General features: G+C 65.2%; 53 protein-coding genes (1 of these 53 running past the window's edge). 28 read left to right on the forward strand and 25 right to left on the reverse strand.

Annotation, left to right across the window (positions count from 1 at the left end; all coding sequences use genetic code 11):
• Nucleotides 1-279: 279 nt before the first annotated feature.
• Together NET02_RS11250 and NET02_RS11255 are read right to left on the reverse strand one after the other, a co-directional pair.
• On the reverse strand, nt 280-681 hold the full coding sequence (locus tag NET02_RS11250; protein WP_284057515.1) for a hypothetical protein: 402 nt from the start codon (nt 679-681) through the stop codon (nt 280-282).
• Between the two features lie 96 nt (nt 682-777).
• The gene (locus NET02_RS11255; protein ID WP_284057516.1) at nt 778-1170 is read right to left on the reverse strand and encodes an SWIM zinc finger family protein; all 393 of its coding nucleotides are present in this window, start codon (nt 1168-1170) and stop codon (nt 778-780) included.
• A 130-nt stretch (nt 1171-1300) separates the two neighbouring features.
• Between NET02_RS11255 and NET02_RS11260 the strand changes: the two genes are divergently transcribed.
• Both NET02_RS11260 and NET02_RS11265 read left to right on the forward strand, forming a co-directional pair.
• Nucleotides 1301-1558: a helix-turn-helix domain-containing protein gene (locus NET02_RS11260; protein ID WP_284057517.1), complete on the forward strand. Its 258-nt coding sequence runs from the start codon at nt 1301-1303 to the stop codon at nt 1556-1558.
• Nucleotides 1548-2660, forward strand: a complete 1113-nt coding sequence (locus NET02_RS11265) for a tyrosine-type recombinase/integrase (RefSeq protein ID WP_284057518.1) — start codon at nt 1548-1550, stop codon at nt 2658-2660. The genes NET02_RS11260 and NET02_RS11265 overlap by 11 nt, the downstream gene beginning before the upstream one ends.
• Before the next feature lie 173 nt (nt 2661-2833).
• Here NET02_RS11265 and NET02_RS11270 read toward each other — a convergent pair whose 3' ends face one another.
• Genes NET02_RS11270 through NET02_RS11280 form a run of 3 tightly spaced genes read right to left on the reverse strand, consistent with a single transcriptional unit; the run spans nt 2834 to nt 4977 of the window.
• Nucleotides 2834-3511, reverse strand: a complete 678-nt coding sequence (locus tag NET02_RS11270; RefSeq protein WP_284057519.1) for an endonuclease V — start codon at nt 3509-3511, stop codon at nt 2834-2836.
• A gap of 20 nt (nt 3512-3531) precedes the next feature.
• Nucleotides 3532-4467 carry a methionyl-tRNA formyltransferase gene (gene fmt, locus NET02_RS11275; RefSeq protein ID WP_284057520.1) on the reverse strand — a complete coding sequence of 312 codons (936 nt, stop codon included), beginning with the start codon at nt 4465-4467 and terminating at the stop codon, nt 3532-3534.
• A gap of 3 nt (nt 4468-4470) precedes the next feature.
• Nucleotides 4471-4977 (reverse strand): Rab family GTPase, encoded by a 507-nt coding sequence (locus NET02_RS11280; protein ID WP_284057521.1) that lies wholly within the window; start codon nt 4975-4977, stop codon nt 4471-4473.
• Nucleotides 4978-5127: 150 nt separating this feature from the next.
• On the opposite strand from NET02_RS11280, the gene NET02_RS11285 reads away from it, so the two are divergent.
• From NET02_RS11285 to NET02_RS11315, 7 genes are all read left to right on the forward strand, one after another.
• Nucleotides 5128-9582 (forward strand): DUF2298 domain-containing protein, encoded by a 4455-nt coding sequence (locus tag NET02_RS11285; RefSeq protein WP_284057522.1) that lies wholly within the window; start codon nt 5128-5130, stop codon nt 9580-9582.
• Nucleotides 9583-9584: 2 nt separating this feature from the next.
• The gene (locus NET02_RS11290) at nt 9585-11921 is read left to right on the forward strand and encodes a DUF2298 domain-containing protein (RefSeq protein ID WP_284057523.1); all 2337 of its coding nucleotides are present in this window, start codon (nt 9585-9587) and stop codon (nt 11919-11921) included.
• Between the two features lie 126 nt (nt 11922-12047).
• On the forward strand, nt 12048-12563 hold the full coding sequence (infC, locus tag NET02_RS11295; protein ID WP_284057660.1) for a translation initiation factor IF-3: 516 nt from the start codon (nt 12048-12050) through the stop codon (nt 12561-12563).
• Between the two features lie 57 nt (nt 12564-12620).
• Complete coding sequence (gene rpmI, locus NET02_RS11300) at nt 12621-12830, forward strand: 50S ribosomal protein L35 (RefSeq protein ID WP_284057524.1); 210 nt, start codon at nt 12621-12623, stop codon at nt 12828-12830.
• Nucleotides 12831-12931: 101 nt separating this feature from the next.
• The gene (rplT, locus tag NET02_RS11305; protein ID WP_284057525.1) at nt 12932-13285 is read left to right on the forward strand and encodes a 50S ribosomal protein L20; all 354 of its coding nucleotides are present in this window, start codon (nt 12932-12934) and stop codon (nt 13283-13285) included.
• A 4-nt stretch (nt 13286-13289) separates the two neighbouring features.
• A complete protein-coding gene (locus tag NET02_RS11310) occupies nt 13290-14096 on the forward strand; it encodes a TrmH family RNA methyltransferase (protein ID WP_284057526.1) in 807 nt (268 codons plus the stop codon).
• Nucleotides 14097-14237: 141 nt separating this feature from the next.
• On the forward strand, nt 14238-14516 hold the full coding sequence (locus tag NET02_RS11315) for an HU family DNA-binding protein (RefSeq protein ID WP_284057527.1): 279 nt from the start codon (nt 14238-14240) through the stop codon (nt 14514-14516).
• Between the two features lie 87 nt (nt 14517-14603).
• On the opposite strand, the gene plsX is transcribed toward NET02_RS11315, so the two are convergent.
• The 7 genes from plsX to mtnP form a co-directional block, all read right to left on the reverse strand.
• Complete coding sequence (plsX, locus tag NET02_RS11320; protein WP_284057528.1) at nt 14604-15695, reverse strand: phosphate acyltransferase PlsX; 1092 nt, start codon at nt 15693-15695, stop codon at nt 14604-14606.
• 134 nt (nt 15696-15829) lie between these two features.
• Nucleotides 15830-17743, reverse strand: coding sequence for a DNA topoisomerase (ATP-hydrolyzing) subunit B (gene gyrB / locus NET02_RS11325; protein ID WP_284057529.1), 1914 nt, complete (start codon nt 17741-17743; stop codon nt 15830-15832).
• Nucleotides 17744-17755: 12 nt separating this feature from the next.
• Nucleotides 17756-18730: a hypothetical protein gene (locus NET02_RS11330; RefSeq protein ID WP_284057530.1), complete on the reverse strand. Its 975-nt coding sequence runs from the start codon at nt 18728-18730 to the stop codon at nt 17756-17758.
• Between the two features lie 19 nt (nt 18731-18749).
• Entirely contained in the window at nt 18750-19121 is a 372-nt protein-coding gene (locus NET02_RS11335; protein WP_284057531.1) for a metallopeptidase family protein, read from the reverse strand.
• Nucleotides 19122-19208: 87 nt separating this feature from the next.
• Nucleotides 19209-20855 carry a peptidoglycan D,D-transpeptidase FtsI family protein gene (locus tag NET02_RS11340; protein WP_284057532.1) on the reverse strand — a complete coding sequence of 549 codons (1647 nt, stop codon included), beginning with the start codon at nt 20853-20855 and terminating at the stop codon, nt 19209-19211.
• Nucleotides 20852-22150, reverse strand: a complete 1299-nt coding sequence (locus tag NET02_RS11345; RefSeq protein WP_284057533.1) for an FtsW/RodA/SpoVE family cell cycle protein — start codon at nt 22148-22150, stop codon at nt 20852-20854. Before NET02_RS11345 ends, NET02_RS11340 begins: the two co-directional genes overlap by 4 nt.
• A gap of 67 nt (nt 22151-22217) precedes the next feature.
• On the reverse strand, nt 22218-23087 hold the full coding sequence (mtnP, locus tag NET02_RS11350; RefSeq protein ID WP_284057534.1) for an S-methyl-5'-thioadenosine phosphorylase: 870 nt from the start codon (nt 23085-23087) through the stop codon (nt 22218-22220).
• A gap of 135 nt (nt 23088-23222) precedes the next feature.
• On the opposite strand from mtnP, the gene NET02_RS11355 reads away from it, so the two are divergent.
• The 7 genes from NET02_RS11355 to NET02_RS11385 all read left to right on the forward strand — a co-directional run bounded on the left by NET02_RS11355 (nt 23223) and on the right by NET02_RS11385 (nt 31804).
• A complete protein-coding gene (locus NET02_RS11355; RefSeq protein ID WP_284057535.1) occupies nt 23223-23957 on the forward strand; it encodes a hypothetical protein in 735 nt (244 codons plus the stop codon).
• Nucleotides 23944-25359 carry an O-antigen ligase family protein gene (locus tag NET02_RS11360; protein WP_284057536.1) on the forward strand — a complete coding sequence of 472 codons (1416 nt, stop codon included), beginning with the start codon at nt 23944-23946 and terminating at the stop codon, nt 25357-25359. The genes NET02_RS11355 and NET02_RS11360 overlap by 14 nt, the downstream gene beginning before the upstream one ends.
• A gap of 11 nt (nt 25360-25370) precedes the next feature.
• Complete coding sequence (locus NET02_RS11365) at nt 25371-26324, forward strand: UDP-glucuronic acid decarboxylase family protein (protein WP_284057537.1); 954 nt, start codon at nt 25371-25373, stop codon at nt 26322-26324.
• Nucleotides 26302-27867, forward strand: a complete 1566-nt coding sequence (locus NET02_RS11370) for an O-antigen ligase family protein (protein WP_284057538.1) — start codon at nt 26302-26304, stop codon at nt 27865-27867. The genes NET02_RS11365 and NET02_RS11370 overlap by 23 nt, the downstream gene beginning before the upstream one ends.
• Nucleotides 27867-28925: a lysylphosphatidylglycerol synthase transmembrane domain-containing protein gene (locus tag NET02_RS11375; protein WP_284057539.1), complete on the forward strand. Its 1059-nt coding sequence runs from the start codon at nt 27867-27869 to the stop codon at nt 28923-28925. The genes NET02_RS11370 and NET02_RS11375 overlap by 1 nt, the downstream gene beginning before the upstream one ends.
• Nucleotides 28909-30039 carry a glycosyltransferase family 4 protein gene (locus NET02_RS11380; protein ID WP_284057540.1) on the forward strand — a complete coding sequence of 377 codons (1131 nt, stop codon included), beginning with the start codon at nt 28909-28911 and terminating at the stop codon, nt 30037-30039. Before NET02_RS11375 ends, NET02_RS11380 begins: the two co-directional genes overlap by 17 nt.
• Before the next feature lie 184 nt (nt 30040-30223).
• Nucleotides 30224-31804, forward strand: a complete 1581-nt coding sequence (locus NET02_RS11385; RefSeq protein WP_284057541.1) for a flippase — start codon at nt 30224-30226, stop codon at nt 31802-31804.
• On the opposite strand, the gene NET02_RS11390 is transcribed toward NET02_RS11385, so the two are convergent.
• Both NET02_RS11390 and NET02_RS11395 read right to left on the reverse strand, forming a co-directional pair.
• Entirely contained in the window at nt 31793-32944 is a 1152-nt protein-coding gene (locus NET02_RS11390; RefSeq protein ID WP_284057542.1) for a TolB family protein, read from the reverse strand. The two genes, NET02_RS11385 and NET02_RS11390, sit on opposite strands and share 12 nt — an antisense overlap.
• 13 nt (nt 32945-32957) lie before the next feature.
• Entirely contained in the window at nt 32958-33683 is a 726-nt protein-coding gene (locus tag NET02_RS11395) for a M23 family metallopeptidase (protein WP_284057543.1), read from the reverse strand.
• 226 nt (nt 33684-33909) lie between these two features.
• On the opposite strand from NET02_RS11395, the gene holA reads away from it, so the two are divergent.
• Nucleotides 33910-34974 carry a DNA polymerase III subunit delta gene (gene holA, locus NET02_RS11400; protein ID WP_284057544.1) on the forward strand — a complete coding sequence of 355 codons (1065 nt, stop codon included), beginning with the start codon at nt 33910-33912 and terminating at the stop codon, nt 34972-34974.
• Here the strand turns inward: holA and rpsT are convergent.
• Nucleotides 34971-35261, reverse strand: coding sequence for a 30S ribosomal protein S20 (gene rpsT, locus NET02_RS11405; protein ID WP_284057545.1), 291 nt, complete (start codon nt 35259-35261; stop codon nt 34971-34973). The genes holA and rpsT overlap by 4 nt on opposite strands.
• Before the next feature lie 537 nt (nt 35262-35798).
• Between rpsT and NET02_RS11410 the strand changes: the two genes are divergently transcribed.
• Nucleotides 35799-36254: a DUF6941 family protein gene (locus NET02_RS11410; protein WP_284057546.1), complete on the forward strand. Its 456-nt coding sequence runs from the start codon at nt 35799-35801 to the stop codon at nt 36252-36254.
• Here NET02_RS11410 and NET02_RS11415 read toward each other — a convergent pair.
• The gene (locus NET02_RS11415; protein ID WP_284057547.1) at nt 36223-36555 is read right to left on the reverse strand and encodes a hypothetical protein; all 333 of its coding nucleotides are present in this window, start codon (nt 36553-36555) and stop codon (nt 36223-36225) included. The two genes, NET02_RS11410 and NET02_RS11415, sit on opposite strands and share 32 nt — an antisense overlap.
• On the opposite strand from NET02_RS11415, the gene NET02_RS11420 reads away from it, so the two are divergent.
• From NET02_RS11420 to aspS, 5 genes are all read left to right on the forward strand, one after another.
• Nucleotides 36554-36883 (forward strand): hypothetical protein, encoded by a 330-nt coding sequence (locus NET02_RS11420; RefSeq protein WP_284057548.1) that lies wholly within the window; start codon nt 36554-36556, stop codon nt 36881-36883. The genes NET02_RS11415 and NET02_RS11420 overlap by 2 nt on opposite strands.
• A 204-nt stretch (nt 36884-37087) precedes the next feature.
• On the forward strand, nt 37088-38683 hold the full coding sequence (gene murJ / locus NET02_RS11425; protein WP_284057549.1) for a murein biosynthesis integral membrane protein MurJ: 1596 nt from the start codon (nt 37088-37090) through the stop codon (nt 38681-38683).
• Nucleotides 38684-38744: 61 nt separating this feature from the next.
• Nucleotides 38745-40577, forward strand: coding sequence for a translation elongation factor 4 (gene lepA / locus NET02_RS11430; protein WP_284057550.1), 1833 nt, complete (start codon nt 38745-38747; stop codon nt 40575-40577).
• Nucleotides 40574-41968: a MazG family protein gene (locus tag NET02_RS11435; protein ID WP_284057551.1), complete on the forward strand. Its 1395-nt coding sequence runs from the start codon at nt 40574-40576 to the stop codon at nt 41966-41968. Before lepA ends, NET02_RS11435 begins: the two co-directional genes overlap by 4 nt.
• Before the next feature lie 52 nt (nt 41969-42020).
• Nucleotides 42021-43850: an aspartate--tRNA ligase gene (gene aspS, locus NET02_RS11440; RefSeq protein ID WP_284057552.1), complete on the forward strand. Its 1830-nt coding sequence runs from the start codon at nt 42021-42023 to the stop codon at nt 43848-43850.
• 128 nt (nt 43851-43978) lie between these two features.
• Here aspS and NET02_RS11445 read toward each other — a convergent pair whose 3' ends face one another.
• From NET02_RS11445 to NET02_RS11470, 7 genes are all read right to left on the reverse strand, one after another.
• Complete coding sequence (locus NET02_RS11445) at nt 43979-45712, reverse strand: Rieske (2Fe-2S) protein (RefSeq protein WP_284057553.1); 1734 nt, start codon at nt 45710-45712, stop codon at nt 43979-43981.
• A gap of 224 nt (nt 45713-45936) precedes the next feature.
• Entirely contained in the window at nt 45937-46269 is a 333-nt protein-coding gene (locus tag NET02_RS16595; RefSeq protein ID WP_347711037.1) for a GNAT family N-acetyltransferase, read from the reverse strand.
• 33 nt (nt 46270-46302) lie between these two features.
• On the reverse strand, nt 46303-47190 hold the full coding sequence (locus NET02_RS11450) for a manganese catalase family protein (protein WP_284057554.1): 888 nt from the start codon (nt 47188-47190) through the stop codon (nt 46303-46305).
• A 204-nt stretch (nt 47191-47394) separates the two neighbouring features.
• Nucleotides 47395-47871: a Fur family transcriptional regulator gene (locus NET02_RS11455; RefSeq protein ID WP_284057555.1), complete on the reverse strand. Its 477-nt coding sequence runs from the start codon at nt 47869-47871 to the stop codon at nt 47395-47397.
• A gap of 241 nt (nt 47872-48112) precedes the next feature.
• Nucleotides 48113-48517: a nucleotidyltransferase domain-containing protein gene (locus NET02_RS11460; protein ID WP_284057556.1), complete on the reverse strand. Its 405-nt coding sequence runs from the start codon at nt 48515-48517 to the stop codon at nt 48113-48115.
• Nucleotides 48465-48869, reverse strand: coding sequence for a HEPN domain-containing protein (locus tag NET02_RS11465; protein ID WP_284057557.1), 405 nt, complete (start codon nt 48867-48869; stop codon nt 48465-48467). The genes NET02_RS11460 and NET02_RS11465 overlap by 53 nt, the downstream gene beginning before the upstream one ends.
• 237 nt (nt 48870-49106) lie before the next feature.
• Nucleotides 49107-50504, reverse strand: coding sequence for an FAD-binding oxidoreductase (locus NET02_RS11470; protein WP_347711038.1), 1398 nt, complete (start codon nt 50502-50504; stop codon nt 49107-49109).
• 300 nt (nt 50505-50804) lie between these two features.
• Here NET02_RS11470 and NET02_RS11475 point away from each other — a divergent pair, with 300 nt between their 5' ends.
• From NET02_RS11475 to NET02_RS11495, 5 genes are all read left to right on the forward strand, one after another.
• Complete coding sequence (locus NET02_RS11475) at nt 50805-51575, forward strand: winged helix-turn-helix transcriptional regulator (protein WP_284057559.1); 771 nt, start codon at nt 50805-50807, stop codon at nt 51573-51575.
• A 302-nt stretch (nt 51576-51877) separates the two neighbouring features.
• The gene (locus tag NET02_RS11480) at nt 51878-52663 is read left to right on the forward strand and encodes an electron transfer flavoprotein subunit beta/FixA family protein (protein ID WP_284057560.1); all 786 of its coding nucleotides are present in this window, start codon (nt 51878-51880) and stop codon (nt 52661-52663) included.
• Between the two features lie 9 nt (nt 52664-52672).
• A complete protein-coding gene (locus NET02_RS11485) occupies nt 52673-53635 on the forward strand; it encodes an electron transfer flavoprotein subunit alpha/FixB family protein (RefSeq protein WP_284057561.1) in 963 nt (320 codons plus the stop codon).
• The gene (locus NET02_RS11490; protein WP_284057562.1) at nt 53632-54099 is read left to right on the forward strand and encodes a hypothetical protein; all 468 of its coding nucleotides are present in this window, start codon (nt 53632-53634) and stop codon (nt 54097-54099) included. Before NET02_RS11485 ends, NET02_RS11490 begins: the two co-directional genes overlap by 4 nt.
• A complete protein-coding gene (locus NET02_RS11495; protein ID WP_284057563.1) occupies nt 54096-56222 on the forward strand; it encodes a (Fe-S)-binding protein in 2127 nt (708 codons plus the stop codon). The genes NET02_RS11490 and NET02_RS11495 overlap by 4 nt, the downstream gene beginning before the upstream one ends.
• Nucleotides 56223-56454: 232 nt before the next feature.
• Here NET02_RS11495 and NET02_RS11500 read toward each other — a convergent pair whose 3' ends face one another.
• Nucleotides 56455-57162: a metallophosphoesterase family protein gene (locus NET02_RS11500; protein WP_284057564.1), complete on the reverse strand. Its 708-nt coding sequence runs from the start codon at nt 57160-57162 to the stop codon at nt 56455-56457.
• 17 nt (nt 57163-57179) lie between these two features.
• A protein-coding gene (locus NET02_RS11505) for a nucleotidyltransferase (protein WP_284057565.1) crosses the window boundary here: on the reverse strand, nt 57180-57671 show its 3' portion. The gene runs 255 nt beyond the window's last position; 492 of the gene's 747 nt are visible here — the last part of the coding sequence; its start codon lies beyond the right edge, outside the window; its stop codon occupies nt 57180-57182.

The raw sequence follows: 57671 nt of genomic DNA on the forward strand, positions 1-57671 counted from the left end.
CACCAGGTAGAGCACGAGCGCCGTCCAGCGGCCGGGATCGCCCGAGTAGCGCGGGTGTGCGCGGTCGGGTGATGTCTCCCAGCGCCACACTTCGCGGCCGCGGAACGTGAGCGGGCGGCGGCCCGTGCGCTCCAGAATAATGTCAGTGTGTTCGTATGTCATCGGCCTCCTCCCTTCCGGCCATGTCTGGTGAAACCCGGTGAAAACCTGTGAAACCCTGTGAAACCCGGTGAAACCCAGAACGTGGCGGCGACCGTGGCATAGTGACGCCCCTCTCCCCTAGGTCTCGAGCCAGTCCAGCAGCGTCTCCGCGTAGGCGGTGACCTGCTCTGCCGGCAGGCCAGTGCCGTGCAGCACCTCAGCGGCGGCGCGGAGGGCGCTCATGCGGAGCATGCGTCGCTCCCGGTCACCAGCCGGGGCTGGTGGGATTGCCGGCGCGCTGGCTACCGGCTCGGAGGCCTCGTGCACGGCTGGTGCCTCGTGCACGGCGACGATCCGCGGGTATTCGGCCGAGCCGTTGATCGAGACCACGGCTGTGGTGCCCGCCAGGAGCTGATCGACGATCTCCTTGCTCCAGGCGAAGTAGACGCCGCTGTCCGTCCGGATACGCCAGTAGGCCTTGCCGTTCTGGCTCTGCCGCTGCTCCACGGCCAGGACGGTGACCGTCTGCCGCTGTGCCATCTCCCGACTCCCTTCCGTGCCAGTCTCCCTGGGCCAGGCGGCCCATTCGACGCGCCGCTGGTGGAGGCCTCCACCAGGGCGCCGCTGGGGCACGGGCTAGAAGAGGTACTCGAGCAACCGGCGGGCCTGCTCCTCTTCCATGAGATCGACCTCGATGCGGTGGAGGCGGGCCGGCTCCGCCTCAGGCTCCGGCTCGGCCTGGGGCTGGGGAGGCCGCTCCCCAGCCGTGGCCTGCTGGCGCTCGACGTAGAGCTCGACCGCCATCGCGTGCTTGCAGACGATCCCCAGCTTGGGGCAGCGGAGCTGGCTGTCCGGGCACGTGCACTCGCCGCTGATGTGATCGACCAGGTAGGCCTGGCCCTGGCCGTTCACGACCACGTAGCGATCCGGCTCGCCGTAGAGCGGGAAAACCTTACCGGCCTCCACCAGCTCGACCGCCTTGGCATACCGCTCGGCCACCGCCTTCGCCTGCTTCGCCGTCATCGCCATTGTTCGCCTCCCGCCTTGCTCAAAGCTATCATTCTCTATTACAAGACTAACACAACGTGAGCACGTTGTCAAGAGTTGTTGCATGGACTGTTGCGATCGTGCTAGGATCGTTCGGGAAGGAGGTGTACGGGTGAGCGTGAAGACGCTCAGGCAGTGGCGCTATGAGAAGGCGATCGGGCTCCGCGAGCTGGCGCGGCTCTCCGGCGTCTCCATTGCTACGCTTACGGCGATCGAGCACGGCCGGAGCCGCGGCTATCCAGCTACCTGGCGGAAGATCGCCAGCACACTCGGAGTCGATCCTCTCCAGATCGCCGAGTACCGGCGCGCCGTCGGGCTCGACGCCGAGCGCGACGCGACAGAAAGCGAGGGTAGCGACCGTGAAGCCTGAACGCCGCAGTGGCTCGTACTCGACCCGCGTCTCCTACGTGGACCCGCTCACTGGCCGCCGGCGCCAGAAGCGGGTGACGGCCAAGACCAAGCGGGAGCTCGACGTCAAGGTGGCGCAGCTCAAGGCGGCGCTCGCCAGCGGCAGCTACACCGAGCCAACCAAGATCCCGTTCGCGTCCTACCTCGAGCACTACCTAGAGACAGCCGACCTGGCGCCGCGCACCCGCGCAGCCTACGGCCTGGTGGTGCGCGCGCTCGTGGCGCCACGGCTCGGCGCGATCCCGCTCAGCAAGCTGACCGGCTGGCATGTCCAGGAGCTCTACAACGCCGTGCGGGAGACCAGCTACGCGCAGCAGGTGCAGGCGGTCGTCTCCGGCGCGCTCCGGCTGGCCGTGCGCGAGGGGCTGCTCGCGCGCAACGTCGCCGAGGGCCTGACGCCGGGGCGCCGCCAGCGGGAGCCACGAGTGCCAGCAGTCTGGACGGCTGCCGATCTCCGGGCGTTCCTCGACGCCGTCCGCGAGCACTGGCTGTTCCCGCTCTTCCGGACGGCGGCGCACACCGGCCTGCGGCTGTCCGAGCTGGCCGCGCTCCGCTGGGACGACGTGAGCCTGGACCTGGCACGGCTCTTCGTCGGCAAGTCGAAGAGCGCGGCAGGCCGGCGCCGCGTCGCGCTCGACAGCGCCACCGTCGCTGTCCTCGAGGCGCACCGTGCCGACCAGGAGCGGCGCCGAGCGGCGCTGGGGAGCGAGTGGCAGGAGCACGGCCTGGTCTTCGACCGCGGTGACGGCCGGCCGGTCTCGCCGCGCACGGTCGAGGCCACCATGGCGCGCTACGTCCGGCGCCTGGGGCTCCCGCCAGCGACGCCGCACACCTTGCGCCACACTCATGCCACGCTCTTGCTCTCGGACGGCGTGCCGCCGCACGTGGTGCAGCAGCGGCTCGGCCATGCCAGCGCGCGCACCACGCTGGACGTCTATGCGCACGTGCTGCCCGTGAGCGAGCGGGAGGCCGCCGAGCGGTTCGCTGCCAGGCTCGCTGCGAGCGAGCGTGACCAAATCGTGACCATAGCGGCCGAGCGGGGCGCGAGAGTGGCGTCAGAATAGGCAGTTAGAGGATCTTGCGCATAAGCGCACTTATGCGCAAGAAATCGACCGCCGACTGTGAGCAATGATCTCGCACGCTAGCCTGGCCGTGACGGCTTTCCGTGTGGTCCAGTCACCCGGAACAGCGGCTGCCTGTGAGTCGTACGCAGGCCGAGCGGCGCCGTGACGCATGGTCAGGACTCCCTCGCGCGCCGCGTCGCGAGCGCGCGCTGGGCCTGCTGGTGCGCGCGCAGCGTCGGGTCCGGAATCCGATCGCGCGTCAAACGCAGTGTCCATGCGACAGCTTCCTCGAGCGTGATCAGGTTTCCCACCGAGACGAAGACCGGCGGTGCGCCTGTTTTGGTACGAACGACCATCCCGATCGTTTCAGTACGGTCCACGAGCGGCGCTGTCGATCCGCGTTCTCGTCCCGGTTCCGCGTATCGACCAACGAGCTTCGACTTTGCGACGCCGATGGTTGGGATGCCGAGCATAACCCCGACATGGCACGCCAGGCCGAATCGCCTCGGGTGCGCCCTGCCCTGCCCATCAACAAAAAGAAGATTAGGTTTCGCCTCCAGGGAGTTCACGGCGTCGACGATAGCTGGAGCCTCCCGGAAAGAGAGAAAGCCCGGGATGTAGGGAAAGTCGACGTGACGCCAGAGCTCGCGCACCTCACGTACCATGAGCCCGTCTGCGTCAGTGGCTACGGCCACAGCGACTGCCTCGCCTCCAGCGATATGCACGTCCGCGCCGGCAACGACCTGTGGTTCGTGCGTCAGCGGCCGCTCGATCACCTGGGCCGCGAGCTCGCGCTGCAGTGCGCGCAGTTGATCGAGGTCAGGTCTGCCCGGAGTCTTACAGGCAGTCATTACGACGAGATCCCCCGTCACTAGGTGAAGCGCGCGTCTGGGGTCAAGCGTGCCCCACGCCACCAGTCGATTGCAGACAGCGATTTGCGTCCCTCTGGGACTACCACCTGTAGGATGACAGGCACGCTTCCTGTTCCGACGAGCAGGTGATCCCGGTCGACGTGTATTTGTCCCGGAGCCAGCATGTAATCGTGATGGGATATGTCGAGCGATGTGACGATCAATCGCCGCCCGTCCACCATCGTCCACGCCCGAGGCCACGGCTGCATCGCCCTCACCAACCGCTCGATCTCTTCGGCCGGCTTGCTCCAGTCGATGCGTGCGTCTTCCTTCGTCAAGGGTCTGGTATAGCTCGCCTGGGTCTCATCCTGCGGAATCGGGACAATGTCCCCTCGCGCGTACCGTTCCACCAGATCTGGTAGCGCCTGAGACGCTAGGACCGCCAGCCGCGCCAGTAGTTCACCGGCAGTCTCTCGCGGTGCGATCGGCACACGGATCTGAGCCAGGATCGGCCCTGCATCCATCCGCGCGGTCATCTCGATGATAGTGATCCCCGTTTCCTCGTCACCGTTCAATATGGCGGCCTGCACCGGGGACGCGCCACGATAGCGCGGTAGCAACGAAGGATGAACGTTCACCGCGCCGCGGAGCGGCAGCCGCAATATAGATTTGGGCAGGATCTCACCGTAGGCGGCTACGACGTAGATGTCCGCCACTACCTGCTCCAGCCGTTCTCGACTGCCAGGTGCGCGCAGTGACTCTGGCTGGAAGACCGGCAACCCCATCTCTTGTGCTGTCTTCTTCACCGGTGGCGACATCAGCCGCTGCCCGCGACCCGCAGGCCGATCCGGCTGCGTCACGACGAGGCTCAGCGTAAACCTGGGATCGCTCGCCAGTGACTGAAGAATCGGCACCGCAAACTCGGAAGTTCCGAAGAAGACGATCGTGATAGCCATCGGCTACGCTGGCTGGCGGGTCGCTCGCCGGACGGCGGTCGTTGCCAGAAACTCGAACGCGCTTCGCACGTTGTGTCCCGTCTTCGCCGACACCACGGCATGTGGGGCCTGTACTAGCCGGGCAAAGACGCGGCCCCAGAACAGCGGGAAGGTCGGGACCAGGTCAGCCTTGTTCCCGACGATCAACAAGCCGGCATCGGGGGCGAATTCACGGCAGCGGCGATACCACTCGATCAGCCTCTCCAGTGTCTGAACGTTCGTCACGTCGTACACGAGCATGGCAGCCTGCGCTCCGAGGTAGAAGACTGGCCGGTTCCCACTCTGGCCCTCGATATCCCAGATGGCGAGCTTCACCGGCGAATCGTCGATTCGGAACTCCTGTGTCGTGATATCGATACCAAGGGTGACCTGCCGCGCCTGGCTGAACTTTCCCCGCGCGTATCGTCGAACGAGCGACGTCTTGCCGACGTTCCCCTCGCCACCGACGATAACCTTGAGCGTTTTCTGCATCACTGCCCCCGGATGGTCCCGACCTCGGGTCGAGGCTCAGTATAGAGCGGCCATACGGGGCCGATCAACGTACAATCGAGTGTCGGAGCGCCGCGTCGAGGAGACCAGAGGTTGCCGCGGCCCACCGAGGACCCGGTGAAAGAAATCGCAATGGACGAAAGGCGACGACCGTTCCGCCTCTACCCGCTCCTGACCCTGGGCATTCTTTTCCTTGCGCTCGCGCTGCGCCTCATCGGCATAGACTGGGATCAGGGACATCTTCTCCACCCGGACGAGCGCTATCTCACCATCGTCGCGGTCGATCGCATTCACTGGCCACAGGATCTATCCACGGCGATCGATGCAACACGCAGCCCGCTCAACCCACGTGCGACCGGCCCCGATGGGCACCCTCAGCCATTTGCCTACGGCACGCTCCCTCTCTACCTGGTGAAGTTCGCAACCTGGATCGGGGATCGATGGTTCGATCTCTCCTTGTGGCCCTATGCCCGTGTTGCATACGTAGGGCGTTTCCTGACAGCCCTCGTCGATGTCGCTACGGTCTTTCTGGCGATGCTCTTTGCTCGCCGAGCATTCGGACGAGCGGCCGCCCTGCTCGCGGGACTCTTCCTGGCCCTCAGTGTCATCATGATCCAGCAGGCACATTTCTTCGTCGTCGATCCCTGGACGACCTTCTTCACGATGGCGACTCTCCTCTGTGCTCTCCGGCTCGCTGAGGACTCGCGGGCACGCTGGGCAGTGCTGGCCGGCGCTAGCTTCGGAGCGGCACTCGCGACCAAGGCCAGCATCGCGCTGCTCGCCTTGCCGGTGTTGCTCGTCATCGGGCGACCGGCCTGGTCAGCGCGGAGGCAGGTACCACTGCTTCACATCGTTCGCCTGCTCGGCGCGTTCGGCGTAGCGGCGTTCACAGTCTTTGCTTTGTTCGAACCCTATACGCTCCTGGCGCCTCGCGCTTACCTCGCCGACATTCGCCTCCAGTGGCAGATCGCTACCGGGGAGGTCGATGTCCCCTACACCCTGCAATACGTCGGGACCACTCCTGGCATCTATCAGGTCGAGCAGCTGGTCAAGTGGGGGCTGGGACCCGGGCTCGGCATCGCGTGTCTTATCGCGCTCTTGGTCGCTGTTCGCCGCTGGTGGCACGGCCGTGGTGTGGCCGATCTGATCCTGCTGAGCTGGATCGCCGCATACAGCGCGAGCATCGCTGGATCGGACACGAAGTACCTTCGCTATCTGCTTCCGATCACGCCACCGCTCGTCATCTTGGCCAGCTCCGTGCTCGGGTCGTGGATCAGCCTCGAGCGTCCGCGAACTCGCCGGCGTCTCGCAGCGCCTACGACTGGCGGCGTGATCCTCCTGACTGCCCTGTGGGCTCTAGCTTTTATGTCGATATACGGGCAACCTCATCCGCGTATTGCTGCCTCCCGCTGGATGCTCGAGCACATACCGGCTGGATCCGTCATCGGCGTTGAGCACTGGGATGATGCCCTCCCGCTGAACCTGCGCGATACGCCGGGATCCGATGACGCGTTCCAACGCGTGACCATGACTTTCTACGATGTGCGGCCGAACGAGGAGGCATTCGAGTACATCGCGCAGACGCTCGACCAGGTCGATTACATCGTGCTGTCGAGTGATCGTCTCGCAGGATCGATCCCTCGACTTCCATGGCGCTATCCGGTGACCGCGGAATACTACCGGCTGCTCGAGAGCGGGCAACTTGGATTTCAACTGGTATACGAGGCTCGATCCATTCCTCACCTCGGCTCGCTGGCTCTCGACGACCTGCACGCAGACGAGAGCTTCACAGTGTACGACCATCCCCGGGTGCGTATATACCGAAAGGTGCAGCAACTCTCACGGTCGCACCTGCGCGAGCGATTCGCATGGGCACTCGCGCAGCCCTTCTCGCCTGGTCGGGACGAGCCTCCCGAGTACAAGACCCTGCTGGGTCGCCCTGTCTCGTCGCTCCCGGCTGCAAGCGATCTGGGTTGGTCGCAGCCGCTCACGGCTTCCGAACCGGTGGCCGTCATCTGGTGGCTGGTGCTGGTCTCGCTACTCGGCGCCTGCGTCTTGCCCCTGATACCGATCCTCTTCCCAGCGTTTCCCGATGCTGGCGTCGGCTTTGCTCGTCTCCTCGGTTTGGTCGTCGTCGGCTATCTCACCTGGTTACTGCTGAGCCTAGATCTGATGCCGTTCACGATGCCCTGGCTGCTCGGGCCAACCGCGATGGTGGCGGTGGCCGCGGCAGTGAGCGCGCGCCTGCCCCCTGGTGAACTCGTGGCCACGCTGGGACGCCGTGGACCCATGATCCTCGCCAGCGAGGCAGCCTTTTGGGCAGCGTTTTTCATATTTCTGGCCTTCAGGTGGCTCAACCCGGACCTGTGGCACCCGTTTTTCGGTGGCGAGAAACCCATGGAGCTCGCCTACATCAACGCCATCGCCCGCAGCTCGACCTTTCCACCCTACGACCCGTGGTTTGCTGACGGCTCCATGAACTACTACTACTATGGCTTCTATCTGGTTGCCCTCCTCTGGAAGCTCACTGGCGTCGATCCTGCTATCGGGTTCCAGCTCGCTATCGCGACGCTTGCCGGGATGTTCGCTAGCGCGCTTTTCAGTGTCGGTTCAGCGATCTCCCGCCACCTTCTTCCGCATGCGCACGCAAGGCGCGCTTCGATACTCGCCTCCGGAGCTATGACTGTTTTGCTCGGCGCCTTCACCGGAAACCTTGACGCGCTGCGCCAGGTACTCTCCCGAGGCACCTGGAGTATCGACTTCTGGCAAAGCTCTCGCGTGGTGACCAATGCGATCACGGAGTTTCCCTTCTTCACCTTTCTCTGGGCAGATCTTCACCCCCATGCCGTCGCGCAGCCGCTTCTCGTCTTGCTCCTTGCGCTGGTCTTCAGCCGCTGGCTAAGCGCCCAGATGTCGCCGCACACCGGGAGCGTGCTGCTTGTCGGGATGGGCGTTCTCGTCGCGGGTTCAATCGCGGTGACGAATGCCTGGGACATTCCACTGGCAGCTCTGCTTCTCGCGGCCTTCGCTGTCGGGCCCCTCTTGACGCTGGAGAAGCCCTCGGTGCGGGCGTTTGCGACCGCCCCGCTGGTGGCAGCAGGATTGCTCGGCGGGTGCTGGCTCCTCTTCGCTCCCTACTTCACCCGGTTCGTAGCGGTCGTCGGGGGCATCGCTCCGACGTCGAACGGCACGGCCACTGATGAGTATCTGACGCAGTTCGGCATCTTGCTCGGCTTGCTGGCCGCGGCTGTCGTCTGGTGGCTGGTTCGTGACGGTTCCACCTGGCAGACGGGCGGCGCCCGCGCAGCTCTCTTCGGTGCCAGCGCATCCCTCGCGGGCTACTGCCTCGGCGCTCTCGCATTCGGGCGTCTCTTCGGAATCCATGTGGAGTTCGAATGGTCCACGCTCATCACGCTGTTGCTCCTGAGCACGCTTGCTCCCTTCGTGGCGTTGGGGCTTCTGGGTGGGGACTCGGGTCACCCAGAGCTTCTCAGCAGTGTGTTCCTCTTAAACGCAACTGCCGGCTTGCTGATCACCTTGCGCCCTACCGCCGGCATTACGCTCCTCCCGTGTCTCTTGCTCTCTATCGCCATACTCCGCGTGAGACAGAGACCAGCGCTCGCCTTCGTCACGCTCTCTGCCGCGGTCGGGCTCTGGATTACCTTCGCTGTCGATCTGGTGCTGATTGTGGACGATCTTTTCCGATCCCCCTGGGAACGGATGAATACTGTCTTCAAGTTCTACCTCGAGGCCTGGTTGCTCTTCGCCGTCGCCGCTGGAGCAGTGACTACCTGGCTGGTGAGTTCACTGTGGCGAGCTACCAGCGAGCAAGCCCAGGTAACTCTGGGGATCATCTCGCGAAGAGCCGCGTCATTCAGACCGTCGTCCGCAGGACTTCGCGCCGCCAGTGCCAGGCTCGTGCCGTATGCGTTGCTCGGCGTCAGCCTGGCGCTCCTCGCAGCGGGGCTTGTCTATCCAGTTCTGGGCACGCCCCAACGCCTTGCCCAGCGCATGCCGACCACACCGGCTGCCGGTAGTCTCGACGGATACTCCTGGATGCGCGGAGCCTCGATTACGAACGCGCTCGGCGAGCCGATCACCTTCACTGGTGACTACTACGCGATCCAGTGGCTGCGCGATCACGCGACCGGTCACGCAGTGATCGTCGAGGCAAGCATCGGCCCCTACCGGGGGAACGGTTCCCGGATCTCCTCAGCCACCGGCTTGCCCGCGGTCCTCGGGTGGGATCGGCACCAGCGCCAGCAACGGCTGACACCCGAGATCGACCGCCGGCTGCTAGACGTGCGGGAGCTGTATTCGACCACGGACCTCGAGCGTAAACGCTGGATTCTCCGGCGCTACAACGTGCGCTACATCATCGTCGGTGACGTGGAGCGGCGGTGGCGCATCAACTGGCCGTTCGCCGGCGCCCAGGCCCAAGCGGAGCCGTATGCCTCCGAGGCTGGGCTCGCTGCATTCGAACAGCTCGAGGGGACTCTGCTACGGCGCGTATTCGAGTCCGGGAAGACCGTCATCTATGAAGTCATCCAGTTCCCGAGCCTGCCGCCGGCAAGCCGAGCCGATTGACGATGAGTGCTGGCGAAGCGTTCGTCCAGGCCACACTCTGGTACGCGATCCTCTCCGCTCTAGGCTGGATCGGCTACCCGCCTTTGTATCGCGCCTGCCGGGTCTTGCCTGACGGCGGGTTGTCGTTGCTCCGCGTAACAGGTTTGCTCCTCACGATTGTCCCGATCTGGTGGCTTGCCGATACGTTCCAGCTTCCGTACAACGCGACGAGTATCGGTATTACCGCCGCCGTCGTGGGCCTTGCCGGCTGGGGTTATGAGCTCGCCTCCCCGCAGGCAGTCCCATTCCTCAAACGACGCTGGCGTCTCGTCTTGGCTCTGGAGGGGCTGACCGCTGCCGCATTCGCGGTGTATCTGGTCTTCCGCGGCTTCCACCCAGACATTGCGTACACCGAGAAGCCGATGGATCTCGCGTTTCTCTCGAGCGCCATGCGTGCCCAGCGATTGCCGGTTCCCGACCCGTGGTTCGCCGGTGAGCCCGCCAACTACTACGTCCTCGGTTACGTCGTCGCCGCCTCTCTTGGCAAGCTCGCGGGCGTCCCTCCAGAAGTGGCGTTCAACCTGGAGCTGGCCACCCTCTTTGCCCTCGCGGTGATCGCCGCATTCGGAACTGGCGCCAACCTGGCTCGACTCTGGACGCCAGGAGGCCACCGACGACACCAATGGATCGGCGGTACGGCGGCAGCGTTGCTACTCGCTGGCCTGGGCAACCTGTACACTCCCTGGCAGCTCCTAAAGAGCCCTCAGGCGACCCTCGACGCGTCGTGGTGGCAGGGCATCGGCTGGCGGGCGTCCCGGGTCATCGTGGACAGCGGCTTCCCTTGGACTGAAGAGTCCAGGCCAACGATTAACGAGTTCCCCGCGTTTTCGTTCGTGCTGGGAGACCTCCACCCGCACCTGCTCGGGTTGCCTATCGTGCTCTTGGCTCTGGCGCTGGCCCTGGTCTTGATCCTCGATCCGCTCAATCGCTGGCTGGTACCGCTGACTGGGCTGGCTTTGGGCAGCATTTATGCGGCGAATTCCTGGGATATGCCGACTGCTGCGCTCGTCTGCCTGGCTGTCCTGGCAGTGTCGCGGGCTGCTGCCGGTCCTGTAAGAAGAGTCCTCAGCGCCGGATTATCGCTGCTCATCGCCGCCGTCGTATCGCTGCCTTTTAGCAGCCGCTACATCCCGTCCTTCGGTGCTGACGCGGGTCTGGTCCCCGAGCCGTTGGCCTCTCTTCCGATCCTCGGTACCATCGCGAGAACTCTGGGAATCGTTATCTGGTCGAGGAGCTCGCTACGAGAGCTGTTGCTGGTGCACGGGCTGTTCCTGGTGATCGGATGGCTGCTCGCGGCCTATGTCTTCCAGCGCTGGCGCGAGCGCCCTTCTTCAACCGTCGTTATCGCAGCGGTCGGCGCGGTGACGGCTCTGGCTTTCATCGCGCGCTTTCCGGCGCTAGCACTGTTCGCGTTGCCAGCGGCTTTCTTGCTCTGGTCGTCAGCGACTTCAGGGGTGTCGAACCCCGTGCGGTTCGCCGCGGTGGTCACTGGAATTGCCTGGGCGATGATCACCGCCGTGGAGATCTTCTATCTCCAAGACGCGTTCGGTGACCGCATGAATACCGTTTTCAAAGTCTATTTCCAAGCATGGTCACTCCAGGCAATCGCGCTCGGTGGTGCACTGCCGGCATTGCTCGGCTGGCTACGCGCCCACCGCCAGCGGTTGGGCACAGGCATCATGGCTTTGGCTGCCCTCCTCGCCCTCGGTGCTGCCACTTACCTGCCGATCTCAGCGTATCGCTGGACTGATGGCTTCGCGCGCTGGTCGGGGCTGGATGGGCTCCAGTATCTCCGGGAAGCAGCTCCGAGCGAGATGGCCGCAATTGACTGGCTTCGGCAGCAGGCGCCACGCGACGCGGTAGTCGCGGAGGCTCCGGGTTGTTCCTACGGCGTCACCAACGGGGTCCCACACAATCGCGTGTCGATGGCAACCGGTATCCCGGCGATCCTCGGCTGGGGTGGTCACGAGTACCAGTGGCGACGAGGTGACCCGGCAGGACTCGCTGAGATCGAAGAGCGGCGGTCGGATGTCGCGTCTATCTTCGAGAGCCCGGATAGCGCCTCCCTAGAGACACTGCTCGATCGATATCGAGTGACGTTCGTGTACATCGGCATACTCGAACGCCACGGGCTCGGCCAACAGTGCACGACGCTTCAGCAGACCGACGTGGCGGGTCTGGAACGTGCGCTGGAGTCGATCGGCTGGCGTCGGCTCTACTCCAACGGTGAGGTGGCCGTCTACGGGCATCCGGCACAGCAGACTTCAACCAGGAACGTCGCCAGCGAAGCGCATCGCTAATGAAGAAACGCGATTGACCGGCGCGCTAGTCTGTGATAGGATTCGCCTCGGTCTCGCCACCGTTGTGGCGAGTTCGGTGTTTCCTGTCCTGACGACGAGGAGGGATCCATCGGCACGTCACGGCCAATCCGTGTCAACGAGCGCATCCGAGTGCCCGAGGTGCGCTTGATTGACGAGAACGGAACGCAGATCGGAATTGTGCGAACCAGCGAGGCCCTGCAGATCGCGCGCGAGCGCGGGCTCGACCTTGTCGAGGTGCAGCCGAATGCGGTTCCACCGGTCTGCCGCCTGATGGACTACGGCAAGTACCGGTACGAGGAGAGCCGTCGAGAACGCGAGTCCCGCAAGCGCCAGCGGACTGTGGAGCTGAAAGAAATCCGGATGCGACCCCGGATCGACACGCACGATTTCCAGACGAAGGTCCGTCAGGCGCAGCAGTTCCTCGAAGACGGCGCCAAGGTGAAGGTCACAGTACTGTTCCGCGGTCGAGAGATCGCTCACCAGGAACTCGGTGAGCGGCTGCTCCAGCGGATGGCGGAGCAGCTCCGAGATAAGGCATCGCTGGATCAGCCCCCGCACCTGGAAGGGCGAACGATGGTTATGCTGCTCTCGCCGGCTCAGACGACGTCGACCAGCGGTTGAGAGATCGCAACCATCGCTTGTGACTACGGTTCGATCCTGTGGAGTGAGAGGCGAATCATGGCGAAAGTCAAGATGAAGACCAGGCGCGCCGCCGCAAAGCGGTTCAAGATCACGGGCACCGGCAAGATCTTGCGCATGCGCGGGGCCCGCGGCCACAACCGGACGAAGAAGTCCGGGCGAACGATCCGCGCGTTCGACAAGATGGTCGAGGTGCACCCGTCGGACCGGCACCGATTCAAGCGGTTGCTTCCCTACGGGTTGTCCTAGCCGACAGTATCGAACACGGCAGCGAAACGAACAGGAATTCCCGCTCCGTTCCTGGTTCACGGTTGATCCGGCTCGACTCGAGAGAGGAAGGGAACTAACGAATGGTTCGCGTCAAGCGGGGCGTAACCAAGCGCCGTCGCCACAAGAAGATTCTGAGGCTGGCCAAGGGCTACCAGCTCACCCGCAGCAAGCTGTACCGCCACGCGAACGAGGCGGTACTCAAGGCGCTACGCTACCAGTACCGGGACCGGCGCCAGCGCAAGCGTGACTTCCGCCGCCTGTGGATTATCCGGATCAACGCCGCCGCTCGCGAGCACGGCATGCCCTATCGCGAGTTCATCCACGGGCTCAAGCAGGCCGGGGTAGAGATTGACCGCAAGGCGCTCGCGGACATCGCGGTTCGCGACGCCACCGCCTTTGCTCAGCTCGTGGAAGTAGCCAGGCAGGCTCGCTAATGCCGTGGCCGAATCCGTCATCACTAGCCTGAGCAACCCCTGGGTCAAGTACGCCCGCTCGCTGCATCACCGGCGCGTCCGGTATCGGGAGCGGGCTTTTCTTGTTGAATCGCCGCGGATTATCGCTGAAGCGCTGGCTGCCGGGTTCAGGCCCACCCTTCTCCTCATCGCGCCAGCGCGTGCTGGTCATGAATACGACCAGCTTATCGACGTGGCCCGCGCGCGCAACACGCGAGTGCTCGCCGTCAGCGAGCAGGTGCTCGATCGGGTGACAGACACCGTAACTCCTCAAGGACTGCTGGCAATCTTTCCCTTCCCGGACGTGGCCCCTGTGCTTCGACCTCGTGAATCACCATTGATCCTGCTCCTCGACGGCATACAAGATCCTGGCAACCTCGGCACCTTGCTTCGATCAGCACTCGGAGCCGGCGCGCACGCGGTCTACCTGGCACCCGGCACGACGGACCCGTATGCGCCCAAGGTAGTTCGCGCGGCAGCAGGTAGCCACTTCCATCTGCCTATCCGGCCTCTGGCGTGGGATAGTCCAGAGAGCTTGCTGGCGAACTGCTCTCAGCGCCTCGCAGCCGAGCCTCACGTTGGACTTCCCTACGACCAGGTCGATTGGACCCGGCCATCAGCGGTGTTGATCGGCAGCGAGGCCCACGGGCTCTCGTCATCGGCTCGAACAATGGCGACGGGCTCCGTACGGATTCCGCTGCAAGGTGGCCTGGAGTCGCTCAATGCGGCGGTCGCCGGCTCGGTCATCCTCTTCGAAGCCGCTCGCCAGCGTCGTGCCGCGTCCAGACGCTAATTGCGCCGATTGCCCATACCGATGGGCTTCTTGCCTCCAACGCCCGGATTCCGGCATGGACTTGAGAAATTTGCAATTTGTGCTATAGTGACGGTGATCTCTATGTGGAGGTCATGTCTAAGAGGGAAAAGGGGGGTAGAGATGCGCAAAAGCGATCTGATCAAGGCGGTTGCCGACAGGTCGGGCATGCGCCAGAGCCAGGTTGCCCCGGTCGTCAACGCGGTGTTCCAGACGATCCAGGAGGCGCTGGCATCGGGCGAAGAGGTGAGCATCGCTGGCTTCGGCACATTCCGGATCAGCGAGCGAGCGGCCCGCGAGGGGCGCAACCCGCAGACGGGCGCCCGGATCACCATTCAGGCCCGCAAGAGCCCGAGCTTCCGCCCGGGCACGCAGCTCAAGCGCGCTGTCGCCGGGCGCTGAGCCCATACCGCTCGTCTACTTCGGCCCCGAGCGCGGCGTCCCCCGTCGCCCTCGGGGCCCTCTCTACCTATCTGATTGAGCGCGGTTTCAACCTCGACGATCCTTCGCCTCAGCCTCGACCGCAGACTGCTCGGCGGCGACCCGCTCGAGGCGCGCCAAAAGTCCGGCGCGCGCCGCCTGCGCAGCGGCCTGCACGGCCCTGCGCATGGCATAGGCATCGGAACGGCCGTGGGCGACGTAGACCAGGCCGTTTACGCCCAGTAGCGGCACACCCCCGTACGTGCGATAGTCGAGCCGTTGCATCTCGCGCCTCAGTGTCGGTCTCAGCATCAGGCCGAGCAGTGCCGTGTACCAATGTCGACGGAGCGCATCTCTGAGCACGCGCTGGATAAGCGCCGCCACGCCCTCGGCCGTCTTCAACAAGATATTGCCGGTAAATCCGTCACACACGACCACGTCCACCGGGCCGTCCGGAATCTGGTGCGGTTCGACATTACCCGCGAACTGCGCACCGAATGCCTGGGCCAGGAGGTGATGGGTTTCCCGGACCAGCCGGTTGCCCTTCTCCGGCTCCTCCCCGTTGCTGAGCAACCCGATTCGCGGCTCCTCCACTCCCCACACGGTGCGGACATAGCCCGCCGCTAGCGCGGCCTGCTGCACGAGCCACTGGGGACGCGGATCGACCACCGCCCCGGCGTCGATCACCAGCACCCATTTCCCAACTGTCGTGGGGAACGGGATGCCCAGCGCCGGGCGCTCGATACCTGGTAACCGGCCGAGGTGTAGAACCGCTGCCGCGACCACCGCGCCGGAGTGACCGGCGGAGACAACGGCACACCCTCGCCCGGCGCGCAGCAAATCCATCGCGACCACGATCGACGACCCCGGGCGTCTGCGAACGGCCGCAACGGCTTCATCACCCATGCCCACCACGTCAGGGGCATGGTGAATATGCACCAGTCCCCCCATCGCTGCGACGCCGACGAGCGGGCGGAGCGCATCCTCATGACCGACCAGAATGACCGGCACCCCGTCTGCGGCCGCTGCCTGGATCGCACCCTGTACCGGCGCCGAGGGCGCATGGTCGCCCCCCATCGCGTCGACGACGACTGGTAGCATCGGCTGGTGCAGAGAGCGCGCTTCTCCGGACACGGCCTGTTCCTCAGCCGTCTCACGCACCTGCACGTAATCTCGCCTGCGGGAACCGGTCACACGTCGCCAGCTCCACCGGCCTCCAGCATCGCGAATGTAGGAGCAGCTCCCACGCTCGCACGGGGTTGACGAGATGACCCCTGCGCCTCGGTGTGAGCAATCTAGATGTCCAGGTTGCGGACTTCGCGCGCATGCGTCTGGATGAAGCGCCGGCGTGGCGGCACAGCACTGCCCATCAGCATGTCGAACGTCTCATCAGCGCGCACGGCGTCCTCGATCGTCACCTGCAGGAGGGTGCGGCGAGCCGGATCCATGGTGGTTTCCCAGAGCTGCTCAGGGTTCATCTCGCCGAGGCCCTTGTAACGCTGTACTTCCCATTTCTTACCGTCGCCGCGGTTCAGGATGGCGTCACGCTCCTCGTCCGAGTAGACGTAGTGCACTTCCTTGCCGCTCTGGAGCCGGTACAGCGGAGGCTGGGCGATGTAGAGGCGGCCATCCACGATCAGGCTCTCCATATGGCGGAAGAAGAAGGTTAGCAACAGCGTCCGGATGTGCGCGCCATCGACGTCGGCATCAGTCATCAAGATGATCCGGTGATAGCGCAGCTTCGAGGGGTCGTACTGATCGCCGATAGAGGTACCTAGCGCGGTGATCAGTGCCCGGATCTCCTCGTTCTGCAACATGCGGTCGAGCCGGGCCTTCTCCACATTGAGTATTTTGCCACGGAGCGGCAACACAGCCTGGAAGCGCCGATCGCGCCCCTGCTTGGCTGAGCCACCGGCCGAGTCACCCTCGACGATGTACAGCTCAGCCCGGGCTGGATCGCGCTCGCTGCAGTCGGCCAGCTTGCCAGGCAAGCTGAACGTCTCCAGAGCCCCTTTGCGCTGCACCAGCTCGCGCGCCTTGCGCGCTGCCTCCCGGGCCCGTGCCGCGGTCACGCACTTGTCCACGATGCGCCGCGCCACCTGAGGATTCTCTTCCAGATAGGTCGTGAAGGCCTCGTAGACGACTGACTGCACGATACCAGCCACCTCGGCATTGCCGAGCTTCGCCTTGGTCTGGCCCTCGAACTGTGGCTCAGGCAGCATCACGCTGACGACGGCCGTCAGCCCCTCGCGCACGTCCTCGCCACTGAGGTTCGTGTCTGATTCCTTCAGAAACCCATTGCGTCTCGCGTACTCGTTGATCGCACGCGTCAGCGCCGCCTTGAACCCGGTCAGGTGCGTGCCACCGTCGATCGTATTGATGTTGTTCGCGAACGTGTGCGTCGACTCGCCATAGCCGTCGTTGTATTGGATCGCCACTTCGACTAGGCAGTTGTTGAGCTCACGCTTGACGTGGAACGGCCGGAGTTGCAGCACGTGCTTGTTCCGGTTGAGATGACGCACGAACGAGACAATTCCTCCCTCGAAGTAGAACGTCATCTCCCGGTCGGAACGCTCATCGAAGAAGGAGATCGTCAGCCCGCTCGTGAGGTACGCCACCTCGCGCAGCCGCTGCAAGACGACCTCCGCGTTGTACTCGATCGATCGGAAGATCGAACGATCGGGCAGAAAGGTCGTTGTCGTTCCCCGCTCGCCGGGTCCGGCCTCTCCGATCACCTCGACCGGCGTGACCGGCACCCCACGCTCGTAGCGCTGGCGATAGATCTTGCCGTCTCGTCGTACCCGCACCTCAAGCCACTCGGAGAGCGCATTGACGACCGATGCCCCCACGCCGTGCAAACCGCCGGAGACCTTGTAACTGCCTCCGCCGAACTTGCCACCAGCATGCAGCGTGGTCATGATGACTTCGAGCGCCGACTTCTTGAGCCTCGGGTGCGGATCCACCGGGATGCCCCGCCCGTTATCGTTCACCGTGACCGAAAGATCCTTGTGGATCGTGACCTCGATTCGATCACAGTACCCGGCGAGCGCTTCATCGACGCTGTTATCGACGATCTCGTACACGAGCTGGTGCAGCCCACGGGTATCGGTACTCCCGATGTACATTCCGGGCCGGCGACGAACGGCCTCGAGGCCCTCCAAGACCTGAATCGCCGACGCATCGTACTTGACTGTTTTGGTGTCCACCATGGTCACGACCCCTTAAGATTCAGATGACACGGTCCTCGAAGCCTGCTGCGCCAGGACAAGTGAGATGCGATCACGGTAAAAGATCATCGAGGCGAGCGCGAGTCCCGTGATCAGGTATGCATAGCTCACGAGCGCGAACGGTACCCCCCACGGAGTGGCAGTGAAGAGACTCAAGGCAATCGGAGCACCTGTCTGGATGATCATCACCACGACGATGAAGCGCACCGCTGGCCAGAACTGCGAACGCAGCAGGTGGTAGCTCAGGTAGAGCGCGCGTAGTGGGCCTGCCTGGGAAAGCACAATCGCTTCCTCCACGAAGAATGTGAGCAGGAACGCCCAGAGTGAAAGCGCGAACAGGAAGAGCGACACGATCGGCAAGATCAGCGCCTCGATGCCGATGATGACCGACAGTACGCTGGTGATGATGGCTGGCATCAAGATCAGCACGAACAGGCCAAGGAGGACGAGATAGACTCCGATCATCGTGAGCCCGTTCCGCAGCGCCGCCCGCGGTAGCCCCGTGCTGGCTGCCGGTTGCCCACGCACCAGCCTTCCCAGCATCGTCAGATAGCCCATACCCACAAGCACACCGAGCGCTGCCAGCGTCAGGGCCAGCGGCGGCACCAGCCACCACGGAACCTCTACGCTCCAGCTCAACGCCGAGAGCTGCGGCATCCGGTCGACGCCGAGTGCGAACACCAGCGTCGGGATCAAGACGCTCAGCAACAGCAGCAAGTTGTCGAACTGTGCCCCGAAATCCTGCACCAGGCTCTGCGCCTGACTGTCGGCGCCCGCCTGGCCCAACCACTGGGTCACTCGAGCGGTGAAGCCCACCGGTGACAAACGCGGGCCGAGCCAGTACACCAGATCGAGCAAGACGAGCATCATGACCAAATACGGCTGGCGATTCAACATTGCGTACGCCGAGCCGATCGTATCGATCACGCCAGGAATCGTTCGCCCCGCGCCGGCCTGGGAGACGTTCACCGCCAGCCTCTCAGTCGCATCAGTAACGCCCGAGCTCTCGCAGCCGCTCGTCGCTGATGCCGAAGTGGTGCGCCACCTCGTGAATCACCGTATCGCGCACGATCTGGCGCACCTCCTCCAACGTGCGCGCCCGCCGGCAGATCGGCCCCTGGAAGATCGTAATCACGTCGGGCGGCACCAGGTTGTACGACGATGTCCGTTCGGTCAGCGGAACACCCTCGTAGAGGCCGAAGAGCGTTCCTCGCACGATCCCTGCCGCTCGCCGGTGACGATAGTTCGGCTCCCGTTCGATCACGATCTCGACATTCTCGAGCGCTGCCGCGATCTCCGGTGGCAACTCCTCAAGCGCCTCGACGACGAGCCGCTCGAATGCCTGTCGTGAAAGTAGCATGGCAGCTCCCGGGCCGACTCACCACACCCGGGAAAGTATACCATTTTCATTGTCCGTACGCTAAAACCTGGCGGCGGTGAAGCCCGCTCACCGTTGGAGGGCCGCCTCTAGCAGAGCCTTGCCGATGGGTAGTGCGACCTCACTGCCTGAACCCGCGTTCTCGACGACCACCGCCACGACGTATTGCGGCTCTTCGCGGCCCGCGAACCCGATAAACCACGCATGGGGAGGGCGGTCACCCACCTCGGCTGTGCCAGTCTTGCCACCGACTATGGCGCCGGGAATCTGGGCACCAGAGGCATACCCCTGCTCGACCGACCAGCGCATCGCCCGCTCGATCTGTGCCGCCGTATCTGCTGACATGGCACGTCGCCAGGTTTCTGGTTGTCGCTGGTCTACCACTTCACCAGCAGGGGTTTGGATCCTGTCCACCAGACGGGGCACCGCGATCTGGCCGTCATTCACCACCGCCGCGGTGACGAGTGCCATCTGGAGTGGCGTGACCAGGAGCTGCCCCTGGCCGAAGGAAGTCTCAGCGAGGCCAGCAGGACTCGTGAGATGCTCTGGACTTACACTCAGGGCACTGGGTGCTACGGGCAGATCGAACGGGATCGGCTCACCGAACCCGAAACGCTGTGCGGCCTCGGTCAACCGGCTGGCGCCGAGTTCCAGCCCTAACTGGGCAAACACGACGTTGAGCGAATAGCCGTATCCCTCCTCCAGGGTATAGGAGACCCGGTTAGGATCAGGACGGTTCTGCTCGATGATGACGCGCGAATCGACGGTCAGGGCACCCTCGTCACGATACACCTTGTCGAGCGTCGCGAGGCCGCTCTCGAGCGCTCCGGCAAGTGTAATCGTCTTGAACGTCGATCCTGGCGGATAGCGGCCTTGAGTCGGGCGCAAGACCAGGCGACCATCGTTCGACTGCTGGAGCGATTCCCAGTACGTACGCGCGGCGGTCAGTTCCTCCTCGGAGGCGGTAGTGCCGACCGAGAGCTGATTTGGATCGAAGGTCGGTGCGCTCGCCATCGCGAGCACCGCTCCGGTATGCGCGTCGAGGACGACGATGCCACCGGGGCGACCACCGAGGAGCCGATCAGCCTGTGACTGCAGCTCCGGATCGATCGTGAGGACGATGTCGTAGCCCGGCGTCGGACGATTGAGAATGCCATCGACCCACTCGCGCAATCGCCGCGCCTCGCTCCGCCCGCTGAGGGCGGCGTCGTAGGAGAGTTCCAGGTTCGTGGCGCCGTAGAGAGCTGGGGAGTAATAGCCGGCCAGATAAGCCGCCGGGCCGAAGGGATAAACCCGCCGAGGCCGTCCATCGTCCCCCATCTGAGTCTCGGCAATGACGGTTCCATCGCTGGCCAGGATCCGCCCTCGCTGGGATTCCTCCTCCAGCGCTTGTCGCCGCGGATCGGCTACCACTTCAGTTCCGGTCGAGTAGATCCGAGACTGGATGCGCTCGCGGTCGAGCGCCTGCACCCGCACGAGCTGTGCCCCGACCAGCAAGAATCCAACACCGAACGCCGCCACCACGTGCACCATCGTCCGATCCATCGTCCGCACCTGGCGGCCGAGCGAGGGCCACAGGGCTATGCCCCACAGGAGCGCAAGCATGAGAAGCAGTGCGAGCCAGCGCGGATCAGTGCGATCTTCAGTGGTCGCCACTCCATACGCGACGATCGCGGTGGCGGCGACGAGTGCCGCAGTGCGGATGAACCAGCTCATCGACGCTCCCCCACCGACTCGCTGGCTTTGAGAAGCAGCCCGACGATCAAGAAGTTCGTCAGCAGCGAGCTACCACCAGCGCTGATGAAGGGAAGCGTGATCCCGGTCAGCGGCAACAGGCGGACGTTGCCGGCGAGAATAATCAACGTTTGCAACCCCAATACCACCGTCAATCCGGCCGCCAGCAGCCGGACGAAGGAGTCTCTGGCTTGCAAGGCGATCAGCATCCCCCGGGTCACGAGCAGCAGGTAGAGTCCGAGCACCGCCACCGTGCCGAGCAGACCCAATTCTTCGCCGATCGCCGCAAACGCGTAGTCACTCGCGACCACCGGGATGAACTCAGGGTGCCCGAACCCCAAACCGGTGCCGAAGATGTGGCCGTGCGCGAACGCGTAGTCGGCTTGGATCGGCTGGAAGCCGGCCTGGAGCGGATCGCTCCACGGATTCAGCCACACCTGGATGCGCACGCCCACATGGCTGAACAGGTGAAGTGCCACGTACACAGCCAGGGCGAACGTGAGCAGACCGGCAAGCACGTAGGCGACCCGACCGGTGGCGATGTACAGCATGGCCAGGAAAATCCCGAACAGTAGCAGCGCGTTGCCCAGGTCTCGCTGCAATACGACGACCAGGATCGACATGCCCCACATGATGAGCATCGGGAGGAGGTATGGCAACGGGGGAAGCGTGAGCGGGCCGAGGCGGTACCCCGTCGCGATCAGGTCGCGGTAGTCGTCCAGGTAAGCGGCCAGGAAGATGACCAGCAAAACCTTGACCAGCTCGCCGGGCTGTACGGTCACCACGCCGAGGTCGAGCCAGAGCCTGGCACCCTGGATTTCGATCCCGAAGATCATCGTCACGAGGATCAGCCCCAGGCCGATGATCGCCGCGGTGTACTTGTAGCGACGCAGCCACTCGAGACCTCGCAGGAAGGTCAGCGTTCCCCAGAGCAGCCCGAATGAGAGGGCCAGGTAAATGAGTTGCCGCTGGGCCAGCGTCGCCCAACCGGGATCATCTCGTAGCACCGGTTGGAGCCGCTGGCTCAGCAGCAAGCCCAACCCGCTCAGCATAGCGACCAGAGGAAACAACACCTGATCTCCGCTGAAGCCGATCAGGCTCAGCCAAACGCTAGTACCCAGAACGAGGCCCATGAACGCGAGGCTGACCCAGATGTCGGCCCAGGTCCAGCGAGTGGTGCCCGTGCCCGAGAGATAGACGGTCAGCAACCCCACGATCCCGAGGAGCGCTGGGAGCACGAGGAGCTGCAGCTCGAGCAACCGGATTCGCGCAGCCACCTGCTTGCACCTCCGCTCGACTCAGCAGTCGAGCAGGCTGATCCAGGATTCCTTCCTGCGGCTCATCCTACTCGGCCGGCAGATAGCGGCCGAGTAGCAAGCTGTAGCGGCGACGCACTTCGGTGGATACCGCATCCGGAGCCGTCACGATCGCCTGGGCCAGCGCGTCACCGCATGAGCAACTCGTCTCCCGTGGTAGCCGCGGGATCAGCTCCTTCAGCACGTCCTGGGCTGTCTGGACGTTGCGCTGCAGATTCTGGATGACCGTCGCCACGTTCACCGGCTCTTCGGTCACGTGCCAGACGTCGTAATCGGTCACCAGCGCCAGAATTGCGAAGCAGAGTTCTGCCTCGCGCGCCAGTCTGGCCTCCGGCATCGCGGTCATACCGATGACGTCGACACCCCACGAGCGATAGATCCGCGACTCCGCTTTCGTGGAGAATTGGGGTCCTTCGATGCAGATATACGTCCCCTGCGGATGGACTCGAGCTCCGGCTCGAGTCGCTGCCTCGAGCAAGGCGCGCCGCAAGTCGGGGCAGAATGGCTCGTCTAACGCAACGTGAACGACGGGGCCACTCTCCTCGAAGAACGAGCGTGCTCGTCGCACGGTACGGTCGAAGATCTGGTCCGGCACCACCAGATCCAGTGGCGCGATCTCCTCGCGCATGCTGCCGACCGCGCTGATCGAGATCACACGGCGCACACCCAGTTGCTTCAGTGCCCAGAAGTTGGCGCGGGCAGGCACGGCGCTCGGGCTGAACTGGTGGCGCAGGCCATGCCGCGGCAGGAAGGCGACCCGAACCCCCTGCAATGTGCCAAGCGTGATCGGCGCGCTCGGTGGCCCGAACGGCGTCTGGACCTCGACTTCCTCGATCTGCTCAAGCTCCGCCATCCGGTAGAGCCCGCTGCCGCCGATTACCCCGATCTCAACCTGCATCGTCTCCCCCTTCGGCCGGCCACACCCGCGCACCATTGTACCCAGCATCGATGGGCGATCGGGAGCGAGCGGCCCGCGCGACACCGCTCCCTCCGTGCCGCATACTAACGTTGGAGGCAGGTGGGTGTGACTCACATGGAACCGCAACCTCACGCGCAGGGACGCCCGTTCGGGCTGGGCCGTGGCACCGGCGTGCCTAGCCACTTCTGGCCGCTGGTCATGCCCGGCCTCGCTGTCGTGCTGAGTCTTTGCCTTGCGGGCTGGCTATTGACTGTCGCTGACCGGCTTCACCAGGTTGGAATCCCAGCCCCCGGGACCGGCGTGCAGGCTGCGCTGTATCCCGGGGCCAACTCACTCCCCCACTCAGCCGTGCGGGCCGATGGAGACTGGGTAACCCAGGAAGTCGGCGGCGAGCGATTCCTTGCCACCCGCGCTCGCGACGCGTCACTGACGATCCCGTTTTACGGCACTGCGCTCACGCTGATCGCGCGGACGGGGCCCGACGCAGGCCGTGTCTACGTCACGATCGACGGCAATGCGGCATCAGGCCTACCGAGTGACGAGATTGGCAGTTTCCTCGACCTGGAAGCACCCCAAGCGTCGACTGAGGAGATTCCTGTCACCAGTGGGCTCCGGCCAGGCTATCATGTGATTGTCCTGCAGAACGGCCCGGACGCCGAGTTTGCCGCCAGCAGCGTGGAGGTGAGCAACCGTCCGGCACTCGGCTGGGTGCTGTCGTTGATGTTTACCTCGCTCGGTGGCCTTCTCTTTCTCTCGGTTCGCCGGTGGTGGCTGTCGCTGGCGGCTGACCGCGGCTGGCTCTCCCAGGCCACTGTGCCAGAAACGGCTGACAACGATGCTCTCGCTTGATCGGTCGGGCCGGCGCACGGTCCCGGCGATACGTCTGAGTCCGCGCTGGCTCAGCCCAGCCGGTGCCGCGCTGCTCGTCGGGTTGGGATATCATGCCGCCGGCTCATCGCTCGCGCTGCTGTCCATAGCTGGTCTCATCGTACTGGGAACGATTGCCCCTCGCGGCCCGCTGATCGTCCTTCCGGCCAGCTTGGGGTTGGTGTACCAGCCGCTCCAGATCGGACTGGGCACGGCTCGCCTGAACCCCGCGGAGATCCTTATCGTCTCCACCGCGGCTGGGGTCTCGTTCCGTGCCGCCTTGGCAGTTGTCCGGTCTCGAGCGAATTGGGGTTCTCAGATCGCGACGCTCCGCGACTGGTTCGTCGATCTCCGATTCTCGGCCATCGCTATCGGTCTGCTCGTCGCGGGTACGGTTTCTCTCGGCACGGTCGCAGACCAAGAGCACTGGCGCGAGAGTTTGCGCGAATTCCGCTGGGTGGTGCTCGAGCCCGTAGTCGCTTACTTCCTGTGCTGCTGGTTCCTGCGCCCGCGCGATGATCGCTGGCGCGCGCTCGACGTTTGGGCCATAGCCAGCGCCGGGATCGCGCTCTACAGTCTCGGCGCTGGACTTGCGGGCTCCGGCCTCGCGGTCGAAGGGGTAGTGCGCCTCCGTGGATTGCACCCGCATCCGAACGCTCTGGCCCTCTACCTGGAGCGACCGCTCGTGCTCGCGGCGGTGCTCGCGCTCGCGCTGGCCGGGCGCAATCGCTGGCTCTGGGCCATACCAGCAGTGATCTCAGCCGGAGCGCTCGTGCTCACCTATTCTCGCGGGGCGCTGCTCAGTGTCTTGCTGACTACGCTTCTCGCGGGCTGGTTGACCAGGCGCTACCGATTGACCCTAGCCCTCACGGCTATCAGCATCTTGGCGATCACGGGTCTCATTCTGGCGGCGCCTGAACGTTTTCTCAGCCTCTTCGAGGGTGGGAGCGGGAGTCTACGCCTCCAGATCTGGAGCGCGTCCCTCGCAATGATCCGTGATTACCCGGTCTTCGGGGTCGGGCTCGACCAGTTCCTGTACCAATACGCTCCCCGCTATGTCGCCCCAGAAGCGTGGCCAGAGCGCTTTACCTCGCATCCTCATAACCTGCTGTTCGACGCCTGGCTGCGCCTCGGCCTCATGGGTATCACTCTTTTCATCTGCGTAGCGGTTGCGCTGCTGAGGTGCGTGGCCGATGCGCGGCGCGAGGGCAAGCCCATAGCGATGGCTGCCAGCTTCGCAGTGGTAGTCGGCGCAGTGCACGGGCTAGTTGACAATGGGTACTTCTTGCCCGATCTTGCTCTCGCCTTCTGGCTACTGGCTGCCATACTTGATCTGGAGTTGAGCCGCCGGCCCGCAGTGGCGCCGGCGGTTGAGGCCGGGTGAAGGAGTCGAGTGTGCGGGTTCTGGTTGCTGGCGGTGCCGGGTTCATCGGCTCTCATTTGTGCGAGTCGCTGCTGCATTCAGGGTTCGACGTCGTCGCAGTCGATAACCTGATCACTGGTCGGCTGCACAATATCTCCAGCCTGCTGGAGCACCCGCGCTTCACGTTCCGGCAGCACGACATCACCGAGCCGCTCGACCTCGAAGTTGATGCAGTCTTTCACCTGGCGAGTCCCGCGAGTCCCGTCGGCTACCGTCGCTACTCGATCGAGACGCATCTCGTCAATTCGATCGGGACACTGCACCTCCTCGAGCTTGCTCGTCGACTCAATGCGCGCTTCCTCTTCGCGTCGACCTCGGAAGTCTATGGCGACCCGGAAGTTCACCCGCAGCCGGAAACCTATCACGGCAACGTGAATCCCGTCGGGCCGCGTAGCTGCTACGACGAGAGCAAACGCTTCGGCGAGTCGCTGACGATGGAGTTCGTGCGCAAGTACGGGCTCGACGCTCGCATCGTTCGGATCTTCAACACCTACGGCCCGCGGACCGACCCCGACGACGGCCGCGTGGTCCCGAATTTCGTGTTGCGGGCGCTGCGCGGCGAGCCCCTGGTGGTATACGGTGACGGTAGGCAGACTCGCTCCCTGTGCTATGTCAGTGACATGGTTCGAGGTATTCGACTGGCCATGGAGCGCGATGGACTTGCCGGGGAGGTCATCAACCTCGGGAATCCAGATGAGCGCACTGTGCTCGATCTCGCCCAGCTCGTCCTCGAACTGACTGGTTCCTCATCGAGGATCACCTTCGCCCCGCCGCGGCCCGACGACCCCATCCGGCGTTGCCCCGATATCGCCAAGGCTCGCCGTCTCCTGAACTGGGAACCAAAGGTGAGCCTGCTCGATGGCTTGCGGCTCACCATCGCCTACTTCGCCGAGACGCTGGATCATGCGCCTGCAGCCGGTGAGTAGCGTCTCTCTGCAACGCATATCACCGCGCCTGGCCGCCGTTGCCGGGGTCCTGCTATCCCTCGCGCTGGCGTTCGCCATTCTCCGGTTACCGCCACCGCTGAACCTGATTGCAGTTCCCGGTGTGCTTCTGGGCACGTTGATGCTGATCGCCCCGTCGCTGGCACCGATGCTGCTGGTTGCTTCGGTGCCGGTTCAGGATGTGGGGGCTGTATCCCTCGGTGTCCAGACCTTGACCGCTACCAAGGCAGCGGTAGGGGCGACAGCGGTCGTCCTCCCTCTCGTTCTGCTCGCCAGGCGCCAGCCACTGCGCCTGCCAGCTTTGGCAGTCGCGATCGTGGGGTACATCCTGACACAGGTGATTTCGCTCCGCGCGGCCCGCGAGCTGCTTCCCGGTTTCGCTGAGATCTACCGGTGGACTGTCATGCTCCTGGCTCTGCTGGCGGTCGTCCACCTGGTGCGTGGGCGCGCGGCGATCATTTGGCTCAGCAGCGTCGTCGCGGCCGGCGCTATCGGTCAAGCAGCGCTCGGAGCCGTGCAGTCCGTGCTGGGACTGGCGCCGGAGAGTTTCGCCGTCGGCGGCGGCATCTTCCGGGCGTACGGAACCTTCGGCAAACCCAATCCGTATGCCGGCTATCTCGAGATGACCGGGTTGTGGCTTCTCCCGCTGGCCATCTGGGCACTGCGCGAAGCGTGGAACGCCGGGTCAGCCTGGCACCGCGCGCGTAGCGATGGCTTCGTCGCCAGTCGCGCCCTACGGCGCGATCTCCTGGTCCGACTCGGTCTGTGCGCATGGCTCACTTTGGGTTCGGTATGCAGCTTCCTAGGTATAGGCCTGAGCTTTTCGCGCGGTGCCTGGCTCGGCGCTGCCGCAGGCCTGGTCGTGCTCGTACTGGCGGCATCACGCCGCGTTCAGATCGCAGGTGTCGGACTGGCGCTGGTCGGTAGCCTCTTTCTCTTGGCCGGCGGGGCTACCGTGCTGCCGGACGCTGTCCGTGAGCGTGCAGTCCAGCTTACGTCACAGATACGACTCTTCGATGTGCGCGATGTTCAGCTCACCGACGAGACCTTCGCGGCGATCGAACGGATGACGCACTGGCAAGCCGGTCTCGCGATGGCACGAGAGTTCCCCTTGACCGGCGTCGGCGTTGGCAACTACAACGTTCGCTTTGCTGAATTCTCTCCTCACCCGGTCTTTCGCATATCACAAGGTCATGCCCACAACTATTACATCCACGCGGCCGCCGAGACTGGATTCCTCGGGCTGGCCGCCTACCTGCTGGTCTCGTTGTTCGCGCTGGTCGCAGCGCTCCGATCCAGCCGCCAGGGCCGATCGGCGCTCGACCGGGCGCTGGGCCTCGGCGCGCTCGCGGCGACCACCGCAGTAATGGTCCATAATGTGGTGGAGAACTTGCACGTGCTCAATCTGTCGGTACAGCTCGCCGCGATATGGGGCCTGGCACTCGTGGCCGAAAGGAGCCGTTCGCTGGCTGGTTCAGGCTGTGGGGCGCTCGGGGCTAAAAGGCAAAGGAGATCCCCCTCGTGATGGACGCCGAGCGGGCGGCGCGCCTGGCACCAACTGAGTCCGGTGAGGTCGATGATTCGAACCAAGACCGGCTGTTGCCCCGCAAGACTTGGGTTCGGGCAGCTATCTCGCTGGTACTGGCCGTCTCCATCGCCGTCTTCGGCATTTGGCGACTCGACATCGACCTCGATACTGTCTTTGCTCAGATTCTCCGAGCCCAGCCGGTATTTCTCGCCGGTGCTCTAGCTGCGTATTATGGGGCGATGCCACTCCGAGCCTGGCGCTGGCGCGTGATTCTCGAGAAGTCCGATACGGCGCCTGACCTTCCCGACCGGCTTCCGGGACTGCCCGGGCTCCTGCGGATCTACCTGCTCGGCTGGTTGGTCAACTGCTTGCTGCCAGCGAAGCTCGGCGAGGTCTATCGCACCTACCTACTCAAGCGACAGTCGGGGATCCGTCTGAGCAGCACGTTCGGCACGGTGATCGCCGAGCGCGCCAGCGATCTCCTCGCCTTGACCACGCTGTTTATCGCTTCCGGCGCGGTCGTCTTCGGCGGTCGCCTGACCGCGACAGTGGGGAGCTGGGTGGAGTGGGCACTGCTCCTCGGTTTGTCCGTCGCGTTCGCGCTCGGCGCCGGCTACGCGTTGCGGCATCGATTCGGGCGGCTGCTGCCCGCCGGAGTTCGCCAGATCTATTGGGGACTGCAGCAGGGTATCTTCGGTAGCGCCGGGCGATTGCCAGCGATTGCCGGCCTGACCGCTATCATCTGGAGCCTCGAAGGCGTGCGGTTTTACGCTGCGGCCAGAGCAGTCGACGTCTCGCTTCCCCTCTCCGCCGCGTTGCTCGCAGCCCTGCTCGCTTCGCTCCTCACCACTGTTCCCTTGACGCCGGCCGGGGTCGGAGTGGTGGAGACGGGCGTTGTCGGGCTGCTGTTGCTCCTGGGCGTCAGCGAGTCTTCCGCTGTCTCGGTTGCCATCCTGGATCGCCTCGTAGCCTACTGGAGTGTTCTCCTGGTTGGCCCACCGATCTGGGTGTACTCTCGGTGGCGATCGCTGCAGCACGATGCGTGTCGCGCTTGATTACACCGCGGCACTCACCCAGCAGGCCGGCATCGGTCGGTACGTCCGGGAGCTGGCTCAGGCTCTGGCGCCGTTGTTCGAGCCTGAGGAGAGGCTCGTCCTCTGGCACGGCCGCCTTCCCAAGCGCTGCGCCGGGCCCCGACCGGGGGGTGCCGCGGTGCAGGACGTAGAGTTGCCATTATCCCCTGAATGGGTAACGCGTCTGTGGCAGCGTCTACGCGCGCCGCTCCCTCTGGAGTGGTTTACCGGCCCGCTCGGCCTAAGCCATGGCCCGGACTTCGTCGTGCCACCGTCGCGAGCTCCCAGCGTGGTCACGATCCACGACCTGAGTTTTCTCGTCGTGCCGCAATACGCGCATCCGCGCCTCCGGGCTTACCTCAGCGCGGCCGTCCCTCGCTCGCTCCAGCGCGTCAGCGCAGTCATCGCCGTGTCCGAGCAGGTGCGCCAGGAAGTAATCGAACACTACCGCTTACCACCCGAGCGAGTCGTGGCCATCCCGCACGGCGTGACGACCGGCCTCGCCGCGCCTCCAGTCGATCAGTCACGGCGTACGCTCGACAGGCTCGGGATCCGCGAACCCTACTTCCTGATGGTCGGCACGGTCGAGCCGCGAAAGAACCATATGACCGCGCTGGAGGCCTTCTCCCTGCTGGCGCCCCGTTACCCTGGTCTCGCTCTGGTTATCGCCGGGCGCCCAGGCTGGCTCTCGGATCCCGTCATGCAGGCGATTCGCGCGGCCGGTGCGCGATTGCCGGTGCGCTATGTCGGCCCGGTCGCGGATGGGGATCTCCCTGCGCTGTACGCCCGTAGCGTCGCGCTCATCTATCCTTCCTGGTATGAAGGCTTCGGCCTGCCCGTTCTCGAGGCGATGGCTTGTGGCACCGCGGTGATCACGAGCGTGGGAGGAGCCCCAGCCCAGGTGGCCGGCGAGGCTGCGCTCGTCGTGCCGCCTGGCCGTCCCGAAGCACTGGCCGAGGCGATGGAGCGAGTCATAGACGATTCTGCCCTCCGCCAACGGCTCGTCCAGGAGGGGCAGCGCAGAGTCCCCAGCTTTAGCTGGGAGCGGGCGGCGCGGCAGCATCTGGAGCTGTACCGCAGGGTGGCCCGGGGGTAGCGCGTCATGGGTGACGGATCGCGGTCGTCCGAGCAGCAGACATCCCCTCCGTCGAGACCGTGTCAGGGCCGCCTCTGGGTTCCGAGCGTGCTGATGGCCTGCGCAGCTCTGCGCGGAATCGCCTGCATGTGAGCCCTGGTCGGGTTCGCGGTACTGGTTCGCTGACGCGGCGAGGACATGGTCGATGATCGAGACTCTGGCTGCCTGGCCCCAAGCACCGCTCGCCTTCGCGCTCTTCGGGCTGGCCAGCGCGCTCGCCCTCCTCGGGCTGGCCTGGAGCGGCCTGCCAGCGGTCGAGCGCGCACTCACTACCTCCGCGCGCCGCGTCTTCACCAATAGCGCGATGCCTCTGGCGGCCCAGCTCTTCAACCGCGCCGTCGACCTCGTGTTCGCGGCCTTCGCCCTGCGGCTGCTCGGCGTGACCGGCAACGGCCAATACGCCATCGCGGTCGTGACCTGGCTCTACCTCAAGACCATTTCCGACTTCGGCCTGAGCGTGCTCGTTACGCGCGAGGTCGCCAAGGCCCCGACGTGCGCCGCCAGGCTCCTAGGTATGACCACAGCGCTGCGACTGGCCGTGCTGCTAGCACTCGGGCCCGCAGTCGCTGCCTATCTCCTCGCGGGACGCCAGTGGTTCCAGCTCTCCACGGACAGCACCTACGCCATCATGCTGCTCTATCTCTCCCTAGTCCCCGGCAGCTATAGCGAGGCGATCAACTCCGTCTTCAACGGACACGAGAAGATGCACCTCCCGGCTGCCCTCACCGTGCTCACGAACTTCAGTCGCTTCGGCTTCGGCTTGGCTGCGCTGTTCGCCGGCTACGGCGTCCCGGGCCTGGCTGCAGTCTCCGTGCTCGTGACCACGATCTCGGCGCTCGCTTTCCGATTGGCTCTGCGACACCTCCGCGTACGCCCGATCTGGTCGTTTTCCCCGAGCGAGGCCCGTAGGCTGCTGGGCCTCGCCTGGCCGTTGCTCCTGAACGGGCTGCTGATTACGCTCTTCTTTCGGCTCGACACGTTCGTCATCCAGGCAGCGCAGGGCGACCGCGCGCTCGGTATCTACGACGCCGCGTACAAGTTCGCGAACCTGCTGCTGCTCATCCCCTCCTATTTCGTCCTCGCCATCTTCCCCATCCTCTCGCGACAGGCTGGGAGCGAGCACCTGCGAGACAGCTTCGAGCTGGCCGCCAAGTTCCTCCTGCTCATCGCCTGGCCTATCGTGCTCGGCACGATGGCGCTCGCGCCGCTCATGATCCGGATTCTCGGCGGAGACGCCTTCCTCCCCGAGGCGGCGACCGTGCTCCGTGTCCTGATCTGGTTCACCCCGCTCCATTATGTGAACGGCGTGGCTCAATACGCCATCATCGCCGTCAACCAGCAGCGGCAGATCGCTAGGGCGTACACCCTCGCCACTGTCTTCAATCTGGTCGCCAACGTGCTGCTCGTGCCGCGGTTCGGTTATCTGGCCGCTGCCGTGATCACGGTTCTCACCGAGATCGTGCTATTCGTCCCGCTCCACCGCGCGATCCAGAGGTACATCGGCCGCGTCGCCTGGCACTGGCTTGCGCTGGCCCCGCTCCCGGCCGTTGCGGCGATGGCAGGGGGTATGCTGCTCAGTCACTGGATCGGGTCGATCCTAGCGGTCGCGCTCGGCTTCTCGCTCTATCTGATTGTGCTGCCGCTGTCGCGGGTGGTCGGCCCGATCGAGTACCGGATTCTGCGCGAGCTGGCCGGCCGGCCGGGGGCGGCCGGGTCACGCGCCTAAGCTGCTCTCAACGAGCTCCACGGCTACGACGCGCTGGTCCTGCAGCCGCCAGAACACAACCCAGCGGCCGTCCGGCGAAACCTCCCATACCGAGTTGAGCACCTGCCCCGGGAGCTCGAGCTTGCGCAGCGGAACAGCGCTCCGGGCGTCAATGAGGACCAGCGTATCCGGCTGCTCGCCCGAGCCGGGCACGAGGACCCAGAACGATTCACCGCTCCCCGCCCAGCGGAAGCCGGAGGCGAGCGGCAAGCGCCAAGTCTCCCCGGACTTCAGATCGAGGATCCACATGCCATCCCGAGCAGGCTCGCCGCTGAGCGCGCGCACGTAGCCGATCCGCCGGCCATCCGGAGAGAGACGCACGTTATACAGGAACGTCCCTTCGACGACCACGTCCACCTGACCGCTGTCGACATCGATGATCCAGATGCCGGGGCGTTCCCCTTGCGGCGTGCGAGCACCGAGCAGCAGCCGGCGGCTATCGGGTAACCACGTGAGGCTGGCAGCCTGCAGCTCGAGTAGCGGCCGCCGCTCCCCTGACGCAAGGTCGGCGATCCAGAGCCGCATCACCCGGTTGACCGAAGAGCTCGGTGTCCGCACCGGGAGCCGCTCTAGCCAGGCGACCTTTCTGCCATCGGGAGATGGCCAGGTCAGCGTTCCACCGTTGGGTATGACATCGATCACATTCCCCGCGAGATCCAGCACGGCCGTCCGCTGGCTCGCGGGCTCGGGAATCGCGATGATGCCCGTTGGCGACGGCAGCCCGAAGCGTTGCGAGAGAAATCGTCGCTGGCCTTCAGGCACCTGAACGAGCCAGGTGCCAGGCGAGCCACCGGCCGGCGCGTCGTAGACCACCAAGCGATCGGCATCCACCCAGGCCAGCAGACCACAGCAGGACGCGAGTTCCACGGACGACCCTTCCGGAACCGGCGTAGCAACGGGCACCGGTGTGACGATCCGCACCGGCGCCGGCTCGGCGGTCGAGGTTGAAGCAGGCGACGGCTGTGGCGTCGGTTCCAGGAGCAGCCTGGGGGTCGGTGCGACCTCGACAGGAGTCGGCGTTGCCGTCGGCGTCGCGCTCCGCGTCCACCGGCAGCCGGCCATCAGCGCAACGGCGACCAGGAGGAGCTGGAATATCCTCATCGATAACCTATCACTACCTGGGCGGCCAGGCGTCCCGCCAGCTATTAAGCGCCGGCCCGCCGAATCTGACCTCCGGCTGGTCCCACGGCGTCCGCCACTGGAGCGGCGCTTCGTACGGCAGAGCGAACTGCGACCCATCGGTACCGAATCCGAGCGTGATCCGGCGCCAGTCCGCGTCGATCAGCGGGACGGGATTGAAGGCCCGGTTCATGGTGCGATCCCGGATCTCGAGATGCAGGTGGGGAGCCCGATCACAGGAGGGACTCGCAGGGTCTCCAACCACGCCGACCTGATCGCCGCGCCGCACCCGCTGGCCGACCTGCAGCGAGGAGCGCTGGCCGAGGTGCCCGTAGAGCGAGCGGAGCCCGTTCGCATGCTCGATAACTACGTTGTGCGGTGCGGCGCCGTACGGCCCATCGACCGCGACCACTACCCCGTCCCCGATGGCCACCACCGGAGTACCGCAGCGCGCCGCGAAGTCGATTCCGAAGTGCAATCCCTGGCCGGCGCTGTACAGGTCTTCCCGGTTGCGGTAGGCCCAAACCGTGTTGCCGTAGAGCTGGGTGACGAACCAGGTCGACGCTCCAGCAGGCATCACGAACGGCAGGCCGAACGGCGGCTGGGCAGCCGCAGGCGACACTGTGCTGAGCGCCAGTGCCCAACCCAGGCCGATCACCGGTAGAAGGAGGCCGGCGCGCGAGAGGGAACGTCGAACCGGTCTGAAACGAGTTTTTCGCATGCCATCTCTGCCTGCGCCGCGCTCTCTGATCGTTCAGGCGTGTTAGACCATACCACACGCCCCGATTTGTGGCGTCGACCCACCGATGGGAGGCTAGAATTGAGCTTGCACCCAGCCCGAGCGCGAGCAGGTTCGGGAAGGGTTTTCAGTACCGAGGCCTGGTCACAGTGTGAGCACCCGCCGTGGCAACTGAGGACACCGCTGGAGAGATCACGGAGCGCGACGAGTGTTGATTCTTCTCTACGGCGACAACCGGCTGGCGATCGACGAGCTCGTTCGGGATCTCCGGACTCAGTACGATCCCGACGGATTCGCGACCAGCCTGTTCTCGATGCCCGGAGACAGCATCGAGGCGATCCGCAGCGCGTGCCTCTCTCCCGGCTTCTTCGGCTCGACCAGGCTGGTTGTCGCCTACGACCTCGTAGCCTCGAGCGGAGGCCAGCGTTCGGGGCGGCAAGCTGCGTCCCTTCCGCCGTCACTAGAGGAACTCCTGCGCGAGATCCCTGAGTCTACTGTCCTCGTGCTGGTCGAGCGCGCGCTCGACCCTGGCCTTGCGCGAGCGATCCAGCGAGCGGTCCCGAGTGCCGTCGTGCAGCAGCATTCGACTCCCCGTGGCCCCGAGCTCGTGGACTGGACGATCGAGCGGGCACGCAAGCACGGGAGCACGCTCGATCGCCGGGTTGCAAGCAGGCTACTCGAGGTGCTCTTCCCGGCGAGCTGGCAGCGTCCGTCTCGCACCGAAGATCTGCCACCGGACCTGTACCGGCTGGATCAGGAGCTGGCCAAGCTGGCCGTGGCCGCACTGCCGGAAAGCGTCATGACGAGGGAGCTGGTCGATCAGCTCGTGATGAGTGAGGACAGCGGCGACGATTGGGCGCTTGCCGACGCGCTCGCCGTCGGTGACCAGGAAGCCGCGATCAGGGAACTAGAGCGCGCGCTGGCGCGGGGCGCCCAGCCGGAGGTCGTGCTGGGCCAGCTCGTGAGCCAGTACGAGGCCTACGCGGCGCTCGTGAGCTCACCGACCTCTCCGATCGAGCGGATCGCGCGCGAGACCGGCCTGAGCGAGGGACGGCTTCGGCGAAGCCAGCGAGTCGTATCACGGCTCGACCGTGCCGCTGTCGCCGAGGCGTTAGGCTGGCTGCGCCGTCTCGATGCAGCGGTCAAGCTCGGCCAGGCTGAGCTTGTTGACAGCCTGCCCGCCGTTGTCCAGCGGCTAGCGCAGCTCTCGGCAGCGCAAAACGGCGCGACGAGCCTGGCTCGTCGCGCCTCGAGGCCGAGTCATCGGCCTTAGGCCTGGGCCGCCTCCAGCCGCGCCTTCACCAGTCGGTTGAACTTCTTCATCAGGCGAGACTTGCGCCGGGCTGCGTTGTTCTTATGGATAATCCCCTTAATTGCAGCCCGGTCGAGGGTGCTGATCGCGTCACCGATCGCGCGCGCGGCTGCCTCCAGATCACCGGCCGCCATCAACCGCTCGGCCTTCTTGATATATGTCCGGGCAGCCGATCGATACACGCGGTTGCGCAGCCGGCGCTTCTCGGCCTGCCTGGCACGCTTGGCGGCAGACTTCGTATTCGGCAAAGCTCACAACCTCCCCGTACGCGGTCATCAAGCACCGTCGCCAGCAAATTCACCGATCCATACTACCAGATCAACGCCGTTGGCGACAAACGTTGCGCACTGGGCTTCTGTTTCACTAACCGGCGGCCCGTCTAGCTCGAGGTAAAGACGGAGGTAGGACCGCCAGGTGTCCCAAACTGTAGCCGCCTGGCTTGAGCCGAGCGCCGGCCAGTTACACCCTGAGCGTCGGTTTCCAGAAGGAAACGTGGAGCGGCCTCGTAAATACTCTTAGAGTGGGCAGTGCGGATTCTCGCCCTAGTAAGGCGTGAAATAAGCCGTGCTGCCTAGAAGCCGCTGCGGTACGGCACGTTGCTAGCCCGCGTTACAGAGAGGAGTTCCGTCCTCTCTGGCCGGAGCATGGCGCACCTTCTGCCGGCTGTGTCGGACGAGCAAACTCGTATACTAGCCATCAGAAACAAGCTCAATGCAAGCCCATGCCTGTACCAGCTTGACCCTAGTTCAGTGCGAAGTGGTCGTAAGAATAGAGGAGCCTAACCAATGTCCGATGCGGTTCATGTGCAAGGAGGACCCTATCTACGATGCGCGCTTATCTGCGAGCGCGTACTCGAAGAAAAGGACAACGTGCTCAGCGCTGTTCGGATCTTCGAGCGCTTCATCGTTGCCGCTACGGGACCGGATGCGCCAGAGAGCATCCCTAGGACCACTGTTCCTTTTGCTCTCCTGATCTCGTTCATTCCCGGGGAAGCCCGTGGGAGTGCCAGGGTCCAAGTTCAGATGGAAGAGCCATCTGGTCTCAAACGCGAGCCTCTAGAGTTTACCGTCCATTTCGACGCGCCGAGTAACCCAGTTAATCTTATCCTGAACTTTCAACTCGATATCGAACAGCCCGGACTTTACTGGTTTGACGTCTTGCTCGACGAAAGGCTCATTACGCGGGTGCCGCTGCTGTTACAATACCAGGCTACACGCTTACCTTCTCAGGGCCATGTGTAGTTGATGCCATTGTGGCCGTATGCGTTCTAGTAACGGCCTCATTATCCACCGTCACCTGCAGTTGCCGAATAAGCGCTGCCAGTTCGCGGCGAAATTCCTGTTCGTCCAGGATATCCTCATGATATCGAACGATAGCAGCGTCGATATTGAAGACAAGTTCCTGGAGCAACTCGTCGAAGATCGGATGCACAGGCCAAGTAAGACGGATGAACTCGCTCTCGAACTCGTCGAAGGAAAGCTTGCCATCAAGATATGCGCTAGCGATTTGGGTCAGCTTGCTCACGATAGGAGCGACAGCCATGGAGTCTCCCTCCTTTCCGGAAGTGAAGTACGTCACTCAGGAAGAAATGCGCATGCTCTTCAAGAATCACAGCTTTCTAGATCGCATTCAGCGGGGCGAACTAACTCCTCGTCTGAAAGGCAAGGCTCGTCATGTGAGTAACCCGAGCCACACCGAACACTGCAGTATGAGCCAGATAGTCTACTACTTTGATCGACAGGGCAGGCCTCTGGTGTTAGCCCACCAGTACGTCCGAAGTGACGGCACCCTTGGCGCAAGCGGCCTCCCAGACCCGAAGCGGCTTCAGATCGGTGATGTCGTCTATAAACTGCTCAAATCGCGTGTCTAGGGGCATGATGCGTGCAGCCCTCCTCTGGAGCTACCAAACGCACGACGAACTAATGATGACACTTTTCTGGTCGCCTGTCATGCGGCCTGCTCCACACTTCCGTTCGCGCGTTCAGCGACATCGTCAGCACGACCACTAGCGCCGCGTTGTTAGTCTTCTACAATTCGGCCCGTGAGCGATGCCGCGCCTGGGCAGACCCAGGAGTTGACCAGCATCGATGGCGATACCAGCCGCGGCGTGGCCGGGAACGCTGCGATCGTCGCGGCCGCGTTCGTGCTGAGCCGGGTGCTCGGCCTGGTTCGCGAGATGCTGATCGCGGCCCGCTTCGGCACCGGCCCCGACTACGACGCATACGTGGCGGCCTTCCGCATCCCCGACCTCCTCTTCCTCGTGGTGATGAGCGGCGCTTTCGGATCGGCGTTCATCCCGGTCTTCGGCGGGCTGCTCGCTCGCGGCGACCGGGCGCGCGCCTGGCGGCTCGCCAATACCGTCCTCACGCTGGCGCTCGTCGTGCTCGCGGCCGCCTCGCTGCTCACCGTTCTGCTCGCGGGATGGCTGATCCGCGCGCTGGTCGCCCCCGGTCTCGCCCCGCCACAGCAAGAGCTCGCAACCGACCTGACCCGTTTGCTCCTGCTCTCCCCGCTCCTCCTCGGCCTCGGAGCAGCCGGCAAAGGGATGCTCGAAGCCCAGCACGCCTTCGCGGTGGCCGCCTTCGCGCCGGTGCTCTACAACCTCGGCATCATCCTCGGCGCCCTCTTCCTCGCTCCCGCCTACGGGCCGTTCGGCCTGGCGATCGGCGTCATCGGAGGCGCTATCGGCCATGCCGGGATCCAGTTCCTCGACCTGCTACGCCGCGGCTGGCGCTTCGTCCCGGCTCTGGATCTGCGCACCGAGGGGCTGGATCAAGTCGGCCGCTTGATGGCGCCGCGCATCCTGGGGCAGGCTGCCTTTCAGATCAACATGATCGTGCTGACGAACTTCGCCTCTCGGCTGGGCGAGCGGCACGTCTCCGCGCTCAACTACGCCTTCCAGCTCTTCATGTTGCCGCACGGCGTGCTCGCACTCAGCCTCTCGACCGTGATCTTCCCGCTGATGGCCCGGCAGTTCGCTGTGGGCGATCTCCCTAGCGTGCACCGGACGCTCCAGCAGGCCCTCTCCCCGTTGCTCTTCCTGACCATCCCGGCGACCCTCGGCCTCCTGCTGTTCCGTACCAGCATCGTGCAGGTGCTGTTCCAGTTCGGCGCCTTCTCGGCGACCTCGACCGAGTTGGTCGCCGCCGCGCTCGGCTACTTCGCCCCCGGCCTGGTCGCCTTCGCCGTCGTCGAGGCCGTCACCCGCGCCTTCTACGCCATGCACGATACGCTGACGCCGGTCTTAGCGGCGGTCATCACTATCGCCGCCAACATCGCGCTGAGCTGGCTGTTGATGCCCTCCCTCGGCCATCGCGGGCTAGCTCTCAGCCTCTCGCTCACCACCACCCTGGAGATGGCAATTCTCCTGCTGGTACTACGTCGCCGTCTGGGCGGCTTCGGAGCTGGGCTCCCCGGATCGCTGGCGCGGATGCTGGCCGCCGGAGCAGTGATGGCCGTGGCCGGTTGGTGGCTAGCTGGCCCGCTGGCCCTCGCTACCGACCCGGCCGCTGGTCGCTCGGTTAGCCAGGTCCTCGCCTTCGCCTACACGCTGGTAGCAGTGGCCGCCTGCTACTTCGTCGCTGCCTACTGCCTCGGCGTCCCCGAGCTGCAGACACTGTTTCGACGCATTGCCTCCAAGCGGCGCTCGACGGCGAGTAACGCCGATTGAGCGCGGCTGTGACGGCTATACTTGCACGGTGACGCCGAAGGCGGCGCGTTCGAGGGGCGCTATGACGGCTCAGGAGCTGATTCGCAACTTCAGCATTATCGCCCACGTCGACCATGGCAAGTCGACGCTGGCCGACCGTCTCCTGGAGTTCACGCACACCATCAGTGACCGGGAGATGGTGGAGCAGGTACTCGACTCGATGGACCTCGAGCGCGAGAAGGGCATCACCATCAAAGCACGGGCGGTGCGCATGGAGTACACCGCCAGCGACGGCCAGACGTACGTGCTCAACCTGATCGATACGCCCGGCCACGTGGACTTCTCGTCCGAGGTCAGTCGCAGCCTCGCCGCCTGTGAGGGAGCCCTGCTCGTGGTCGACGCGGCCCAGGGCATCGAGGCACAGACACTGGCCAACGTCGCGCTCGCCATCGATCACGGCCTGGCCATCATTGCGGTGATCAACAAGATCGACCTACCCAATGCCATGCCAGAGAAGGTGGCCAAGGACATCACCGATCACATCGGCCTGCTCGAGGACGAGATCATCTTCGCCTCGGCCAAAGAGGGGATCGGCGTCCCGGAGATCTTGGAGGCGATCGTCCGCAAAATCCCGCCCCCGTCAGGCGACCGCGAGGCTCCGCTCCGCGCGCTGATCTTCGACTCGCACTACGACCCGTACAAGGGGGTGATCGCCTATGTCAAGGTGGTCGATGGCCGCATCCAGACCGGCGATCCCATCCTGATGATGGCCACCGGCGTAGCGTCCGAGGCGTTGGAGATCGGCCAGTTCCGGCCATTGATGACACCCGTCGGCGAACTGGCCGCCGGCGAGGTAGGCTACGTGGCAACCGGTCTGAAGGTCGTGCGAGACGCGCAGGTCGGCGACACGATCACGCATCGTGACCGCCCTGCCGACCGCCCGTTGCCCGGCTACCGGCCTGTCAAGCCGATGGTTTTCGCCAGCTTCTACCCAGTGAACAGCGACGAGTACCCGGAGCTGCGCGACGCGCTGGAGCGACTGCGACTGAACGATGCCGCGCTGGTCTTCGAGCCGGAGTCCTCCGAAGCGCTCGGCTTCGGCTTCCGCTGTGGCTTCCTCGGCCTGCTGCACATGGAGATCATCCAGGAGCGGCTTGAGCGGGAGTATAAGCTCGACCTGTTGGCGACGGCGCCCAGCGTGCAGTACGAGGTCGTCAAGCGCGACGGCACCACCGTGATGATCAACAAGCCATCAGAGATGCCCCCGGCCGGCGAGATCGAGGAGATCCGAGAGCCCTGGGCGCGCGTCACGATCCTGACCCCCTCCCGCTACATCGGCGCAATCATGGAGCTGGCGACTGAGCGCCGCGGCGAGCTGGTCGAGATGGACTACCTGGACGAGGATCGCGTGCGCCTGGTGTTCGACGTGCCGCTGGCCGAGCTGATCGTCGACTTCTACGACCAGCTCAAGTCGCGGTCGCAGGGCTACGCTTCGCTCGATTACCAGCTCGAAGGTTACCGTGCTGGCGACCTGGTCAAGCTCGACATCCTGGTACACGGACAGCCGGTCGACGCCCTCTCGCTGATTACGCACCGCGACCAGGCGTACTACCGGGGCCGCGAGCTGGTACAACAGCTCCGCACGCTTATCCCGCGCCAGCTCTTCGATGTGCCGATCCAGGCGGCGATCGGCAGCCGGGTCATCGCTCGCGAGACCATCCGGGCGCTCCGCAAGAATGTCCTCGCCAAGTGCTACGGAGGCGACGTGACCCGCAAGCGCAAGCTGCTCGAAAAGCAGAAAGAAGGCAAAGCCCGCATGAAGAAAGTGGGCAGCGTCGAGATTCCCCAGGAGGCCTTTCTCGCCGTGCTGAGCCGCGGGGGCGACGGCACACGCGCACGGGAACGCGTATCGTGAGCGCGCTCGCTGACATCACGATCGTCGGGTTGGGGCCGGGACGAGCTGAGCTCCTGACGCTGGAAGCCCGCGAGGCCCTGCGGGCAGGGCGAGTCTTCCTGCGCACGCGCCGGCACCCTACCGTTGCCGAGCTACCCGAGGCCAGCGCCTCGCCCTCCTTCGACGAGCTCTACGAATGGGCCGAGACCTTCGAGGAGGTCTACCTGGGCATCGTCGACTCCCTCCTGTTCGAAGCAGCGCGTGGGCCGCTCGTTTACGCCGTGCCCGGCCACCCGCTGGTCGGCGAGGCGAGCGCGCGTCTCGTCTTGCAGCGGGCTCCTGAACGGGGTCTGCGGGTGCGGATCGTGCCCGGACTGAGTTTCGTGGACGTGACTTTGCCCCTGCTCGGGATCGACGCGCTGGGCGAGAACCTCCAGATCGTCGACGCTCTGGAGCTGGTCGCCTGCGTCGAGCGCCAGCCGTTCTCGGGCGGTGGCTGGCCGCTCTCACCGCTGCGACCAGCGCTTATCGGACAGGTCTACAGCCGGCTGATCGCTGGTGACGTCAAGCTGGCGCTGTTCCGGCTGTATCCGGAAGATTGGCCGGTGACCTTGGTACAGGCCGCCGGGACAGCAGAGGCGGCGACGTGGGAGATCCCGCTCTACGAGCTCGACCACCGGGAGGTCGACCACCTGACCGCTGTCTATCTGCCCGCAGTGCCTGTCGAGGACGCTCAGAGCGTCGAGGCTCTCCAGCGGATCGTGGCTCGGCTGCGAGCGCCCGGTGGATGCCCCTGGGATCGCGAGCAGACCCACCGCACGCTGCTTCGCCACCTCATCGAAGAGGCCTACGAGGTCGCCGATGCCATCGAGTCCGGCGATCCCGAAGCGCTCCGCGACGAGCTGGGCGACTATTTGCTCCAAGCGCTGATGCACGCCCAGATCGCCGAGGAAGCGGGCGACTTCACCTTGGAAGAAGTCGCCAGGCATGAGATCGACAAGCTCGTGCGGCGGCACCCCCACGTCTTCGGAAATGTCACAGCCGAGACCGCAGGAGCCGTCCTCGCGAACTGGGAGCGCATCAAGGACGCGGAGCGCCACGAGCGTGGAGAAGCCCAGGAGCACCCGCTGGGACGCATACCGGCGGCGATGCCGGCGCTCGCGCGGGCGCAGGCGCTGATCCGCCGAGCTCGCAGGCGCGGTCTCGAGGTGATCCCGGCTGGCGAACTGTCCGCCTGGCGATCGGCATTCGGCGATCGCAGCATGGCCGAGGACAGGCTCCCGCTGGCGCTGGCAGCGTTGTGCGCGCTTGCCCAGGACGCCGGCCTCGATGCCGAGCAGTCCCTACGACGGTGGACGCTCGACACCGAGGCACGATTGCGCCGGGACGAGCCGACAGCGATCGACGGCTAACGTGTGGAACACTCGGTGGGGAACCGGTACTGGGACGAGGAGAGGTGACAGCATGACGGAGTCCCCGGTGACGGCGCGACGGCCAGGCGCGCGGTCTTACACCACCTGTGGAGAGCTCCGGATCGGCGATGCCGGCCGGGTCGTGACGCTCAAGGGCTGGGTGAACCGGCGGCGCGATCACGGCGGCCTGATTTTCCTCGACTTGCGCGACCGGTATGGTATCACCCAGGTGGTCGCCAACCCGGAGCATTCGCCGGACGCACACGCCGTCGCTGAGCGCGCTCGCGGCGAGTACGTGCTGGCAGTAACCGGCCGTGTGGTCGCCCGGCCCGAGGGGACGGTCAATCTCTCCCTACCCACCGGCGAGATCGAGGTGCTGGCTGAGCGGATCGAGATCCTCAACCCGTCCAAGCCGCTGCCCTTCCCGATCCATGAGGAGGCTGAGGTTGATGAGTCGCTCCGGCTCGAGTTCCGGTACCTCGACCTCCGGCGCGAGCGCATGCAGCGCAACCTGATGCTGCGCCACCAGGTAACGCGCTTTATCCGGCAGTACCTCGACGAGCGCGACTTCGTCGAGGTCGAGACGCCGATGCTGATCAAGAGCACGCCGGAAGGCGCTCGAGACTACGTCGTCCCCAGCCGCCTGTTTCCCGGGCACTTCTACGCGCTGCCCCAGTCTCCGCAGCAGCTCAAGCAGCTCCTGATGGTGGCCGGCTTCGACCGCTACTACCAGATCGCTCGCTGCATGCGCGATGAGGACCTGCGGGCCGACCGGCAGCCGGAGTTCACTCAGCTCGACCTCGAGATGTCGTTCGTCGACGTCGAGGACGTTCTGCTTCTGATCGAGGGACTCTACACCGAGCTCTTCGAGCGGTTCTCGAGCAAGCCGATCCGCCAGAAGCCGTTCCCGCGCTTGACGTTCGCCGAGGCGATGCTCCGCTACGGGAGCGATAAGCCGGATCTGCGGTTCAGCATGGAGATCGGCGACGTGACCGACATCGTAACCGGCAGCCAGTTCTCTGTCTTCGCCCGCGCCGTCGAAGAGGGGGGCGTGGTGCGCGGACTGGTCGCGCCGGGACTGTCGGGCGCGTCGCGGCGCCAGACCGATGAGCTGACCGAGCTCGCGCGCAGCTTCGGCGCCCGCGGGCTAGTGTGGCTCGCGTTACAGCAGGAGGAGGGGGCACTCAGCGCCCGCTCTCCCGTCGCCAAGTTCCTCAGCGGCGAGGAGATCGACGGCATTGCTGGCCGGTTGGGTGGCAAGCCAGGAGACCTGGTCCTCCTTGTGGCAGATCAGGCCAGTGTGGCCGCCAACGCGCTCGGCCGGTTGCGGAGCCACCTCGGCCACGAGTTGGGGCTCGTCGACACCGGGGTACACGCCTTCTGTTGGGTGGTCGATCCGCCGCTCTTCGAGTGGGACGCCGAGGCCGGCCGCTGGGAGGCGATGCATCACCCGTTCACCGCGCCGGTCGACGACGACCTTCCCTTACTGGAGACCGAGCCGGGCCGGGTGCGGGCCAAGGCGTACGACCTCGTCGCCGACGGCTGGGAACTCGGAACCGGCAGCATCCGGATCCACCGGCGAGAGGTTCAGAACGCGATCTTCCGCATCATGGGCTACGACGAGTCCGAGATCGAGCGGCGCTTCGGCCACCTGCTGCGCGCCTTCGAGTACGGGGCCCCGCCGCATGGCGGCATGGCACCGGGTCTCGACCGCACAGTCATGATCCTGGCCGGGGAGGAGAACATCCGCGAGGTCATCGCCTTCCCGAAGAACCAGCGCGCGCAGGATTTGATGTTCGGCGCGCCCTCGCCGATCGACGAGCAGCAGCTCCGCGAGCTGCACATCCGGGTGGTGCTGCCGGAGGAAGAGGAGCAGGGATAGCAGGCTCAGTCGACAGCCGTCGCTCGGGGCGGCCTCATGCCACCGCCTGCCGAGGCCGTTCGGTGGCTGCAAGCGAGCCCTCTAGTTCTCCGATTCCGAACCTGGGCTTTGCTGCCGCTCGCTCTCACTCAGTCCTCGTACAGGCGCTCACCACGGTGCAGGCGCTGCGCGATCCGAAAGGTCTGGCTCTGCGCCCGCACCGTGGGCGCGTGCGCCGCGAGATAGCGCGCCGCAGCGACCAGGATGTGCATAGCCTCCTCTGATCGCCCGCGGTGCGAAGCCTGTCGGGCCGCGGCCTCGACCATCTGGATCGTGTGGAAGTTGCGATCCTCCCGCAGCAACAACCGCCCCAGCGCCGCGATCAGCTTCGCTGGATCGCCCCCGCCGGCCAGGTAGCGAGCCACCAGGCGACCAGCCTCGTCGACTTGCTGCTGCCGGTCGAGCAGCGCCGCCAGCTCGTCCAGCAGCGCCTGCGGGTCAGGGGGAGCTTCATCGACCGCGGGTAGCCGCACAGCCGGCACGTTCAGGAACCGGTCGAGGTAGACGCTCATCGCCGCGTCGAACACGCCGCGGAGCAGTTCCGGCGAGGGCGCCCGGCGCAGCCCCTGCTCGACGGCGTTCGCGAACGTGAACGTGTGCAGCGCCGTGTCCCAGTCCCCGAACTCGTTACTCGTCGGGAAGCGGGCGATGCGCAGCGCGGCAGCGTAGGAGACCGTGGCGGCCAATTCGACCTCGGTAGCGCCTTGCCTCAGCGCCTCCAGCAGTCCCTCCGCGATCGCGCGCGGGTCGTCCCCGAGCAGCACCGGAACGAGGTGCCTCGCGCCCTGCCATGTGCCGCGGCGCGCGCGCCCGGCGCCCAGAGCCTCGGGCAGGGCCGCGAACGCCTGGTCGAGAATTGCTACGAGGTCGACTGGATGACGCCACTGGTTCGACTCCTCCATCCGGTCGCCATCGGCATAGCCTGGTACCAGGCTACCGAGTACCGGCTCAGCTAGAGCCCAGCCCACGGCGTCCAGCGCTTCGAGCGCCTTGTTCGTGAAGTCGAGCGGGTGGCCGGTACTGACGTACCGGTGATCGGTGATGGCCGCGAACAGCATGTCGGCCAACTGCCGGCGCTCGGCTCCGGCGTGCACTGCCGAGACGACGCAGCGCTCGGCCCCCTCGGCGTCGCGCACCTCGATGAACCGCCGAAACCAGCGCTTGAGCGTGTCAACGTCATGTGGCCCTCCGGGTAGCGGACGGAGTGGGAAGCGCGGCGACGAGTTCCGGGTATCGTTGGCCACCGCCGACAGCCCGTGGTAGAGCGCCTGGGCCCGATCCTCAGGCGCGAGGTGCGGGAGCAGATTGACCATGCAGGCGAGGATCGTGAGTCCCTGCCCCCAGCCCTCCCGGCGATACCTCGTACCGAATTCGAGGCCGATCCGGGCCGGCAAAGCTGGATCCCCGGCACCGTCGAGCATGGCGATGGCGGCCTTGGCGATCACCAGCGGGATATTGCGCTCCAGGCCCTCGCGCAGCCGGGTGCATTGCCGCTCCTGGGCATCTGCCGGTGGAGTCAGATCGACCCACACCTCGCCCCCGCGGATCTCGACCGGGAAGGTTCGAACATCGCCGGCCCAGGGATCGAACGTCCCACCGGTCGCGATATCGAAGCGGGCATGGTGCCAGTGGCAGGTCAGGATACCGCCCTGGACGGTGCCGCGATGCAGTGGGAAGCCCATGTGCGGGCAGCGATTGTCCAGGGCATAGACGCGCTCGCCCTGCGCGATCAGCAGGATCGCTTGCCCGTCGAGCGAAACGGCCAGGCGCCCGGCCTGCTGGAGCTGGTCTAGACGCGCTGCACGGACGTACCGGTTCGCCATCGTGTCCTCCTGCCCGCTCTCTCCCCGCACATGCTCCCCAGACTCGTGTCCCTCGCCCGGAGCCAGTCAGTGCTGGTGTCCGGGGCCGCAAGCGACACCGCGACCCTTCTCGCTCGAGACGGTACCCGCAGTATTAGCTCTCGCATCGAGAGTACAGCCTATGTACCGCATCTGTCCCTGTCCATCTGGCCAGGTCCTCGCAGAGAACCCTCATCCCATGAGCCTCAATCTGGCAGTCGATGATCAGGAGTGGCCCCGCGCTTGGCGAGTATGAGCCCTCTGACACGGTACCCGAGCGTCTCGTAGAAGCGGATCGCCGCTCTGTTGGCAGCATCGCAGTCGAGGAGAAGGTCGACAGCGCCCTGTGCCTTCGCCCACCCCTCAGCGGCGCGCATCAGGCGCCTGCCGATGCCGCGCCGCGATACTCCGCACTGACCATAATAGCCAACCAGGCCGTTGCCCGGGGGCGGATCATGCCGGACGTGGGTGACGGTTGCGCGAGGCGGACAAGTTGCAGAAACAACACGAGCGGGCCGCAGTCCACGGCCCGCTCGCATGCCGTCCCAAGCTGCTCTTCGTCGGCCAGGGCGTCAGGACGCCGCTAGCTTCCGCGCCAGCTCCACGATCTCTTCGGGAGCCAGTCCCGGTGCGAACTCCTCTTCCACTGGCGGCAAATCGGGCACCGGCCCACCAGCCGGCGGCCCATCGACGACCTCCAGCTCCCCATCGCCGCCTGGCGCCGGGCCGCGCCAGATAGTTGCCAAGTCCTTATAGTCTTCTAGGCTGAACCGGTAGAGCTTGCGGTGCACGCCCATCTCCTCGAACTTCCGGGCCTCCGGGAAGCGGGCGTTCTCGATCTTCGGGATCGGCAGCAGCTTGCTGACCTCGACGCCAGTCAGCGATTCCAGCGCCTTGGCGTAGGCCATCGCGTGCACGCCGCCGCGCACGAGCAGGTACCCGATCATCTCCCTCGCGACCGGGTTGTTCGTCATCTCGTAGACCCGGATCTTCTGAAGACGCGCACCGTTTTCGAGGAAGAAGTTGTGGAGCAGGTCGAGGATAAGGTTCCCACTGGAGAAGACATAGTCGCCACTCCAGTGCGCCCCCATCGAGTTCCCCACCAAAGCCGTCTGCGCTGTGGAGATGAAGTGGTGCGTGTTGCGCGCGTTTACCCCGGCGCTCAAGGGCGCCGTTTCAGGCGCACCCGGCCGCGTTGCCCCGGTCAGCATCAGATTGATCGTCGCGGCAACCAGCTCGATATGGCCGAGCTCTTCGGTCGCGATGTTGGCGATGAGGTCATAGTACGGGCGGAGCTTGTCGCGCCCGCGGAAGTTGAAAGACTGATACGTATAGTTCATCAGCGTGGACATCTCGCCGAAGCGACCGCCCAAAAGTTCCTGCACAGCGGCTGCCGCGTTCGGGTCCGGCTCCTTCGGTTGCGGCAGTTCGACCTGCAGGCGATCGATTCGAAGATACACCCCGATCCTCCTTCCGATCTCTTCGGACAATGCCGTTTCCATCCTCAGGACGCCGTGCCGGTTCGGTAAGGGTGAGATGCTGGAGATCCTGGGCTCGCTCGATCATGGAGCGGAAGATCGTACTGGCTGCCGGCGCAGCGCGCGCCGCGTCTCATCGTCCATCCGGCGGCCCTCGACAGGACCGGACGGGATTCGTGCTGAGCCTCATGACGACCCGGTATTCGCCACCTGCTGTACAGCGCCCGCGCATTGCGGGCATCTCCCGCGCCAGATCACCTGTGCCTCGTCCACCTCGACGCCGGGCAGATCTGGCTCGAGACAGGGCTTCTCTCCCCTGACACAGGGCACATCGATGATCACCCCGCAGTCGCGGCACACGAAGTGGTGGTGCCAGGTCTTCCCCGCCTCGAACAATGCCCGCCCCGGGCCGGCATCCGCCGCCAGAATCAAACCGTGGGCGAGCAGCGCGTTGACCACGTTGTAGACCGTCGCACGGGGCAAGGGCGTACCCCGCTGGCGCAATGCGGCCACCAGCTCGTCGACCGAGCGGTGACCACCCGCGTCCTCCAGCACCTCTAGGACCAGCAGTCGTGGCCGGGTGACTCGCAGCCCGGCCTGCCGCAGTCGCTGAGCCTGGAGTTGCGAATCTCTCTCGGCAGCAGCTTTACCTTCGAGTTTCACCGGTTCATGCACCCCGCTGGACAGCCCTCATTTGACATTGTCCAATATAGTCCCTTCTCTGGACATTGTCAAATTTAGATCTCGGACAGCGTCTCCCCCAGGCTTCGGTCTCAGATCCGTCCACGTGGGCTATCCGTGCGACCGAACGCCCACAGCTTCCCACCCCCTTGCCAGACGGCATGCTGGCCGTCACGCCGGTGAAGATCCGGCGCGCCCCCGAATGGACAGGCCGTAGGCTTAGTTACGGGTGAAAGCGCCTATGGTCAGCGGAGCGCACGCCACGCCGGTTGCAGTTGGAGTACACCCAAACCACTTCACGGGCGATCTGCGCCCCGAACGGCTCCTGGCGAATCTTTGCCCACTCGGCGACGGTGTACACCAGGAGGTCGGACGGGACGGGGAGGCTGATCGTGTCGTACCTAAGCGGGCGCAGCATCCAGGGTGTCGAGTCCTCCTCGACGATCACGATCAGGTCGATATCACTCCCGAACCCCCAGTCGCCGCGGGCGTAAGAGCCGAAGTAGCCTACGCAGCGGATCGGCGGCTGAGGCTGTCCCTCCGCCAGCGCCGCCGCCCACGCGCGCACCGCGCGGTCAACTGTGGCTCGGTCGGGCCAGGTACGGACGGACGAAGTCCAGAATTGCACGGGCGTACTCCACTGCCTGAGCACTCTGCAGCGGGCCGTAGTGCTCGAACGGCGCTCCCTCCGGATGGCTGTCCGGATAGCGCGTGGGAATGTAGAGGGTATCGAGGTAACGTGCTCGCTCAATCAGCTCGGCCGACGGCTGAGCTATTTCCGGCAACTGCGCCAGCAAGCGGGCCACCGCATGGCCCCAGATGTCTTGACCCAGCGCATGGTGTAGCGCCTTTACCGCCTTCTCGGCCGCCTGATGGGCGGCGAAGCACGCCCACTCGTGCCAGCCCTCCTGGCGCGACTGTTCGGCCAGGGCGAGATCGCGCTCGGCCTGGCGAAACCAATCCGCTGCGCGCTGCGCCATCGTTAATCTCTCACCGTCGTTGTCAACACCCGTGAAGGCATCCCTGCGAGTTCACGTATGGGCCGGTCACCCCTGTGCTCGCCATTCTAACCTACCGTCCGGCGGCGAAGTGCACCGATCGAATCGCCTCCTGCCAGTTTTTCCTCCCGAAGGTCGATCACGCTCCTACGCCCTCCTCATCCGGCGAGCGAGCCGAGCGATCCCTCGGCCAGTGGATCTCCTTAGCGGGTACCCGGATCACGTCGTGCCGGCCGGAGCGATGTTCTGGTTGAACCGGAAGACGTTCTCCGGATCATACCGGCGCTTGATCTCCGCCAAGCGCGCATAGTTAGCCCCGTAGGCCGCGCGCACGCGCGCCTCCCCCTCGTTGCCGAGGAAGTTCACATAGACGCCCCCGGTCGAGAACGGCTCGGTAGCGGCGAAGAATTCGCGTGCCCAGGCAATATGCTCGTCATCTTCCGTCGGGTCGGTCCATACCGCGTTGATGTTGATGAGGTGCGCCCCGTCCCTCCCGACGAAGGCGGTCGCGTCCGGTGCAACCCGGCTGACGGCCCCGCCCATCAGCGGGATGAGCGTGTACGAGAGCGGTGACGTGTCGCGCCACGCATGCGTCACCAGGACGTCGATCACCTGGTCGCTCAGCTCGTGCAGGTAGTGCGACTTCCAGTAGTAGCGCCAGCCCGATGGCACCGTCGGATCGAAGAGGCGCTGGTGAGACAGGTAGCGTGTGCGCTCGATGGTGTCGACCAGTGGCGACCCGAAACGTTTCAGTGGCGCGAGTTCAACCAGCGCTTCGTCCACCGGCCCCGCGTAGCAGACGGTCATCGCAATGACCGGCGCGCCGTGTAGCTCGGCTGGGATCCATGGAGCCGGAGGCGCGTGACGGAGATTCACGATCGCTCCCAGGGCATCCGGTGCCTCGCGGACGAAGTCGCGGTAGAACCGCAGGGCGTCACGGGCATGCTTTGCGGGATGCAACACCAGTCCGGCCACCACGTTCGGCCCGAGGGGGTGGAGCCGGTATTCGAATTCGGTGACGACGCCGAAGTTACCCCCACCTCCGCGGATGGCCCAGAAGAGATCGTCGTACGTGTCCGGACTCACAGTGATGAGCTGCCCCTCAGCCGTCACGAGATCAGCCGATAGCAGGTTGTCACACGTGAGGCCGAACCGTCGCATCAGCCAGCCGACGCCGCCTCCGAGCGTCAGACCGGCCAGACCCGTCGTCGAGGCGATGCCGCTGGTCACCGCGAGTCCGAATGCCTGCGTTTCCCGATCGAGGTCACCGTTCGTTACACCCGCCTGCACGCGGACCGTGCGCCGGATTGGATCGACGCGCACGCCCCGCATGCCAGAGAGATCCAGCACAATGCCGTCGTCGCACAACGCAGTGCCGGCCACATTGTGGCCACCCGAGCGCACCGCCAGCGGCAGCCCATGCTGGCGAGCGAAGCGGACTCCATCCATGACGTCGGCCGGCCCCGCGCAGCGCGCGATGAGCGCGGGTCGCCGGTCGATCATGCCGTTCCAGATCCGGCGTGCTGCGTCATACTCGGCGTCACCCGGACGGATCAAGTTCCCGCGAAAGGTCTCCGCGAGCACTCCGATTGCCTGGTCGCTCAGGGCGCCGCGCATTCCGGTCGTACTTCCCACAGCGCCTGTCCAGTTCCCAGCCATCACGGTCCCTCCTGGTGGCCAGCGCAGATGCCGACACCACCAGCCTGGGGCTCACCGAGCTGGGGTACAAGTGCGAAAATTGTGGTACTGCTGCCAGGTGCCATTGGAGTTGGTGCCGAGGATCACCCTGGAGGCTTCCCTTCGCTGCCTTCGGACCGCTCGAATAGTCCTCCGGACTGGACAGCACCATGGCGGCGTGCCCAGTGGCACTGGCGGACGGACCAGAGGCGTATCGCCCCTCGGGAGGAGGCTGCGTCCATGCCCGGGTATCACCAGTTCTGTCCGGTGTCGAAGGGCGCCGAGATCTTCGCCGAGCGCTGGACACCGTTGATCCTGCGTGAACTCCTGTGCGGCAGCCACCGCTTTTCTGAGCTCCTGCGAGGGATCCCTCGGATCTCACCGAACCTGCTCATCCAGCGGTTGCGATCGCTGGAGCGTGACGGCGTGATCGAGCGGCGCCCGGCGCGCAATGGGCACGGTTGGGAGTACTACCTGACACCGGCGGGAGAAGAGCTAGGACCGGTCGTGGAGCTGCTCGGCGGCTGGGGCTACCGCTGGGCACTGGGCCATCTCTCGGAGGAGGATTGCGATCCCGAAACTCTGATGTGGTTTGTGCACCGGCAGATCAAGATCGACCAGCTTCCTGATCGAAGGGTGGTGGTGCGGTTCGAGTTCTCTGACGACCCGAAGGGACGCCGGTTCTGGCTGATCCTCGATCGTCCCCAGGTCGACCTCTGCCTGCGCGACGAGGGCTTCGAGGTGGACCTCGAGGTGCAGACCGATATCGTCACCTTCAACCGCGTCTACCTCGGTCACCTTGACTTGCGGGACGCGATCCGTCGCCGGCTGGTTCTGGTTGAAGGTGACTCTAGCCTCGCGCGCGACTTCCCCGACTGGATTGGCACCTCGCCGTTTGTCCGCTTCGGCAGCCCCGAGACCCACCCTGGCCTGCACGCTCGTGGTATCCGCTGGCCCGCGCTGAGACATGAGCCCGGCAGTGGGACGGGCGCTATGCCAGGGACACCGTAGCGCCGCGAGTGCCCCAGCCTGGAGCCTCACCGGAACTGTTCCGGCCGGGGCCATCCGCCGCGCTCGCAGCGAGCGATCCGGGCACCGGTGAACGCGCAGTCATCCTCTGGACAGCAGCGCGGTGGTTGATCTCGCTCTCGTGTTGACAGGGTGACCGGTTGCCACTACCATGCCTACCGGTTCCGCAGCCAGCGCCGTCTCGGGGCCTGCAGTGGCGCGTCACGCGTCGAAGCGAGTCGAATCCCCTCCCATCTCGCCATCCAGCAAGCAGGTACCGGAGTTGAAGGGATCGAAGAGCCAGGATGAAGATCTGCGTCTGCGTGAAGCATGTGCCCGATCCGAACCTGCCGGTGCAGGTAGATCCCGCGACTCGCCGGCTGATTCGCGACCCCAAGCAATCTATCATCGATCCCGCTGACGAGTACGGCGTCGAGACGGCGCTCCGCCTCGTCGAGGAGCACGGCGGCGAGGTCGTCGCAGTCACGATGGGTCCGCCGGCAGCCGAAGACGCGCTCCGCCGAGCGATGGCTATGGGCGCTGACCGGGCCATTCTCGTCAGCGACGAGGCACTCGCCGGCTCGGATGTCCTGGGCACTGCCCGGGCGCTGGCGGCTGCCATCCGCCCCGAGCAGCCCGACCTCGTGATCTGCGCGACAGAGAGTACGGACGCCTACACCGGGCTGCTCCCCGGCGCGTTGGCTGGTCTCCTCGATCTACCCCAGCTCACGTTTGCCCGTGCTGTTTCAGTCGAGGGAAGTACCGTCACCGTTCAGCGCGCGACCGAGACCGGTTACCAGGTCATCCAGGCGACTCTCCCCGCGCTCGTTACGGTGACCGCCAGCGTCGGTGAGCCGCGTTACCCGTCCTTCAAGGGCCTAATGGCCGCAAAGCGAAAGCCGATCGAAGTCCGCGATATTGCCGAGCTCGGTCTCGAGCAGCACACGGTGGGGGAACCAGGCGCCCGTGAGCGGGTGCTCGAGATCAGCGCCGTTCGCCAGGTGAAGCAGGGCCGGATCGTCGTCGACGACGGGACCGGGGAGAGCGTCGAGGAGATCCTGGCCTTCCTCCGTTCGATCCAGGTCGTGTAGGAGGGGCGCATGGGAGAGCGACGCGTCTGGGTATGGACAGAGACCGCGGGCGACACCCCCCATCGGCTCTCGCTGGAGCTGCTCACCCCGGCTCGCGCGTTAGGCCGCGCTGAGGCCGTCCTCCTCGGCCCAGCAGGTGAGTCCGCCCTTCAAAAGCTTGCCGAGCACGGGGCGACCATCATCCACCACGCAGACGACCCCCGGTACACCCAGTACCTGGTCGAGCCGCAGGTAGCTACGCTGTCGGCCCTGATCGAGGCCGAGCGCCCGGATCTGCTGCTCTTCCCGAGCACACCGGGTGCTCGCGACGTGCTCGCGCGCCTGGTGGGACGGCTCGGTGTCGGCGCCATCGCCAATGCCGTCGCGGTCGACTACGACCCGAGCGGCCGGCTGCTCGCGACCGTGCCCTGCGGAGCCGAAACCCTGGCTACCGTCACCCTCGAAGGCCCGCCGCCCTACCTAGTCCAGATCCGACCTAAGGCCTACGCGGCCGAGGCGGTCGGGGGCGAGGCCGAAGTGCGCATGGTCAGTGTCCCGCTGGACGAGGCGAACTGCCGCGTGCGAGTGATCGAAACAGTCGAACAGCCGGCCGCCGGGCCGAATCTCGAGGACGCCAATGTGATCGTAGCCGGTGGCCGGGGCCTCGGTCGGCCGGAGAACTTCCGGCTACTGGAGGAGCTTGCGAACGCGCTCGGAGGAGCCGTCGGTGCCAGCCGAGCCGTCGTCGATGCCGGCTGGGTACCCTACAGCTACCAGGTAGGCCAGACTGGCCGCACCGTCAAGCCGACGCTCTACATCGCTTGCGGGATCTCGGGCGCAATCCAGCACGTAGCCGGCATGCGCGGCAGCCGCTACGTGATTGCGATAAACCGCGACCCTGACGCCCCGATCTTCGAGCTCGCCGACCTCGGTGTGGTCGGTGATGTCCTCACGATCGTCCCCAAATTGACCGAGCGGATAGCTGCGCGATGACGACACTCCGGCGTCGCACTACCCAGCTCGCCTGGATCGCGGTCATCCTAGGTGCTGGCATCATCGTGGCCGGCGAGCTCGCAGGCTGGGGCTGGGCACGACTGGTGTCCGCCGCACTCGCGAGCGCTGGGGGAATTACGCTCGGCGCAACCTTCGGCCTGAGCCGGCCCGGCAAGGAACGGCTTCGGAGTCGGCTCGCGCGGTGGAGTCTGCCTATGGCGTCGATCCTGGCCGCAGTCATGGTTTTGCCTGCCCTAGCCGCACTCGGGCTGAGCACCCTCGGCGCCGCTATGCAGCTTGGAGACGGGCGTGCCCCGGCGATGTCACTCGCCGGTCTCGCTCTCGCCTTCACCATGCTCGCGGCAACGCTGGCGGTCACCGTGGTCGCGCTCCGAGCGATTCGCGAGGCCCGTACCCTAGCTGCACCGCGCGGAGATGACCGGGCAGAGGGAGAGCGCGCGTGATCCCGACGCGGGAGATCACCTGGAACGTCGACCTCCTCGGACGCATCGCGCTGTACGCGCTTCTGGCGCTCCCGATCGGCTTCCTCGCCTTCGGGTTAGCACGTCGCCTCCGCATGTGGCGACTCGGCCGGCCGGATGACCGGTTCGATCGGCTGGCAGCGCGCCTGTGGGGTGCGGTGGTAGCGAGCATCTTCCATGCGCGCATCGTTCGCAGGCAGAACCTCTACGGTGGGATCGCTCATGCCCTCATTTTCTGGGGATTCGTCGTCCTCTTCATCGGAACCGTCATCGTGATGATCGAGCACGACATTACGGTGCCGCTCTTCGGATTCAGCTTCTACCGGGGCAACTTCTACCTCGGCTTCAAGCTGGCCATGAACCTGGCCGGTCTGCTGTTGATCGCCGGGGTCCTGATGGCCCTGGTTCGGAGACTCGTGCTCAGGCCGGTCACGCTCGAGAGCAGCGCCGACGACCTCGTCGTGCTCGCCTTCCTGCTCGTGCTCAGCGTTCAGGGATTCGTCTTGCAGGCGCTGAGGCTAGCTGTCGAGCGCGATCCCTGGGCAGCCTGGTCGTTTGTCTCGTACCCGATGTCGCTCGTGCTCCAGGGCTTGCCCGAACGGTTGCTTCGCAGTCTCCACCTCGTCAACTGGTGGAGCCACATGCTCACGACGACCGTCTTCCTGGCGTACGTCGCCTTCAGCAAGATGATCCATCCCTTCACCGGGTTGGCCAGCGTCGTCTTCCGCCGGCTGCAACCGGCCGGGCGGCTGGAACCCGTCGAGAACCTCGAAGAGGCCGAGCGCTTCGGGATCGCAGGGCTTCAGGACTTCACCTGGGCGCAGCTCCTGCATGCCGATGCCTGCATGCATTGTGGCCGATGCCTCGAGTACTGCCCCACCTTCCACACCGGCAAACCCCTACGCCCGCGCGACCTGATCCTCGAGATCGCCGGCTACGTCGCCGACCGCGGCGGCATCTTCTCCGGCGAGCTCGGCCAGGGGATGAACACGGCCCGCTTCCGCTGGGGCTCGGGAGCCGAGCGGGAGCTGATCGGAGGGGTCGTCTCGACCGAGGAGATCTGGGACTGCACCACCTGCGGCGCCTGCATGGAGCAGTGCCCGGTGTATATCGAGCACGTGCCGCTCATCGCCGGCCTGCGCAGACACCTAGTCCTGGAGCGCGGGGAGTTCCCCAACGAGCTGACCACCGTGTTCAATAACCTCGAGCGCCTTGCCAGCCCGTACCAGTTTCGGCCGGCCCAGCGGGTCGACTGGACGAAGAAGCTGGAGCAGCCGGTGCCGGAGATGGCCGAACTCGCAGCATCGGGCGAGGAGGTCGAGTATCTCTTCTGGGTCGGCTGCCTAGGCTCGTTCGACGGGCGAAACCAGCGCACTACCATCGCGCTGGCCCGAATCATGCAGACCGCCGGGATCCGGTTCGCCATCCTGGGACGCGAGGAGACCTGCACCGGCGACCCGGCGCGCCGTGCCGGCAACGAGTACCTGGCGCAGCTCCTCGGCCAGCAGGCCGTCGAGACGCTCAACGCCTACCAGGTGAAGAAGATCGTCACCGCCTGCCCGCATTGCTTCAACGCGATCAAGAACGAGTTTCCCCAGCTCGGCGGCCACTATGAGGTGGTCCATCACAGCCAGCTCATCAGCGAGCTTTTGGCCCGAGGACGCCTCCGGCTGGACCCCGACTCAGCCATCGCCCGCGGGAAGGTCACCTACCACGATCCGTGTTACCTCGGTCGCTACAACCGAGTGTTCGACGAGCCACGTGCGGCGCTCTCAGCGCTGCCTGGCGTCGAGCTCGCTGAGATGCCGCGCAACCGCAGTCGGTCGTTCTGCTGTGGAGGTGGTGGCGGCCGCATGTTCATGGAGGAGACCCGCGGCCGGCGGATCAACCAGGCTCGGGTGGCCGAGGCACAGGCGACCGGAGCCGAGGTACTGGCGGCGGCCTGCCCGTTCTGCATGACCATGTTCGAAGACGGCATCCGGGGCGCGGGAGTCGAGGGCAACCTGCGAGTGCTCGACATCGCCGAGCTCGTCGCCGGCTCGCTGGTCACGCCTCAGGAGGACGGTACTACGGCTGCCGAAGGCTCTTACGATCCCTCAGGCTGAAGACACATCCCGGCCCTGCACCCGGCAACCCTTGCCAGCAACGAGGGTCGGACACCCAGTGAGGGCGACGGGCCGGCCCCCCTACGCTTTACCAGCGAGCCGGCATGGGCAGACGAGCGCGAGGCGTTAGTCCCACGCCTGGCTATGCGGCGAGATCGAAGCAGACACAGCCAACAACGTGAACGACTTGCAGAAGGTGACGCCCTCGCGACGAGCCAGTTCTCCGGGCTTCTCAGATCTCCAGCACGAGAAACGGCTGCTCTGGCTGGATTCGCCGCAGGAGGGGCAGGGCTACGTTGTAGACCGGGATTCCGCGTGCAGTTTCTCCATGCGGACAGCCATAGTGCGCGTGCCCGTGAAAGACCAGCGAGGCGTGGAAGCGATCGATCGGCTCGGCCAGCCGGGACGTTCCGAGGAACGGAATCAGATCTGGCGGCTCCCCTTCTACCGTCTGGCGCACCGGTGCATAGTGCAGGGCCACAACTTTGCGCGGCGTGCGCAGCCGTGCCAGGCTCTCTTCGAGTCGCAGCGCCTCCTCGATCGCCTCGTAGACGAATCGCTTGGTCATCTGCTCGCCCCACGGCTGGAGCAGGTACTCGCCGAATCCACCAGCGAATCCCTTCGCGCCGGCGAACCCGACGCCCTCGATCTCGTACGGCTGGTCGTCCAGCCAGTGCACGCCGGCGCGCGCGAGGATCGCCCTGACTGCTTCTACCTGCCCTGACTCGTGATCGTGATTTCCCAGCACGGCCAGCACCGGGATCGTGGAGGTTCGTAACTCCTCAGCCAGAAGCTCGGCTTGAGCAGGCAATCCGCGCTCCGTCAGATCACCACAGATCACCAGCACATCGGCCCGGCGAGAGAGGTCGCTCAGCAGCTCGCGGCAGACACCGATGGAGGATTCGTGCACGTGGAGATCCGCTGTTGCGGCGACACGCATCCTCGTTCCCTCCCTTGTCAGGAACTCAGAAGCTGAGCCCGGGCATCGCGAAAACCCCACTCCTGGACATCGATCTCGTATTCAGTCCTCGAGAGCAAGGTGCCCCGGCATACTGGCTCCGCCACCGGCTGGCTGACGAGCTGTTGATCCACCCGTCCGAGGAGTTCCCGCATTACCCAAGGGGGTATGCGCTCATGCTCGGAGGGGTAGACGAAACGGAAGTTCACGAGATGGGCCAGCAGGACCTCCCAGTGCGGTTCCAGCAGCGCAATCAGGTGAGACCAATCGATAGCCCGGCCGTGCTTCAGGATCAGATGGTGGATATCCGGGCCATCGTAGCGATCCCGCTCTTGAACGTAGGCTTTCGAGAGGATCATCTCCTCCACCGGTACGAGCCTCACCAGCGAGCCGAATACCCGGACAGCAGGAGCTCGTTGGAACCAGCGCTGGTTCACCGGGTGCAGGCCGTTCCCGGAATTGAAGAGCACATCGATCAGGAGATCGTGCCA

Origin of the sequence: Thermalbibacter longus, from assembly GCF_023806485.1 — a bacterium.
GTDB lineage: Bacteria > Chloroflexota > Chloroflexia > Thermomicrobiales > Thermomicrobiaceae > Thermalbibacter > Thermalbibacter longus.

What these genes read in the sequence shown, in the direction of transcription:
- NET02_RS11250 (WP_284057515.1), bottom strand. Translation starts at nt 681, where the DNA reads ATGGCACAGCGGCAGACGGTCACCGTCCTGGCCGTGGAGCAGCGGCAG.
- NET02_RS11255 (WP_284057516.1), bottom strand. Translation starts at nt 1,170, where the DNA reads ATGGCGATGACGGCGAAGCAGGCGAAGGCGGTGGCCGAGCGGTATGCC.
- NET02_RS11270 (WP_284057519.1), bottom strand. Translation starts at nt 3,511, where the DNA reads ATGACTGCCTGTAAGACTCCGGGCAGACCTGACCTCGATCAACTGCGC.
- fmt (WP_284057520.1), bottom strand. Translation starts at nt 4,467, where the DNA reads ATGGCTATCACGATCGTCTTCTTCGGAACTTCCGAGTTTGCGGTGCCG.
- NET02_RS11280 (WP_284057521.1), bottom strand. Translation starts at nt 4,977, where the DNA reads ATGCAGAAAACGCTCAAGGTTATCGTCGGTGGCGAGGGGAACGTCGGC.
- NET02_RS11285 (WP_284057522.1), top strand. Translation starts at nt 5,128, where the DNA reads ATGGACGAAAGGCGACGACCGTTCCGCCTCTACCCGCTCCTGACCCTG.
- NET02_RS11290 (WP_284057523.1), top strand. Translation starts at nt 9,585, where the DNA reads ATGAGTGCTGGCGAAGCGTTCGTCCAGGCCACACTCTGGTACGCGATC.
- rpmI (WP_284057524.1), top strand. Translation starts at nt 12,621, where the DNA reads ATGGCGAAAGTCAAGATGAAGACCAGGCGCGCCGCCGCAAAGCGGTTC.
- rplT (WP_284057525.1), top strand. Translation starts at nt 12,932, where the DNA reads ATGGTTCGCGTCAAGCGGGGCGTAACCAAGCGCCGTCGCCACAAGAAG.
- NET02_RS11315 (WP_284057527.1), top strand. Translation starts at nt 14,238, where the DNA reads ATGCGCAAAAGCGATCTGATCAAGGCGGTTGCCGACAGGTCGGGCATG.
- gyrB (WP_284057529.1), bottom strand. Translation starts at nt 17,743, where the DNA reads ATGGTGGACACCAAAACAGTCAAGTACGATGCGTCGGCGATTCAGGTC.
- NET02_RS11335 (WP_284057531.1), bottom strand. Translation starts at nt 19,121, where the DNA reads ATGCTACTTTCACGACAGGCATTCGAGCGGCTCGTCGTCGAGGCGCTT.
- NET02_RS11340 (WP_284057532.1), bottom strand. Translation starts at nt 20,855, where the DNA reads ATGAGCTGGTTCATCCGCACTGCGGCACTCGTCGCCGCCACCGCGATC.
- mtnP (WP_284057534.1), bottom strand. Translation starts at nt 23,087, where the DNA reads ATGCAGGTTGAGATCGGGGTAATCGGCGGCAGCGGGCTCTACCGGATG.
- NET02_RS11355 (WP_284057535.1), top strand. Translation starts at nt 23,223, where the DNA reads ATGGAACCGCAACCTCACGCGCAGGGACGCCCGTTCGGGCTGGGCCGT.
- NET02_RS11360 (WP_284057536.1), top strand. Translation starts at nt 23,944, where the DNA reads ATGCTCTCGCTTGATCGGTCGGGCCGGCGCACGGTCCCGGCGATACGT.
- NET02_RS11370 (WP_284057538.1), top strand. Translation starts at nt 26,302, where the DNA reads ATGCGCCTGCAGCCGGTGAGTAGCGTCTCTCTGCAACGCATATCACCG.
- NET02_RS11375 (WP_284057539.1), top strand. Translation starts at nt 27,867, where the DNA reads ATGGACGCCGAGCGGGCGGCGCGCCTGGCACCAACTGAGTCCGGTGAG.
- NET02_RS11380 (WP_284057540.1), top strand. Translation starts at nt 28,909, where the DNA reads ATGCGTGTCGCGCTTGATTACACCGCGGCACTCACCCAGCAGGCCGGC.
- NET02_RS11385 (WP_284057541.1), top strand. Translation starts at nt 30,224, where the DNA reads ATGATCGAGACTCTGGCTGCCTGGCCCCAAGCACCGCTCGCCTTCGCG.
- NET02_RS11390 (WP_284057542.1), bottom strand. Translation starts at nt 32,944, where the DNA reads ATGAGGATATTCCAGCTCCTCCTGGTCGCCGTTGCGCTGATGGCCGGC.
- NET02_RS11395 (WP_284057543.1), bottom strand. Translation starts at nt 33,683, where the DNA reads ATGCGAAAAACTCGTTTCAGACCGGTTCGACGTTCCCTCTCGCGCGCC.
- NET02_RS11410 (WP_284057546.1), top strand. Translation starts at nt 35,799, where the DNA reads ATGTCCGATGCGGTTCATGTGCAAGGAGGACCCTATCTACGATGCGCG.
- NET02_RS11420 (WP_284057548.1), top strand. Translation starts at nt 36,554, where the DNA reads ATGGAGTCTCCCTCCTTTCCGGAAGTGAAGTACGTCACTCAGGAAGAA.
- NET02_RS11415 (WP_284057547.1), bottom strand. Translation starts at nt 36,555, where the DNA reads ATGGCTGTCGCTCCTATCGTGAGCAAGCTGACCCAAATCGCTAGCGCA.
- lepA (WP_284057550.1), top strand. Translation starts at nt 38,745, where the DNA reads ATGACGGCTCAGGAGCTGATTCGCAACTTCAGCATTATCGCCCACGTC.
- aspS (WP_284057552.1), top strand. Translation starts at nt 42,021, where the DNA reads ATGACGGAGTCCCCGGTGACGGCGCGACGGCCAGGCGCGCGGTCTTAC.
- NET02_RS11445 (WP_284057553.1), bottom strand. Translation starts at nt 45,712, where the DNA reads ATGGCGAACCGGTACGTCCGTGCAGCGCGTCTAGACCAGCTCCAGCAG.
- NET02_RS16595 (WP_347711037.1), bottom strand. Translation starts at nt 46,269, where the DNA reads ATGCGAGCGGGCCGTGGACTGCGGCCCGCTCGTGTTGTTTCTGCAACT.
- NET02_RS11465 (WP_284057557.1), bottom strand. Translation starts at nt 48,869, where the DNA reads ATGGCGCAGCGCGCAGCGGATTGGTTTCGCCAGGCCGAGCGCGATCTC.
- NET02_RS11470 (WP_347711038.1), bottom strand. Translation starts at nt 50,504, where the DNA reads ATGCGCGGCGCCCTGAGCGACCAGGCAATCGGAGTGCTCGCGGAGACC.
- NET02_RS11475 (WP_284057559.1), top strand. Translation starts at nt 50,805, where the DNA reads ATGCCCGGGTATCACCAGTTCTGTCCGGTGTCGAAGGGCGCCGAGATC.
- NET02_RS11480 (WP_284057560.1), top strand. Translation starts at nt 51,878, where the DNA reads ATGAAGATCTGCGTCTGCGTGAAGCATGTGCCCGATCCGAACCTGCCG.
- NET02_RS11485 (WP_284057561.1), top strand. Translation starts at nt 52,673, where the DNA reads ATGGGAGAGCGACGCGTCTGGGTATGGACAGAGACCGCGGGCGACACC.
- NET02_RS11490 (WP_284057562.1), top strand. Translation starts at nt 53,632, where the DNA reads ATGACGACACTCCGGCGTCGCACTACCCAGCTCGCCTGGATCGCGGTC.
- NET02_RS11500 (WP_284057564.1), bottom strand. Translation starts at nt 57,162, where the DNA reads ATGCGTGTCGCCGCAACAGCGGATCTCCACGTGCACGAATCCTCCATC.